This window comes from Acidovorax sp. SRI_002, assembly GCF_057586455.1.
The window spans coordinates 228,727-284,042 of record NZ_JBYCZW010000009.1 but is presented as its reverse complement, the minus strand read 5'-3'; the positions used below and the strand labels follow the sequence as shown (position 1 = coordinate 284,042).

The following is a 55,316-nucleotide window of genomic DNA, read 5'->3' as shown; positions in this document are numbered from 1 at the left end:
TCACGAATACGCCCAGGTGCAAGTGCATGCAGGCTGGACCGCCTTCCTGCGGGATACCCAACCAGACCCGACCCGCATGTTCGCAATGACCACACACGGCTCGCAGCCCGTGCATTCCACCTGCTTCCTGCCGGGCGACTGGATGGTGTTTGGGGCTGAAACCCGGGGGCTTCCGCCCGAACTGCGCGAGAGTTTTCCGCCCGCACAACGCCTTCGCCTGCCCATGGTGGCGGGCCAGCGCAGCCTGAATTTGTCCAACGCCGTGGCTGTGACGGTGTTCGAAGCCTGGCGCCAGAACAGTTTTGCCATGCCCGACGGCGAAATCGCCGTGGAGCCAGAGGGCACCATCATCAGCGGATTTGCGCAGCTGGGTTGATGCCTGGCTGATTGTTGGTGGGCGCGCCACCCTGGCCGATGGCCTTGGGTTACTTGGCCTGCTGCCCGCGTTGGTCCGCCACGGCCAGGGGCACCTGCTCGCTGAGAAAGTCCAGAAACACCTTGGTGCGCGCGGGCAGCATGCGGCCGGACGGCAGCGCGGCATAGATGGTGTAGCGCGAAAAAATCCACGCCGGCAGGATGTGCACCAGTTCGCCACGGGCCAGGTGTTCCTCGGCCAGCAGGCGCGAGGTAACGGCCACCCCCGCGCCGTCTACCGCCGCGCGCAGAAGCAGCTCGGTGCTGACCGACTGCAGCACTGCCGGCACATCGACCTCTTGCGCGGGCAAGCTGCCGTTGAGCGATTGCAGGCGCAGCTTGCGCGCTGGCCCCAACTGCGCTCGCGCGGCCATGCCGGAGTCGCGCAGATAGTCGTGTTGCAGCAGGTCTTGCGGCTCGCGCGGAATGCCCTTGCGCTCCAGGTAGTCGGGCGATGCAACAACAATCGCCTCCCCCTTCAACAGGGGGCGTGCCACGATGTTGGCATCAAAATCCTCACCCGCCACCATGATGGTCACATCATATTCATCCACCCTCGCCGAGGCATAGGCGTCCAGGTCGATGTCAAGCAACAGCTTGGGGAACTCCGCATGCCACAGCGCCACCATGGGCGCCAGAAAGTTGGTCGCCAGCACCGGCGCCGCAACGATGCGGATGGTGCCGCGCAGATCGCGCGTGTTGGCCGCCGCTGCCGCTTCGGCGTCGTCGATCTCGTGCAGGATGGTGCGTACGCGCTGCAGATAGGCATCACCCGCGTCGGTGAGCGCCAGCTTGCGGGTAGTGCGCTGCAGCAGCCGCGTGCCCAGATGCTGCTCCAGCTCGGCCACCATGCGGGTGACCACAGGGGGTGACATATCCATGGCGCGGGCGGCGGCGGCAAAGCCGCCCTCTTCCACCACACGCTCGAAAATTTTCATGGCTTGCAGTCGGTCCATGGTTCAGACCTCCTGCCCGGTGGCGACCAGGCTCAGGCCGGGGCGCCGAAATTGCGCGCCAAAGACTCGGCCACGCACACCGGCTTGTCGCTGCCCTCGCGCTCCACGGTCACCAGCCAGGTCATCTGCATACCATCGGGCGCTACCGGCTCGGCAGCCTGCAAGGTCAGGCGTGCGCGCAGGCGGCTGCCCACCGGCACCGGTGCCGTGAAGCGCACCTTGTTGAGCCCGTAGTTCACGCCCATGCGCGCGCCCTCGATGGTCAGGCCCGTCTCGAAGAATTGCGGAATCAACGACAGCGTGAGAAACCCGTGCGCAATGGGCGCACCAAACGGCCCGGCCTTGGCACGCTCGGGGTCCACATGGATCCACTGGTGGTCGCCCGTGGCCTGGGCAAACAGGTTGACCTGTTCCTGCGTGATGGTGATCCAGTCGGTCACGGCGACCTCCTGGCCCACGCAGGCGCTGACTTCGGAATAAGAGCGGAAGATTTTCATCGTCGCAATGTAGCCCCGCACCCAGGCGCGCCTTGTCTGCCGGGTGACAGGTGTTTTCCCGAGGGGCTGGTTGTACGTTCTGCTTCACGCTGTCCTTCAAGAATTGAGCCATGCACAGATGCCCTGCCACTGCTCCAGGTCGCGCGCCACGCGGCCGGGCGCCACGTCAAACAGCGTGAGGCCATGCGCCGCCAGGTGGATGTAGTTCTGCGTATCGCGCAGGTAGCCCAGCACCGGGAAGCCCAGGCTGTCCACAAAATGGTGCAGCTGCTCGGCGGCTTTGGTGCGGGCGTCCACGCGCATGCCCACAATGCCGATCTGCACCCCTTCAGCGCGGCGGTGCTCGGCCAGCTGGTCCAGAAAACTGCGCGTGGCAAAGATGTCGAACACGCTGGGCTGCAGCGGCACGATGATCTTGTCGGCCAGCTTGAGCACATCGTTCAGCCGCCAGCCGTGCAGCCCGGCAGGGGTGTCGAGCACCGCGTGCGTGGTGCCCTTGGGCGGGCGGCTGATCACGTCCGAGCTGATGCCATCCCAGGCGCCAATGGGGCGCGCGGCAGGCGGGCGCAGACCCAGCCAGAGCTTGGCGGATTCCTGCCGGTCGGTGTCGCCCAGAATCACGGGATGCCCCTGGCTGGCGTAGTAGCCCGCGATGTTGCTGGACAGTGTGGACTTGCCCACACCACCCTTCGGGTTGGCGACAACAACTACTGGCATGACAACCTCCTTGGAATCTGCGTATCCATGAAAAACCAAGCCAAATCAGCCTCTAGCGCTTTATAGGCATGCGCAAGCAGCTATTAAAATCAAAGCAAAACCATCCTATCAAGCCTGCTGCCCGCCGCGCTTGACGAAGAACAGCCCGGCGCCCACCGCCATCAGCAAGCCGCCAAACACACGGTTTTGCGCCCGCACCGCACGCGCGCTGCGCATCAGGCGGCGCAGCGCGCTGGCCCCCGCAGCGTAGCCGTGCATCACCACCACGTCCACCGTCACCGTGGTGGCTGCCATCACCACCAGCTGCGTCCACAGTGGGCGCGTGTCGGTCATGAACTGAGGTAGCACCGCCACCATGAAGATGATGCCCTTGGGGTTGGTGGCGTTGGTCAAAAAACCCGTGAGGCAGCGTTTTTGCCAGGTGCCGGCCGACTCTGCTTCATCGCCCTGCACCGGCGATTTGTCCCCGGCACGCCACTGCGCAAAGCCCACATAGATCAGATAGCAGGCGCCCAGCACTTTCACCACGCTGAAAGCCACCTCGGACGCCAGCAGCAGCGAACCCACGCCCGCCCCGGCAATCAGCAAAATCAGCAACAGGCCCAGCTGCAGGCCCAGGATGGTGGCGCCCGTCTTGCGCACGCCGTACGACAGCCCATGGCTCATCGACAACACCGCCCCCGACCCCGGCGACACCGCAATCAGGCACGATGCCGCAAAAAAAGCCAGCCAAGTCTGAAAGTCCATGAATCACCAAGCCCGTGTGCGAAGAAGGGCGAGCATCTTAACAACGCCCCCGTGTCGCTGCCATGATCTGGATAAAAATGCCTGCTAGCGCTTGACCATAAAGCGCTACCAGCTATCAAAATAGAAGCATTTCAATGCTATGCCACGCGCACCCCCGCATCGCTACGGCAATGCCAGAATCCTGACACGCCCACGCCCGCCCGTCCGCCCCCTGCGACGCCCCTCCCAACGCCACCACTATTGCCGCGCCTCCATGGAACACGCCCCCACCTGGCTCACCTACGGTTTCCTGTACCTCACCGCTGCCGTGCTGGCCGTGCCCATCGCCAAGGCGCTGGGCCTCGGCGCCATCATTGGCTACCTGGCGGCGGGCATCGCCATCGGGCCCTGGGGCCTGGGGCTGGTCAGCAACGTGCAGGACATCCTGCACTTTGCCGAGTTCGGCGTGGTGCTCATGCTCTTCCTGGTCGGGCTGGAGCTGCAACCCAGCCGCCTGTGGGCGCTGCGCCGCCCCATCTTCGGCACCGGCACGGCCCAGGTGCTGGGCTGCGCAGCCGTGCTGTTTGCACTGGGCGCGCTGGCCGGCCTACCCTGGCGCGTGAGCCTGGTGGGCGCACTGGGCCTGGCGCTGTCGTCCACGGCGATTGCGCTGCAGGTGCTGGCCGAGCGCAACCTGATGCGCACCAGCAGCGGCCAGGCAGGCTTTTCGATCCTGCTGTTCCAGGACGTGGCGGCCATCCCCATCCTGGCGCTGCTGCCGGTGCTGGGCGCTGCCGCGGGTGACGGGGCGGGCCACTCGCCAGGTGAGATCGTGCTGGAGGTGCTCAAGATCGTCGGCGTGATCGCCGCCATCATCCTCGGCGGGCGCCTGCTGCTGCGCCCCGTGCTGCGCTGGATCGCCAAGAGCAACACCCCCGAAATCTTCACCGCCGCCGCGCTGCTGCTGGTGGTGGGCATTGCCTACCTGATGGTGCTGGTGGGCCTGTCGATGGCGCTGGGCGCCTTCCTTGCCGGTGTGCTGCTGGCCGACAGCGAATACCGGCGCGAGCTGGAGGCCGACATCGAACCCTTCAAGGGCCTGCTGCTCGGGCTGTTCTTCATCGCCGTGGGCATGAGCATCGACTTCGGCGTGATCCTGCGCTCGCCCGGTCTCATGGCCGCCATCCTGGTCGGCTTCCTCGCGGCCAAGGCCGTGGTCATCTACACCCTGGCCAAGGTGGTTGAAATCCCTTACCAGGAGCGCCCCGTCTTCACCCTGCTGCTGGCCCAGGGCGGCGAGTTTGCGTTTGTGGTGTTCCAGGCCGCTGCGGGCGCCAGCGTGTTCCCGGCAGAGACCGCCTCGCTGCTCATCGGCGCCGTGGCGCTGTCGATGCTGATCAGCCCCCTGCTGCTTGTGGTGATGGACCGCGTGCTGCTGCGCCGCTACGCACAGCTCAAAAACACAACGCCCCAGGCCGAAGAAATTTCCGAACCCCAAGAGGCGCCCATCATCATCGCGGGCTTCGGCCGCTACGGGCAGATCGTCTCGCGCGTGCTGCTGGCCCAAGGCATCCCCACCACCGTGCTCGACCACAGCGTGGACATGCTGGAAGTGGCGCGCACCTTCGGCTACCGCGTGTTCTACGGCGACGCCACGCGGCTCGACCTGCTGCGCATCGCCGGGGCCGAACACGCGCGCATCCTCGTGGTGGCAGTGGACGATGCCGAGCAGTCACTGCAGATCGCCAAGCTGGCGCGCGAGCACTTCCCGCACCTGCAAATCGTGGCCCGCGCTCGCGACATCAGCCACTGGAACAAGCTGCGCGACCTGGGCGTGACCCTGGTCCAGCGCGAGCTGTTCGAGTCCAGCCTGCAAAGCGCCCACACCGTGCTGGAGCTGATGGGCCTGCCCCCCGCGCAGGCCACCGCCATCACCCAGCGCTTTCGCACCCACAACATCGCCCTGGCCGACCGCATGTACCCGCACTACAAAGACCGCGCCAAATTCATCGCCGTCGCGCGAGAAGGCCGCAACCAGTTTGCGGAGCAGATGGCGCGGGAGCGGCAGGAAAGTGCGGCGTTGAATGCGGCGGGAGGGGCGTACCCAGGGTATGGCGGGGCGGAGGGGGCCGAGGATGGGGAGGGGGCTACCTCTATCCAAAAATTGGATTGAAAATAGGCTTCTCCGCTTGACCATCATGACCTTTTAGCTATACATTTAATAGCAAAAAGATCTCATGCGGTGCGGAGGGCTCCAGAAAGCGCATCTGCAGGGGTGACCAGCTCAACAAAGTGGGTGCAAACCGCTTTCGCGCCAGTTACAAATCGCTTTCGCGCCACCCATTTGGCGCGATTTCTTTTCGCGACACACAAACTGACGCATCGGTGCAGGCCTACTGACATCCAGCGCACCAGCCTAATCGTTAGGTCAATGCCTAGACGTCAAGCACCGCAAGATTTGCTTCTGGGGCATGTCGCAACTTACGCTATGAGCCCCAAGCGGCCTCTTGCGTTAGTTCAGCTGACCGGAGCGAGAATGCGAGCAAAACTACCGGGGAGCTTTTCTTGACCACCGTTGCCATCACCCCTGCAATCAACGTCAGCAATAACGATGGCTTCGTGCTGTTTGGCGGCGTGAACGTACTCGAGTCCAAGGACATGGCGCTGCTCGCTGCGGAGGAATACGTCCGAGTCACCCGAAAGCTTGGCATCCCCTATGTCTTCAAGGCGAGCTTTGACAAGGCGAATCGCTCCTCTATCCACTCGTTCAGAGGCCCGGGCTTGGAAGAGGGTCTGAGAATGTTCGAGGCGGTCAAGGCAGAGTTTGGTGTTCCCGTCATCACCGACGTGCACGAACCATGGCAGGCGAATCCCGTCGCTGAAGTCGTGGATGTTTTACAGCTGCCTGCGTTTCTCGCTCGCCAGACTGATTTGGTCGTGGCTCTTGCCAGGACGGGCAAGGTCATCAACGTCAAGAAGCCTCAGTTCCTGAGCCCACCGCAAGTGCTCAACATCGTCGAAAAAATCAGAGAAGCCGGTAGTTCTCCCGTCATTCTGTGCGACCGAGGAACCTGCTTCGGCTATGACAACCTGGTAGTGGACATGCTTGGCTTCGGAGTGATGAAGAAGGTCACCGGAAACTTACCTGTCATCTTCGACGTTACCCATGCCCTACAGCAACGCGAGGCGAACGCTGCCGTCTCTGGCGGTCGCCGTGACCAAGTGGTTGAACTGGCCCGCGCCGGTCTAGCAACAGGGTTGGCAGGACTCTTTCTTGAAGCACATCCCGACCCGCAACAGGCCAAATGCGATGGTCCCAGCGCTCTGCCGTTGGACCAGTTAGAGCCTTTCCTCGCACAGTTGAAAGATCTGGACGACTTGGTGAAGTCATTCGCGCCTTTGCATATCCGCGCCTGAATGTGACATCGCGAATCAACAAATTCGATCTCGGCCGCTTGGGCTGCGGGCTGTGTTGAAGGGCGGCTCCTGGCCGAAGGCAGAAGTCTAGCCTCGGAGTTCAGATTGGGCTGCTGGCGGGGCCGCGTGCTGCTACATGGATTGCAACTTCGTTTCAACGATACGTTTCGCGTTGTCCCGAGATAGCCCAAACAGTCCCAGTTTTCGCGCCGCATGGCGGTGGTGGTTATCTCAACTCCCTCAAGAAGGTACTGCGGCTTCTCGCACTCCAGTCATTTCATTGCAGAATTTCAAACGATAACCATTCGCATTATAATTCATCACTTTCTCGCCAGCCAACGTCCCCTGCCACGTGAGCCAGCGCCCCCAGCGTTTGTTGTCCGCTCACCTCCATCGGGACCCCCATGTCTTCTCAGCCCCTGCGCCTCGCGCACGCCCCGCGCTTGCCATCCGTCCGCGCGGCCACTCTTTTCACCCTGACCCCGCTGGCCCTGTGCCTCGCCCAAGCAGCTATCGCACAGCAGTCCAGCACACCGGCAGCAGACGCGACAACAGGCGCGCCCCAGCTGCAAGAAGTCCGCATCAACGCCAGCACTGAAAAAGACATGGGCTTTGCGCCCGTGGAGGCACAGACCGCCAGCAAGGCGCCCATGCGGCGGTTGGAAACGCCGCAGTCCGTCAGCGTGGTCACGCGTGAGCAAATGGAATCCCGGCAGATCACCAACGTGCAGCAAGCGCTGCAGACCGTGGCGGGGGTAAGCCCGGTCAACTTTGGGCGCCGGGGGTTTGACGACATCAATATCCGTGGCTTTCGCTCCACCGAATCCATCCTAGTCGATGGCCTGGTGCAGAGCCCGGGCATGTGGGCCAAGCTGCAGCCCTATGGCTACGAGCGTTTCGAGGTGCTCAAGGGCTCGGCGTCGGTGCTGTATGGCCAGGTGCAGCCCGGCGGCATTGTCAATGCGGTGAGCAAGCGGCCCAAGAAGGAAGCGATCAACGAGGTGGGCGTGGAGGTGGGCAGTTTCGGCCAGCGCACGCTGCAGGCCGACATCAACCGACCACTGTCCGAATCGGGCAAGTCGGCGCTGCGCATCAATGCGCATGTCTCCAACGTGGACGACCCCACACAGTTCGTCTACCGCAAGGACCGGTGGTTCGCGCCATCGCTCTCCATCGACCTGGGCCCGCAGACCGACCTGGTGCTGTTTGCCACCTACAGCCAGAGCCAATGGATGCGCCAGCAGGGCATCACGCCCTATGGCACGCTGCTACCCAACCGCAACGGCACGTTGCCCGTCACGATGTTCACGGGCGACCCAAGTTTTGGCGGGTATGACGTAGAGAGCAAAACCGTGGGCTACTCGCTGGAGCACAAGATGTCGGAGGCCATGACCTTCCGCCAGAACGTGCGCTACGAGACCGAGAAGGGCACAGGCAACTTTGTCTCCAACCAGGCGCTGCACGCCAACCAGCGGCTGCAGAACCGCCAGGCCTCGCGCCAGTACATGGACTACGACCTGCTGGCCACCGACACCTCGCTGCTGTCGCGCTTTGAAGCGCTGGGCGTGAAGCACCAGCTGGTGACGGGCCTCGATGCGCGCAGCGGCACCAGTCTGCTGGCCAGCCGCACCTGCCGCATCGGTGCGCTGGACCTGTTTGCACCCGTGTATGGCATGCAGGCCACCTGCCCCGAGGCGCTGACGCAGGATGCGCCCGCCAAACTCACCGTGGCCGGGCTGTATGCGCAGGACCAGATCAAGTTTGGCCAGGGCTGGACGGCCCTGGTGGGCCTGCGCCGCGACTGGTCCACCACCGATACGAACAACCGCGTGGCCAACACGCAGACGCGCCAGAAGGACAACGCCACCACGCTGTCGGCCGGGCTGGTGTACGAGTTCAAGCCCGGCTGGGCCGCGTATGGCAGCTATGGCGAGTCGTTCCTGCCCCAGTCGGGCCTGACGTTTGGCGGATCGACCTTTGTGCCCGAAACCGGCAAGCAGTGGGAGGCGGGCGTGAAGTACGAAGCCCCCGGCGGCCAGGTCACCGGCGCGCTCGCCGTGTTTGACCTCGTGCGCGAGAACGTGACCACGGCCGACCCGGTGAACACGGGCTTCAGCGTGCAGACCGGCGAGCAGCGCGCACGCGGGCTGGAGCTGGAGCTGGGCGCGGACCTGAAGAACGGCTGGAAGATCACCAGTGCCTACACCTACACGCAGACCAAGGTCACGCGTGACACCAACACTGCCATCGTGGGCAAGCCTCTCAACCTCACGCCACGCCACACGCTCACGGCCTGGGCCACCTACAAGCTGCCGCAGTACCAGCGCGTGACGCTGGGCCTGGGCGGGCGGTATGTGAGCGAGCAGATCGGCTCGTACCCGTTCACGCTGCCGTCGTACTTTGTGGCCGATGCGTCCATCAGCTACGTGGGCGACAACTACCGCGTGACGGCAGGCGTGAAGAACGTGTTCAACAAGGCGTATTACGACGGCGCGATCAACGCCAACGTGGTCTCGCCCGCGTTGCCACGCAACATCAGCCTGGGCGTGACGTACTTCTTCTGACGCAGCGCCAAAACCCCGCCACCGCGAGCCGACCATGACCAGCCAGCGCACGCTCAACCGTCTCTTCACCCTGCACTCCTGGGCGGGCATCGTCACGGGGCTGTTGATGTTCATCGTGTGCTTTTCGGGCGCGGTGGTGGTGTTCAAGCACGAGATCGACCTGTGGGCCAACCCGTCGCTGGCCCAGCTGCCGCGCGCTGAGAAGCCCGCTCCGCTCGACGCGGTGCTGGCGCAGCTGCATACCCACTACCCCGGCGCGACGGTGGAAACCATTGCGTTGCCCGATGCGGTCAACCCCAGCTACTTCGCCTTTGTGCGCGAGCGCGGAGCCCCTGCCAACACGCGCACCAAGGTGGCCTTGCGCTCCGACACCGGCACGGTGGTGGGCCCGGTGAACAGCCAGCTGGGCCAGTACCTGCGCATGCTGCATGTGTTCCTGTTCTTCGGGCCGCGGTGGATCGTGGGTTTCCTCGGGGTGGCGATGCTGGTGCTGATTGCCACGGGCATCGTCATCCACCGCAAGATCCTGGCCGAGCTGTTCACCCAGCGCTGGGGCCGCAGCTTTCGGGTGGTGATGTCGGACCTGCACAAGTCCGCAGGCATCTGGGGGCTGGGCTTTCACATCCTGATCGCGGCCACAGGCGCATGGATGGGGCTGGCGCCGCTGTTTGAGCAGGGCTACCAATACATCACCACCCCTGCAGCAATGACGGCCACCAAGCCTGCGCGCAAGGCCGAGGCCAGCGAGCCCGTGCCCATGCAGTCGCTGGATGCGCTGTACGCCACCGCGCAGCAGGCCGTGCCGGGGCTGGAGGCGCGCTATGTGTCGCTGCGCCGCTGGGGCACAGGCACCGCCGAGGCGGGCTTCACCGGCAACCTGAGCGACCACCTGGCCAGCACCGCGCGGGTGGACATCCACGCTGCCACCGGCGTACCCAAGAAGGTGCATGACCCGCGCACGGCGGGCTTCTGGTCGCTGGTCAATGGGCTGATGGAGCCCCTGCACTTTGGCGACTTTGGCGGGCTGGCGCTGAAATGGCTCTATTTCTTTCTGGGCATGACGCCCGCGTTCCTGTCCATCTCGGGCACGCTGATCTGGCTGGATGCGCGCCAGCAGCGCAGGCGCGAGGCGGAGGCTGCGCAGGCCACAGCGGGCGGCATCGCGGCGGCAGGCTGACACCAACCAGCGTCTCTCTCACAGCGTCACAGCTTCGCCCACCATGCAACGTTTCTTTCTGGCCCTGCACGCCACCACGCCCTCCGCGCTGATCGTGGCGGTGTTTATGCACCTGTGGGGGCCTGCGGGCCTGCCCTCGCTGGCGCAACGGCCCGTGTGGGCGGTGTGGGCACTCATCGGCGTGTGGCTGCTGCTGTCGGCAGCGGCGGCGTGGGCGCTGCGCACGCTGGCGCTGTGGCGCGTCTCGCTGGGTAGCGCGGGCGTGCTGCTGGCCGTGGCCGGTGTGGCCGGGCTGGTGCTGGGCAGTGCCCAAGGACCCGCCATGTTGGTCAGCCTGGTCGCCATGGGGCTGATCTGCGGGGGCATCGCGGGTTTTATCGGGCCCCAGCGGGTGCAGGCGCACCGGCGCAGGGCGTCGCGGTCTGCGGCCGTGGCCCGACCGGGCTCTGCAGTGCACACAACCACCGCCCCCCCGCGCTGGCACCCACGCGGCTGGGCCCGCTGGGTGGGGTCAGCCCACTGGCCCTTCTGGCTGACCGGTGTGCTAGCGGTGGAATCCTTCCGCCTGGCCCACATCGTGGCGACCGAGCCCGCACGTTCGTCGGGCATGCTGGGCCTGCTGCTCGCCTTCTTCGTGGCCCTGCCCGCTGCCACCTTGCGCCACTGGACGCCCCGCACCGCCGTGCTGCTGTGGGCACTGGCCGCGTTGGCCTATGGCGGCCTGGCGGCCAAGGCGGGGATGGTGCAGTGGGCAGTGGCGTCGGCGCTGTGTGCCCTGGCTGTGGGGGCACCGCTGCGGTGGCGCGCAGGACAGGCGTGGTGGGCGCTGCGCTGGCGGCGGGCGGGCCACGGGGCGCCGCACGCGCCCAACCCAGGGCCCGACCGCCACCCGCCGGAGGCCGCATGAACGAACTCATCGGCGCCAGCGCCGCGCTGGCCTCATTGATTGCACTGACCCGCTGGGCGCGCACCGTGCCCACGCGCGCCTGGGGCGACGGCACGCCCCCAGCCACTGCGGCATCCCGGCGCGCCTGGGCGGTGGTTCTGGCTACCCTGGTGCTGCAGGCCCTCGCGGCCACCGCTGCGGCGGGGCTGGCGGCGGGGCTGGCGCTGGTGGTGGCGGCCTGGATGGTGCTGGGCTGGCTGCTGGTGCTGGCCATGAACCAATGGCCCGCCAGCAGCCTGCGCTGGGGACACCGCCTGGGCGCACTGGGCGGCACAGGCTGTTTGCTGGCGCTGGCCTGGCAGCTTCTTCGGGCGGGGGGCTTGGTGTCATGAAGCACCCCAGTTGCCCAAGAGCAGGGACATTGGCGGATTGTTTTTGAATAAAAACAGGCCCCAGCGCTTGATCAGCAAGCGCTATAAGCTATATTTTCAATAGCAAAAATTGACAGGCAGCGTGCTGCCAGCCCCTGCCCGCTCCCACAGCGCCACGGCACAATCGCGCCCATGGACCTGCCGCTCGACGCCCCCTGGATTCACACCCTGCGCTTCACGCTGGAAGTGGCCGCCACCATCGCGTTTGCCCTGTCGGGCGTGATCATGGCCGCGCGCAAGCGTCTCGATGCCGTGGGCGTGTGTGTCGTGGCCTTTGTGGCCGCGTTTGGCGGGGGCACGCTTCGCGACCTGCTGCTGGACCAGCGGCCTTTCTTCTGGATCCGCCACACCGAATTCGTATGGGGCATTCTGGCGCTGTGCATCGGCGCCATGCTGTTCATGCGCCAGCGGCACTTTCAGCCCACCGAGCGTGCCATGCTGCTGCCCGACGCCATTGGCCTGGGCCTGTTCGCCGCCGTGGGCGTGGACATTGCCACCGCCATCGGCATGCCGCCCATCATCAGCGTGATGATGGGCGTGACCACGGGCGTGTTTGGCGGCGTGCTGCGCGACGTGCTGTGCAACGAAGTGCCCCAGGCCTTCAGCGACCACCGCCCCTACGCGCTGTGCGCGTTTGCCGGTGGCTGGGCCGACGTGGCGCTGCGCCAGCTGCAGGCGCCCGACTGGGCACCGCTGTTGGTCTGCGTGCTGCTCACGGCCGGGCTGCGCGGGCTGGCGCTGTGGCGCAACTGGGAGCTGCCGGCCTGGCGGGTGTGACCGGCCTGCGCATCGGCCTCGCCTCCTCCGGGCTGGCGCACCCGTGACAGCATGCTGAACCCAAGGCCCGCACACTGGGCCGGTTCGATACCAGGAGACACGCCCGATGACCACGCTTGCGCCCTCGCCCGCCACCCTCGCCCCCACTGCACTCATCGACAGCGACGCCCCTGCAGTGCAGGCCTTTGCGGAGCAACACGCGCGCGGCGCCACCGACCGCGAGCGCGCCGTGGCCCTGTACCTGGCCGTGCGTGACGGCTTTCGCTACGACCCCTACCGCATCGACCTCTCCCCCCAGGGCATGACCGCCAGCACGGTGCTGGCCAACGGCTACGGCTGGTGTGTGCCCAAGGCCGCGCTGCTCACCGCTGCTTGCCGCGCAGCAGGTATCCCGGCGCGCATGGGGTTTGCGGATGTGAAAAACCACCTGAGCACCGAGCGCATGCGCGAGACGATGAAAACCGACCTTTTCATCTGGCACGGCTACACCGACATCTGGCTGGATGGCGCCTGGCGCAAGGCCACGCCCGCGTTCAACATCGAGCTGTGCGAGCGCTTTGGGCTGCTGCCGCTGGAGTTCGATGGCGAAAACGATTCGATCTACCACCCGTTCGACAAGACCGGCCAGCGCCACATGGAGTACGTACGCCAGCGCGGCGCCTTTGACGACATGCCGCTGGCGCAGATCGTGGCGGACTTTCGCACGGTGTACAGCGGCTGGCTGCCCGAGGACGGCGCCACCCACAGCAGCCTGGAGGGCGCCAGCTTTGCGCAGGATGTGGAGAAGGAGGCCCGCGCATGAGCAGCCACGCCGAGATCCCACCGGGCTTTGCGCCGCTGCAGTCCGGCGGCCCGTTCATCCAGCACAACGGCCCGCTCTACCTGCGCCACGAAGGCAGCGTGGTGCAGTTCGGCTTTCGCGTGGAGCGCCGCCATGTGAACCCCATGAACAACCTGCACGGCGGCATGATGGCCAGCTTTTGCGACATGCTGCTGCCGCTGTCGGTGCACCGCAAAAGCGACCAGGTGGCCGACCGCTTCCTGCCCACCGTCAGCCTGCAGATCGACTACCTGGCCCCCGCGCCGCTGGGCGCCTGGGTGCAGGGCGAGGCCGAGCCGCTGCGCGTCACGCGTTCGCTGGTGTTTGCTCAGGGACTGGTGACGGCCGATGGCGAGCCCTGTGCGCGGGTGAGCGGGGTGTTCAAGATCGGGCCTGCGGTGCCCAGCGACGCGGTGGAGTAAACGCCGACAGCCCGACAGGCCTGCGCCCCTTTTGGCGTTGCGCCAGTTACGGTATGCCCAACGCACCCACGACGTACTCCACAAACCGCGCCAGCTTGGGCAGTTGCCTCCGGTCGGGCGCATAGACCAGCTGCACGGGCCGCGGCGCGGGCAGGCAGGGCTGCATCACGGGCACCAAGGCGCCGCTGGCCAGGTCGTCGGCCAGTAGCACCTCGGGTTGCATGATCAGGCCGAGCCCGCGCAACGCGGCCTGGCGCAGGCCGTCGCCCTGGTTGCAAGTCAGGCGGGCGTTCTCAGGCCAGAAGAACTCCGTGTCGCCGTCGCGCAGCGTCCATTCAACGCGGCGCTGCCACACCGAGTGGCTGAGGCACTGGTGGCTATCCAGGTCGGCCGCGCACTCGGGCGTGCCGTGGCGCTGCAGGTAGGCGGGTGCTGCGGCAATCACCATGCGATAGGGGCGCAGCGGGCGCGCCACCAGGCCCTCGTTCACCACCTGGCCAATGCGCACGGCCACGTCAAAGCCCTCGCCCGCCAGGTCCACCACGCTGTCGGTGAGCTGCAGGTCCACACGCACCTGGTCGTGGCGCTGCAGAAAGTCGGCCACCAGCGGCGCGATCACATGATTGCCCAGCGTGAAGGGCGCACTCACCCGCAGCAGGCCCTGCGGCACGGCGCGGCTGCGCTCCACGGCAGATTCGGCCCAGCGCACCTGCTCCAGCACGCGCTTGCTGTCTTCGTAGAACGCGGCGCCCACCTCGGTCAGGCTGTTCTGGCGCGTGCTGCGCTGGAACAGGCGCGCGCCCAGGTGGGTTTCGAGCTGCTGAATGTGCTTGCCCACCATCACCGCCGATATCTGCAGCTGCCGCGCGGCGGCGGCAAAGCTGCCCGCCTCCACCACGGCCACCATGACTTCCATGTTGCGCAGCTTGTCCATGGTTCCTGGATATTCCTAATCAATAGTTAGCACAAGCATAACTTGCACGTACTTTATGCATTGATTGATTAGCAAAAGAATCGGGCTGTCAGTCCTTCATCAACCCTTTTTGACACCCAAGGAAAACACCATGTCCAAGATTCTTCTCATCGGCGCCAGCGGCACCATCGGCCAGGCCGTGCAGGCCAACCTGGGCGCACGCCACGACGTGATCACCGTCGGCCGCAGCAGCGGCGAGCACCGTGCGGACTTCTCGCAGCCAGGCTCGGTCGCAAAGCTCTTCGAGGCGGTGGGCAAAGTCGATGCCATTGTGAGCACTGCAGGCAACCTGCACTTTGGCCCGCTGACGGAAATGACGGCCGAGCAGTTCAACCTGGGCCTGCAGGACAAGCTCCTGGGCCAGGTGCAGCTGGCGCTGGTCGGTCAGAAGTATTTGAACGATGGCGGCTCCATCACGCTGACGGCGGGCATCCTATCGATCGAGCCCATCCGCAACGGCGCCAATGCCACGGCGGTGAACGCGGCCATCGAGGGCTTTGTGGCCGCTGCCGCCATTGAGCTGCCGCGCGGCCTGCGCATCAACGCCGTGAGCCCCACCATCCTCACCGAATCCGTGGGCGTGTACGGGCCGTTCTTCCCAGGGTTTGACACAGTGTCTGCCGAGCGTGCCGCGCGCGGCTACCAGCGCAGCGTGGAAGGGGCGCAGACGGGGCGGGTGTACCGGGTACAGTGAGCCACACCACCTGGATTTGAAAGAAAAAATAGCTGCTGCCGCCCGTCTAACAAGCGGCAGCAGCTATCAACTTGGTAGCTGCGGTGATCAAAGGCGCAGATCAGTCGAGACTTGCGCCCGACTCCTTCACCACCTTGCCCCACTTCACCGACTCGGCCTGGATGAAGGCGGCGAACTGCGCGGGCGTTTCGCTCATGGCTTCCGCGCCCTGGTCATTGATCTTCTTCTTCACATCGGCCTGGTTCAGCACCTTGACCAACGCGGTGTTCAGCTTGGCCAGCACTGGCGCGGGCGTGCCTGCGGGGGCAAACATGCCGAACCACGACGTGGCTTCGTAGCCCGCCACACCCGCTTCGGCGATGGTCGGCACATTGGGCAGCTCGGGTGAGCGCTTGGCGGTGGTCACGGCAATGGGCACCAGTTTGCCGCTACGAACATGCTGGATGGCCGAGGGCATGTTGTCGAACATGATGCCGATCTGGTTGCCCAGCAGGTCGGTGACAGCGGGTGCGCTGCCCTTGTAGGGCACGTGCACCATGTCCACCTTGGCGAGACTCTTGAACAGCTCGCCCGACAGATGGATGGAGCTGCCGCTGCCCGACGAACCGAAGTTGAGCTTGCCGGGGTTGGCCTTGGCGTAGGCAATCAACTCGGGCACCGTCTTGAACGGCTGGGCGGGGTTGGCCACCAGCAGGTTCGGCACATTGGCCACGCGGGTCAGCGGCGCGAAGTCCTTCACGGGGTCAAACGGCATCTTCTTGTACAAGCTGGCATTGATGGCGTGCGTGCCCACCGTGCCCATGAAGAGTGTGTAGCCGTCCGCCGGGGCCTTGGCAGCCATGGAGCCGCCAATGTTGCCGCCCGCGCCTGCGCGGTTGTCGACGATGACGGACTGGCCGAGTTCGGTGGTCAGCGCCTGGCCGATGATGCGGGCCAGGATGTCGGTGGTGCCGCCTGCGGCAAAGGGCACGACGATGGTGACGGGCTTGGTGGGGAAGGCCTGCGCCATTGCTGCGCTGCTGCCCATCAGGCCAGCACCGGCGATGGCGGCGATGCCAGCACAGGCTGCAGCCGACAGCGCGAAGCGGCGGGTGGTGTGGATGGAACGGGTCATGGTTTGTCTCCTTCAAGAAGGTGGATGAATGAATGGGTCGGTGCCACCAGTGCTGCGTTGGTCCGCGTCTGGCCGCGCCATGGCCTCAACCGGGCGCCGAAGCCTCCGGGCGAGAACGGGGGTGCGCCCCCTGCGGAGCGGCAGGGAAGATCAGTTCAGGTTGCTAAACAGGCGCCACTCCCAGCGTGGTGCCGCCGCACACGTACAGCACCTGCCCGGTCACGAATCCGTTGTCGGGCGAGAGGAAGAACAGCGCTGCGCGCGCCACGTCGTCGGGCGTGCCCATGCGGCCCACGGCAATGCTGTTCAGGATGCGCTGCGTCTGCGGCGCACCCTCAGGGTTGCTCTGTCGGAAGAGTTCAGTCGCAATCGGGCCGGGGCCGATGGCGTTGACGGTGATGCCGTCACGCCCCAGCTCCATGGCCAGCGTGCGTGTCATGCCGATCATTCCAGCCTTGGTGGCGGAGTACACGATGCGCTCGCCCTTGCCCAGCGCTGCGCGCGACGACATGTTGACGATGCGGCCCTGCCCGCTGGCGCGCAGCGTGGGCAGGAACGCTTGCACCAGCAGCATGGGCGCGCGCAGGTGCAGGCCCACCACGTCGTCGAGCTGCGCCGTGGTGGCGGTGTCGATGGTGCCAGGGCGCGTGGCGCCCGCGTTGTTCACCAGCGCTGTCACGTTGTGCTTGGCCGCAATCTCGGCCGCGCGTTCGCGGGTCGATGTTTCGTCGGTCAGGTCTCCCTGGTACGAGGTGAGTTGCGGGTGGCTCCACGTGGGCAACACGTAGTCCAGGTTGACCACCGCGTGGCCCTGGGCCAGAACGGCCTCGGCGATGGCGCGGCCGATGCCGTTGCTGGCGCCGGTGACGACCGTGACGGGAGTGCTTTTATCCATCGCTGTCACACGCGCTCCAGGATGATGGCAATGCCCTGCCCCACGCCGATGCACATGGTGCACAGCGCGTACTGGCCGGCGTGTTCGTGCAGGCGGTTGACGGCGGTGGTGACCAGGCGCGCGCCGCTGGCGCCCAGGGGGTGGCCCAGCGCAATGGCGCCGCCCCAGGCGTTGACACGCGCGTCGTCGTCCTTCAGGCCCAAGGCGCGCAGCACGGCCAGGCCCTGCGCGGCAAAGGCTTCGTTGAGTTCGATCACGTCCATGTGGTCGATGGTCAGGCCCGTCTGCGCCAGCACCTTCAGGGTGGCAGGCGTGGGGCCAAAGCCCATGATGCGCGGCGCCACACCGGCTACGGCCATGCCCACCACGCGGGCGCGGGGCTTGAGGCCATATTTGGCAGCGTTGGCTTCATCGGCCAGCAGCAGCGCGCAGGCGCCGTCGTTCACGCCGCTGGCGTTGCCCGCCGTCACCGTGCCATCGGGCCGCACCACGCCCTTGAGCTTGGCCAGCGCTTCCAGGCTGGTCTCACGCGGGTGTTCGTCCTGGCTCACGATGATCGCGTCGCCCTTCTTTTGCGGGATGTGCACGGGCACGATCTCGCGCGCCAGGTGGCCTGCCTTGATGGCAGCCACGGCGTTGAGCTGGCTGCGCAGGGCCATCTGGTCCTGGGCTTCGCGCTCAATCTTGAAGTCCGTCGCCACGTTCTCGGCGGTTTCGGGCATGGAGTCCACACCGTACTTTTCCTTCATCAGCTTGTTGACAAAGCGCCAGCCAATCGTCGTGTCATACACCGCGTTGTTACGGCTGAAGGCGCTCTCGGCCTTGGGCATGACAAAGGGGGCGCGGCTCATGCTCTCCACACCGCCCGCGATCATCAGACCCGCCTCGCCCGCCTTGATGGCGCGCGCTGCGGTGCCCACGGCATCGAGCCCCGAACCGCACAGGCGGTTGATGGTGGCGCCGGCCACGTCGATCGGCAGGCCCGCCAGCAGGCTGCTCATGTGGGCCACGTTGCGGTTGTCTTCACCGGCCTGGTTGGCGCAGCCGTAGAGCACGTCGGTCACGGCCGCCCAGTCCACGCCGGGGTTGCGCTCCATCAGCGCCTTGATGGGTATGGCACCCAGGTCGTCGGTGCGCACGCTGGAGAGCGCGCCGCCGTAGCGGCCAAAGGGGGTGCGGATGGCGTCGCAGATGAAGGCTTGGCGTTGTGTGCTCATGGTTTTGTCTCCTCGGTTCTCGGGTGGGTTTGATAGGTCGGTCAGATCGCCGTGGCCTGCGGGGCTCGGATGGGCAGGCCCACCAGTTGCTCCAGCTCGGCCAGTGTCAGCCCGGGCACGGTGTCGATGAGCTGCAGCCCTGTGGGCGTGCAGGCCAGTGTGCACAGATCGGTGTAGATGCGCTTCACGCACGCGACACCGGTGAGCGGGTAGGTGCATTGCGTCACGATCTTGCTGGCGCCCTGCTTGGTCAGCAGATCCATCATCACCCAGGTCTGCTTGGCGCCGATGGCAAGGTCCATCGCGCCGCCCACGGCGGGGATGGCGCCGGGCTCGCCCGTGCTCCAGTTGGCCAGGTCGCCCGTTGCGCTGACCTGGAAGGCACCCAGCACGCAGATGTCCAGGTGGCCGCCGCGCATCATCGCGAAGCTGTCGGCGTGGTGGAAGTACGCGCCGCCGGGCAGCAGCGTGACGGGCTGCTTGCCCGCGTTGATCAGGTCGTAGTCCTCCAGCCCCGCCGCGGGCGCAGGGCCCATGCCCAGGATGCCGTTTTCGCTTTGCAGGATGACCTCGCGGCCCGCGGGAATGTGGTTGGCCACCAGGGTCGGCTGGCCGATGCCCAGGTTGACGTACGCGCCGTCGTGGATGTCTTGCGCCACGCGTTTCGCCAGTTCGTCTTTACTACGCTTTTGATAGCTACTCACGCTTACTCCTCAGGCGGTAGGTGCCAATTTCATGCTGATTTTTTGAATCCACCCGCCTGCGTGGCCGTGCGCGCGATCTTCACGACATGGCTCACGTAGATGCCGGGCGTGACGATGGCTTCGGGGTCCAGCGCGCCCAGCTCCACCACCTCGTGCACGGTGGCAATCGTGGTCTTGGCGGCGGTGGCCATCACGGGGCCAAAGTTGCGTGCCGACATGCGGTAAGTGAGGTTGCCCCAGCGGTCGCCCTTCTCGGCCTTGACCAGGGCCACATCGCCGTGGATGGGGTATTCGAGCACGTAGTGTTTGCCATTGATCTCACGCGTTTCCTTGCCTGCAGCCAATTCGGTGCCATAGGCCGTGGGGCAGAAAAAGGCGCCGATGCCCGCACCCGCAGCGCGCAGACGCTCGGCCAGATTGCCCTGGGGCACCAGTTCCAGCTCCAGCTTGCCGCTGCGGTACAGCTCGTCGAACACGTAGCTGTCGACCTGGCGCGGAAAACTGCAGATGATCTTGCGCACCTGGCCCGCCTTGAGCAGTGCGGCCAGGCCCTGGTCGGCATTGCCCGCGTTGTTGTTGACCACCGTGAGGTCACGCGCCCCCTGGGCGATGAGGCCATCGATCAGCTCGCCCGGAATGCCAGCCGTACCGAACCCGCCTATCAACACCGTGGCACCATCCTTCACCCCCGCAAGGGCCTGGGCCACCGAGTCCGCCAGTTTGTTGATCATTGCAACGCTTTCTTGGTTTCTCTGTTGTCTCTTTGAAATTTGTTCGCCTGTAGAACAAATGTTCGCTTAAAGAATTATAGTTGGCATACGTATGAATTCACAAACCCCTGAAGCCAAAGACCCCAAACCGAGCGACAGCTATGTGCAGTCGTTCGCGCGCGGGCTGGAGGTGATCCGCTCGTTCAGCGCGGCCACACCGCAGCAAACCTTGAGCGAAGTCGCCGTGCAGACTGGCCTGACCCGCGCCGGCGCGCGCCGCATCCTGCTCACGCTGCAGACGCTGGGCTATGTGGAGACGGACGGCAAGCTGTTTCGTTTGAGCCCGCGCATCCTGGACCTGGGGTTTGCGTACCTGTCTTCGCTGCCCATCTGGAACCTGGCCGAGCCGGTGATGGAAGACCTGGTGGAAGAGGTGCGCGAGTCGTCATCGGCCGCCGTGCTCGACGGCCTGGACATCGTATATGTGCTGCGCGTGCCCACCCACAAGATCATGCGCACCACGCTGGGCGTGGGCTCGCGCCTGCCCGCGTGCTGGACGTCCATGGGCCGCATGCTGCTGGCCGGGTTGCCGGACGACGAACTGCAGGCCCGGCTGCAAGGCCACCCCATGCAGCGTTTTACCGAACACACCACCACCGATGTGGATGCACTGCTGGCCCACATCCGCCAGGCGCGGCAGCAGGGCTGGTGCCTGGTGAACCAGGAACTGGAAGAGGGTTTGATATCGATTGCTGCGCCGCTGACCAACCGCACGGGGCAGACGGTGGCGGCGCTCAACATCAGCGGGCAGGCCAACCGCACGAGTGCGGCGGTGATGCAGGAGAGCATGCTGCCCACACTGCTGAGTGCGGCCCGGACCATTTCGCGCATGATGGGCGCACCGAGGGGATGATGAAGGGAGGAAGGCACACCGAGAAAAGCCGGTGATCACCCCCGCAACGAGCAGCCCGTGCTAAAGCACCGACTCCCGTCTTAGTTGGAGAGGGCAAGAACCGGAGTCGTAACCCCAGTCGCTCGCCATGACAGGTGAAATCAGTTCTTGCGAAACCCCAGCACCAGCACCACGCCGCCCAGCACCATCGCACCCAGGCTCATCCACTGGGGGATATTGACGGATTCTTTTTCCTTCACGGTGAGCTCCAGCGGGCCCAGTTTGGCTTGGGTGGTGTCCTTGGTAAAGCTGAAGCCGCCGGTCAAAAACCCGGCCAGCCCCACCACCAACAACAGCACACCAACGATTCGCATTGCATTCATGACACTTCTCCCGATGCCGGGTTTGGAGGACTGCGACAAAGTGGACCCGGCTCCCGACCTTTGCGCCAGCCCAATGTAGGTGCGCCAGCGCAGGGCCAGCGTAGGACGCCGCCCCGGCGCGATGTAGCAGGCGGGCGCGATCCGAACCGCCTTCCCCTGTGCGCTCCGGGCTCTTGCCCTGCGTGCTACCCTCACGCCCCATGTTCAGCCCCTCCCAAGCCGATGTGCGCCGCTTTCTGTGCGGTGTGCACGCCAAGACCCAGAGCGGCGCCCCCATGGAAGCCATCGAGACGCTGGCAAGCCTGTGGATCGCCGAGCACCCCGAATACCACACCGATTTGTCCGATGCCGATGCGGCCGTCACTCGTAACTACGACGAAACACCGGGGCAGACCAACCCGTTTTTGCACCTGTCGATGCACCTGTCCATCAGCGAGCAGTGCAGCATCGACCAGCCGCGCGGCATCCGCCAGGCAGTGGAGCTGCTGACGGCACGGCTCGACTCCTTGCACGACGCGCACCACGCCGCCATGGACTGCCTGGGCGAGATGCTGTGGGAGAGCCAGCGCGCAGGCCGTCCGCCCGATGGCGACGCCTACATCGCCTGCGTGCAGCGGCGCGCCACACGGGACTGACCACCCACGCTACATCCGCTGGCCGGTCACAACAACTTGAACGCCAGCACCGCCACCATGGTAGGTGGCAAGGCACCCAGCAGCAGCCCCAAGGGGTGGATGGCGTTGTCAGCGAACTTCTCTTTCAGGATTGCCGCGCCTGCGGGGTTGGGTGCATTGGCAATCACAGTCAGCCCCCCACCCGTTACTGCACCCGCCACCAAGGCGACCTTGAACTCGTCGCTCAGGCCTTCGACCAACGAGCCCAGGTAGGTCAGCGCAGCGTTGTCCGTAAAGGCAGTGAGCGCCGCCGCCCCAAAGAACACGGCACTGGCGTCCATCTTCATGAGCACCGGCTGCAGCCACCACTGCTGCAAACCACCCAGCACCACCAGCCCGGCCAGGAAGAAAGCCACCAGCAACGCCTCGCGCAGGATCAGCGGGTTTTGGTGGCGCTGGTAGGCCGTGGTGAACCCCATGAAAAACAGGAACAGGCCCATGAAGACTGCTGGGTGGTGCGCAAACAGTACGACAAGCCCCAGGAATACCAGATGCACCAGCATCACGGACACAGGCACGGGCGCCTCGTCCGTCGTGATCTTGCGTCCCATGTGCCCCACCTGTTGGCGAAACAGCAGCGTGGCGATACCGGCGTTGACCACCACCGCGACGGCCGCCTTCCAGCCAAAGTTGGACACCATGAACCACAGGTCCCAGTTCCACTGCGCCGCCACCATGAGCACCGGCGGCGCGGCGAACGGCGTGAGGGTGCCGCCGATCGAGATGTTGACGAACAGCACGCCAATGGTCGAATACTTGAGCTTGTTCGACAAAGGCTGCGAAAACAGGATGTCACGCAGCATCAGTGCCGCCAGCGTCATCGCAGCAGGCTCGGTGATGAAGGAGCCCAGCAGCGGAACGGCCGACAACACCACAAAGTACATCGCCACACCGCGCTGAAAAGGCATGCACCTTGCCAACACCCGCACCGCGGAGCCAGCCATCTGAAGAATCGGCCGTGTAGCCGCAATCACCATGATCGCGAACACAAACAGCGGTTCGGTGAAATTGCGCGAGTCCAGGTAGGCCGTGGCCTCCTGCTTGCCGCTGATGGAGAACATGAACAGCATGAGCACCAGCGCCCAGAAGCCGAAGACCACCTCGACCTCGCCCAGCAAATGCCAGATGCCCGCATGCTTGGGCTGCGTATGCGCCAGGCGTTCGAAATACTTGGTGGAGAAGGTGTGGAGGATGGCCAGGCCGAACAGGACGGCCCCGATCACCTGGATCAGGGTGGGAGAGGAGTTCATGGGTCGCAGAAAAACCGCGTGGCGGCCCGACCAGCGCATGAACCTGCCGGGCCACCATGGCGCCGACACCCAACTTCCATTTTACCGTTGCACAACGGCGGCTCCGTGTAGGCGCAGCGCGCTTGGAACACCGCTCACGGCATACACACAACCATGCACCCTACTCGGGAGTCGCGCTTTCCAGACAATGCGGGCACCGTACCCGGAGGCACCATGCACAGTCACCCATCCGCACAACCCTTGTCTTCACCGCCCCCTGCGCCGATCCCTGGTCCCGTGGCCTGGCTGGGCTATGGTGGCCTGCTGCCGTTTGTGGCACTGGCGGCTGGGGGCCTGTGGGCACCCAGCACGCCCTGGTGAAGCGCGGCGCTACTGGCCTATGGCGCGGTGATTCTGAGTTTTGTGGGAGCGCTGCACTGGGGCTTCGCCATGGCGCTGAGCGGCCTCAGCACCGCCGAGCGCACACGCTGCTTTGTGTGGAGTGTGGTGCCATCGCTGATGGCCTGGCCTGCGACGCTGTTACCCCCAGCGGGAGGGGCAGCGCTGCTGGTGACAGGCTTTGTGGCGCACCTGGTACAAGACCATCGGCTGGCCGCACGCACATCGCTTCCAGCGTGGTACCTGCCGCTGCGCTGGCGCCTGACAACCACGGCCTGCGTGTGCCTGGCCGTTGGCGCCATGGCCGCCAGCCGCTGACGATTCGATGGCCCAGCAAAAAGCCCGCCGAAGCGGGCTTTTTATCAACGGTGGTGTCGCTTAACGGAAACGCGACTGGGGCACCGTGTGCAGATCACCGTCGAGGCCGCTGATGTAGTTGGACAGCGCCTTCAGCTCAGCGTTGGTGAACTGCTTGGCCACCCCGCCCATGATGGCGTTGCCACGGCCCACATTGGCGTTCTTCTCCACCTTGTAGGACTTGAGGGCCACGAAGAGGTAGTCGGCATGCTGGCCGGCGATCTTGGGGTACGAGGGATCAATGGGCTTGGCGAAGTTGTCGCCATGGCAGGACACGCAGGCGCCCTTCTTCAGCAGCTCGGCCACCTGCACACTGGGTTCGCGGCCGGGCTTGGCGGGCAGTTCGGCCCCCGTCTTTCCGTGCTGTTCGTAGTAGGCCGACACGTCAGCGATGTCCTTCTCGGACAACGACTCGGCGATGCCGCGCATGGTGGGGTGCTTGCGCTCGCCCTTCTGGTAGGCGACCAGCGCTGCCGCAATGTACTTGGCGCTCTGGCCCGAGATCATGGGTACCTTGTGGATCTCAGGAAAGCTGGCCTGGTAGCCAACAATGCCGTGGCAGCCAATGCACATGGCAATCTTTTGCTTGCCGGCTTCCACGTCGCCTTTGGCTTCCTGGGCATGGGACAAGGCGGTCACGGAAGCGACAGCCAGGGCAAATAGCGTGGTCAGCGTTTTGTTCATTTTGCGCGCACAATCTCGTGGAAGTTCAGCTCTGGGCTCTGATCAGCCGCCGATTATAGCCAGCGCCCTGTCAAGCCCATTCATCAACGATCCGGTGTTTTCCCCCATGAAATTCCAAGGCTCCCAGAACTACGTCGCCACCCAAGACCTGATGCTCGCCGTCAATGCCGCCATCACGCTGCAACGGCCGCTGCTGATCAAGGGCGAGCCCGGCACGGGCAAGACGATGCTGGCCGAGGAAGTGGCCCAGGCGCTGGACATGCCGCTGTTGCAGTGGCACATCAAGTCCACCACCAAGGCCCAGCAGGGCCTGTATGAATATGACGCCGTGAGTCGCTTGCGGGACAGCCAGCTCAACGATGGCGACAGCGCAGAGCGCGTGAAGAACATCCGCAACTACATCATCCAGGGCGTGCTGTGGCAGGCCTTCACGGCCGACCGGCCCGTGGCACTGCTGATCGACGAGATCGACAAGGCCGACATTGAATTCCCGAACGACCTGCTGCGCGAGATCGACCGCATGGAGTTCTACTGCTACGAAACGCGCGAACTCATCAAGGCCAAGCACCGCCCGCTGGTGTTCATCACCTCGAACAATGAAAAGGAACTGCCCGACGCATTCCTGCGCCGCTGCTTCTTTCATTTCATCAAGTTCCCCGAAGCCGACACGATGCGCCAGATCGTCAACGTGCACTTCCCCACGCTCAAGAGCGAACTGCTCACCGTGGCGATGAAGACGTTCTACGACGTGCGCAACCTGCCGGGCCTGAAGAAGAAGCCTTCGACCAGCGAACTGATCGACTGGCTCAAGCTGCTGGTGGCTGAAGACATTCCGCTCACCGCCTTGCAAAGCGCCGATAACAAGGTGGCGGTACCCCCGCTGGTGGGGGCGCTGCTCAAGAATGAACAGGACGTGAGCCTGTTCGAAAAGCTGGTGTTCATGAATCAGCGCAACCGCTGACTCCCCGGCAATGTCCCAACACCCTACCCCTTCGCTGGCAGACGGCATTGCCGACGCCATTGGTTTTGTTGGCGGCGCACTCGCCGGTTTCTGGCTGGGTCAGTGGCTGGGCATGGACATCTTTGCGCCAGGCTACGGCACCCCGGCCCTGGTGGGCATTGCCCTGGTGGGACTGGGCGGCGGCCTGGGCCTGCACGCTGCGCGGCGCTGGCAGACCAGTCGGCGCAACAAGCCCTCCAAGGATTGACGAAGAGAAAAGACCCATGGCTTTTGTAGAACCAGTCACCCTGCGCGACCGAGGCATCCGCCTGGAGCCCCTGGCGCTCTCCCACGAACACGGCTTGGCCGCCGCTGCGGCCGATGGCGAGCTGTGGAAGCTGCGCATCACCTCGGTACCCGAGCCCCAGGACACCCGCGCGTACATCGAAGCCGCCTTGAAGATGCGCGAAGACGGGAACCGCTTTGCCTTTGCGGTGGTGGATGACGCGACGGGCAAGGTGCTCGGCTCCACCAGCTACCACGACATCGTGCCCGCTGTGAAACGCGTGGAGATCGGCTGGACCTGGTACTGCCAAAGTGTGCAGCGCACCCACGTCAACACCACCGCCAAGCTCTTGATGATGGGTCACGCCTTCGACACGCTGGGCTGCCATGTGGTGGGCTGGCGCACCGACAACTACAACTTTGCATCGCAAAAAGCCATAGAACGCCTGGGCGCCAAGAAGGACGGCGTGCTGCGCGGCCACGCGCTGCGCCGCGACGGCACCATTCGCGACACGGTGATGTACAGCATGCGCTCAGGCGAGTGGCCTGAGGCCAAGGCGCAGTTGCTATATCTTTTAGAGCGTCGAACGCTTACCAAATAAGCGCTGGAGGCCAAAATCATGCTGATCGACTTCTTCTACACCCTGCGCTCGGCCAAGTTGCCCGTGTCGGTCAAGGAATACCTCACCCTGCTCGAAGCCCTGCAGGCCGGTGTGGTGGGCCCCAAGTCGGATGACGCATGGAGCCTGGACGACTTCTACAACCTCTCGCGCCTCACGCTGGTCAAGGACGAGAAGCACTACGACAAGTTCGACCGGGCCTTTGGCGCCTACTTCAAGGGCGTGGAGATGGTGGCCGACTTCACCAAGGAGATTCCGGCCGACTGGCTGCGCAAGATCCTGGAGAACGAGCTGACGCCCGAGCAAAAGGCCGCCATCGAGAAGATGGGCTGGGACGAACTCATGGAGACGCTGAAGAAGCGCCTCGAAGAGCAGAAGGAACGCCACGAAGGCGGCAGCAAGTGGATCGGCACGGGCGGCACCAGCCCGTTCGGCCACGGCGGCTACAACCCGCAGGGCGTGCGCATTGGCGGCGCGGGCAAGAACAAGAGCGCGGTGAAGGTGTGGGAGCAGCGCGCCTACAAGGATTACGACGACCAGCAGGAGCTGGGCACACGCAACATCAAGGTGGCCCTGCGCCGCCTGCGCAAGTTTGCGCGCGAAGGGCATGAGCTGGAGCTGGACCTGCCCGACACCATCCGCAGCACGGCCGCCAACGCGGGTTACCTGGACATCAAGATGGTGCCCGAGCGGCACAACAACGTGAAGGTGCTGCTGCTGATGGACGTGGGTGGCACGATGGACGAACACATCCAGCGGGTGGAAGAGCTTTTCAGCGCAGTCAAGAGCGAGTTCAAGCACCTGGAGTTCTATTACTTCCACAACTGCGTGTACGACTTCATGTGGAAGAACAACCGCCGCCGCTTTGCCGAGAAGTTTCCGACCCTGGACATCATCCGCAAGTACAACAAGGACTACAAGCTGATCTTTGTGGGCGACGCGACCATGAGCCCCTACGAAATCCTGCAGCCCGGCGGCAGTGTGGAATACAACAACGAGGAAGCGGGCGCCGAGTGGATTCAGCGCCTCACGCACGCCTTCCCCAAGTTTGCGTGGATCAACCCCGAGCCCCAGGGCGTATGGCAGTACCGCCAGAGCATCAGCATCGTTCAGCAACTGGTGAGCAACCGCATGTACCCGCTGTCGCTCAAGGGGCTGGAAGAGACCATGCGGCTGCTGTCGAAGTAGGCGAGATGGGGCCCCAGCGCTTTGGAGCCCATCGCGCGGAACTGTCTGACACGACCGGGCTGATTTTCGGTGCATAGTGGCGGTGGGCCGGTTTTGCAGCCAGCCCCAACCACCCAAACCACCTTCTCCTGCCGTGCCTTTTCGCGTCCTGCGCCCCACTGCCCTTTTCTCAACGCCGGCCCCATGGTCGGCGTTGCTGCTTTTCAGCGCGCTGTGCCTGCAGGGCTGCAGCCTGCTGCCGCGCGGTGAGGATAGCGAGAGCACAGGCTCGGCGCCCACCCCGGCCATTGCCGAATCGGGCACGCCCTCTTTCGCTGTTCAGGTCAACGCCCCCGCCAACGTGCGCGAGACGCTGGAGCGCCACCTGGAGCTGCAGCGCTTTCGCCACCTGCCCGATCTCCACGCCAACGAGCTGCAGCGCCTGCTGGGCGCAGCCGATGCCAACGCCCGCGAACTGTTGGGCACGATGGGCTACTTTGCACCCACCATCACGGTGGAGCTGACCGAAACGCCCGACAGCAAGGCCGCCCCGCGCACGGTGGTGGTCACGGTGCAGCCCGGCCCGCAGACCCGCATTGCCAGCGCGGACATCGACTTCACTGGCAACACGGGCGGTACGGACAGCTCCAGCGCGGAGCGACCAACAGAAGAAACCGGTACCAGCGCCAGCATCCGCCAGCAGCAGCGCTTGCAGCGCAACTGGTCCCTGCAGCCGGGCCAGCCGTTCACCCAGTCTGCCTGGGATTCGGCCAAGAACGACGGCCTGCGCCAGCTGCAGGCGCGCCGGCACCCCACCGCCCGCATCGCCAGCAGCCGGGCCGAGATCGATGCCGACCAACACGCGGCAAAGCTCAGCGTGACCTACGAGCCCGGCCCGCCCTACCGCTTCGGGCCGCTACGGGTAGAGGGCAGCCAGCGCTACGACCCCGACGGCGCCCGGCGCCTGGCACGCCTGCCCACAGGCGCGGTGTATGACGAGGCCGAACTGCTCGACGCCCAGCTGCGGCTGGCCAGCAGCGGTTACTACGATTCGGTATTTCTCACGCTCGACACCGAGGGCACTGACCCGCAGGCCGCGCCCGTGGTGGCCCAGGTGCGTGAGGCACCGATGCAAAAGCTGGTGTTCGGCCCCGGCTTCTCGACGGACAGCGGCGCGCGCCTGTCGCTGGAGCACATCCACAACCAGTTGCCCGTCATCGGTTGGCGCGCGGTGAGCAAGCTCTCGCTGGACCGCGAGACCAAACACGCCAGCAGCGAATGGACCGACCTGCCCAACAACAACGGCTGGCGCTGGTTTGCAGGCGCCCAGCTGCAGCGCGAGGCGACGGGCGACTACGACGTCAACAGCGGGCGCGTGCGCTACGGCCGCAGCAAAAGCACCAAGAACATCGACCGCAACTACTTCCTGCAGTACGACTACGCCAATAGCCAGGGCCTTACCGCCAACGTGCAGTCGCCCTCCGACACCAGCACGGCCTTTAGCGTGAACTACGGCTGGACGGGCCGCTACTTCAACAGCGCCACCGCCCCCACGCGCGGCCATGGCATCGCCGTGGAGCTGGGGCTGGGCACCACGCTGCGGCCTGAGCGCGACCCGTTTGTGCGCACCCTGGTACGCTGGCAGTCGTTCATCCCCGCAGGCCGCGTGCAGGACGCCGCTGGCGTGGGCCGCAGCGCCCGCGTGGCCTTGCGCGCAGAGGGCGCGACCGTGCTGGCGCGCGATGGCGCGCAGATCCCTGTCACCCAACTCTTCCTGACCGGGGGCGACACCACGGTGCGTGGCTACGGCTACCGCAGCATCGGCGCCCGCACCGACAACGGCCAGCTCTACGGCGGCCGCTACCTGGCCGTGGGCAGCGTCGAATGGCAGCGCCCCATCGTCTACCAGGGCGCCATGACCGACTGGGAGAGCACGTTGTTCGTGGATGCTGGCGCCGTGGCCGACCGCCTGGGCGACCTGGACCCGCGCGTGGGCGTTGGCGCTGGCGTGCGCTGGCGCAGCCCTGTGGGGCCGCTGCAGGCCGACCTGGCCTATGGCGTGAAAACCAAGGAGGTGCGGCTGCACCTGCGGCTGGGGTTCAGCTTCTGATGAGCGCTGCACCCATGCCCCCCCACTCCCCGACACCCCGCGCACGCTCCTCCGATTTCAGCGCAGGCGCATCGCACCACCAGGGCGGCCAGCACCCTTCGCCACGCCGTGGCCGCCGTGCGCTGCGTGCACTGGGCTGGCTGTTGGTCGCAATGATTGCGCTGCTGATCGCCGCCGCAGCCGCCGTGTGGTGGTGGGCAGGCAGCAGCACGTCGCTGGCCCTGGCGCTGGCGCGCGCGGCGCAGTACCTGCCCGCCAACCAGCAGCTGGAGAGCCGCGAGGTGACCGGATCACTGCGCAGCGGGGGGCGTATTGGCTGGCTGCGCTGGCGCAGCCCCAGCCTGTCGGTGGAGGTGACCGACATCCGCCTGGGCTGGCAGCTGGCCCCGTTGCTGCAACGCCGCCTGGAGCTGGGCGAGGTGCATGCCGCACGCGTGCAGATCACGCCACTGGGCAGCCAGCCCAGTGCAGAGCCACCCACGCCCCTGACACAGCTGGTGCTGCCCTTGCAGATCGGCGTGCCGTTCCGCGTAGACCAGATCCAATGGGCGGGTGCCCCGGCCGTGGAGGCCCAGGGCCTGGCCGGCGACTACCGCTTTGACGGGCGCGAGCACCGCCTCAACATCGCCAGCGTGGCGCTGGCCCAGGGCCAATACACCGCGCGGCTGACGCTGCAGGCCCAGGCCCCCATGGCGCTGAACGCCACTGTGGACGGCACGGTGAGCGCCGCCGTGCCCGGCGGCACCACCGCCCTGCAGGTGGGTGCACACGCTACCCTGCAAGGCACGCTGGCCACAGCGGCAGCGCAGCTACAGCTGCGGGCGCGCATCAGCCCCACCGCCGCCCAGGCCGGGCCCACGCAGCCACCCCCTGCCCCTGCCAAACCACCCACCGCCAAACCAGCAGCACCGCCACCACCCGCCGCAGATCCCATGCAGGCCGACCTGCAGGCCACGCTGGCACCCTGGTCCCCACAGCCCTTGCAATCGGCCCAGGCCACACTGCGTGCCGTCAACCTGGCAGCTCTGTGGCCCCAGGCCCCGACCACCCGGCTGCATGGCACCGTGCAGGCCGGGCCCACCGGGAGCGGAGCAACGGCTGGCACTGGTTGGTCCCTGCAGGCACAGCTGCGCAACGAACTAGCAGGCCCGTGGGACCAGGCCCGTCTGCCCATCACCGCCCTGCAAGCCGATGCCAGCTACGACAGCACCCGCTGGACGGTGCCCGGCGCCACTGTGAATACAGGCACCGGCGCAGTCACCCTGCAAGGCAGCTACACCCCTGGCACCGGCGCGCTTGAGGGCCAGGCTGAACTGCGCAACCTGCGCCCAGACGCCCTGCACACCGCCTGGGCAGCCGCCCCGCTGGCGGGCCGCGTGGGCGCGCAGATGCAGGGCGACGTGGTGCGCTTTACGGCAGATATCCGCGCCACCGGCACCGCCGCCTCCGGCAAAACCCCCACCAACCGCCCCGCCTTGCTGCGCATCAACACGCTGACCACCCAAGGTAGCTGGCAACCCCCGTCACCCACCCAGCCCGGCGGCACCTTGCAGCTGGAACGCCTGCTGCTGGACGCTCTGCAGGCCCGCATTGAAGCCACCAACCTGCGTGTGGCCCCCGGCGATCTGTCGGGCCAGGGCCAGATTGCGCTGACCGTGCCCGGCGCCACAGCGCGCGCCCAAGGCAGCCTGGCGCCCCAGGCGGGTACGGGCGACCTGCAGGTCCAATGGACCGACGTGGACCAAACCCAACGCTGGCTGGCCAGCCTGCCGCTGGTGGGCACCCGTTTGCAAGAAGCCTTGCAGGGCGCCACCGCCAAAGGCGCCGCGCAACTGAACGCGCGATGGAAAGGTGGCTGGCAGACAGCGGCCCGGCAACTGCAAGCCGCCACCGCAACCACCAGCGACAGCACATCCCCCAACGCCAGCCGTGCGGGCGGCACGCCGCCATCGGACAAAGCCACCTTCGAGCTGCAAGCCAAGCTCTCCACCCCGCTGCTGGACCTGTCACTGCCTCCCGGTAAAGATGAGGGCGGCGGTTCCACAGCCGTGCAACTGCGCGCTGTGCAGGCCAGCCTCTTGGGCACCCTGGCGCAGGCCACGCTGACGCTGGATGGCGAAGCCCGGCTGAATGCATCCCAGCCCCAGCAGATGCAGCGGCTGGCCCTGCAAACCCGCGCCACGGGCGGGCTGACCACACCCACGCAAGGGGCGCAGGTGCAGATCAGCGAACTGCGGCTGGTGGCACAAGACACCGCACGCCCCGGCCCCTGGACGCTGCAACTGGCCGAGCCCGTATCTGTCACCGCACGCGCCACCACCGGTACACGCTCGCCAACAGCGGGCTACACCGTGGTGTTGGCCACTGCAGGCCAGGCCCGCCTGACCGGCCCCCTGCCCGGCACCGCCGTGCTGCGGTGGCAGCCCCTGCGCGTGGCCACCGACGCGAACCCTGTGCAATTGCAAACCCAGGGCACCGTGCAGGGCCTGCCCATGGCCTGGGTCGACGCGCTGGGCCTGGGCAACACCCCGGCCGCCGCAGGACGCCCTGCCCAGCCGCTGCTGGCCCGCATGGGGCTGGCCACCAGCATCGTGCTGGACGGGCAATGGAAAGTGGACAACACCCAAGGCCCCCTGCGTGCCAGCGCCAGCCTGCGCCGCGCCAGTGGCGACCTGCGCATCCTGGCGGGCGACGCCACCGCCATCACCGCCGTGCAAAGCAGCGGCCAGGGCACGGGCGCGGGCGCTGCGGCGGTGATCGCCACCGAGGCCTCGGCAAGCCCCTCGGCATCAGCTACTGCATCCGGTGCAGGGGCAGGCACCGCCGCCGGTGTGCGCCAGGCCGAAGTTACCGTCGAGATCGAAGGCGAGGCCCTGCGCGCCCAACTCGCCTGGGCGAGCGACCGGGCGGGCGAGGTGCAGGCCAACGTCAGCACCCGCCTCACACCCGGAGCGCCCGGCGCCTCCGCCGCTGCGGGCGCCAGCCCCTCCTCGCCCTTCACCTGGGCGCCCGATGCACCCCTGGCCGGCACCCTGCGCGCGCGCCTGCCCGACGTGGGCGTGTGGTCGGCCCTGGCCCCGCCCGGCTGGCGCGTGCGCGGCACGCTGGACGCCAGCGCCACCTTGTCAGGCACCCGCAATGCGCCGCGCTGGGCCGGCACGCTGGGCGCCGACGACATGGCCGTGCGCTCGGTGGTCGATGGCGTAGACCTGCAGGGCGGCCGCCTGCGCGCCACGCTGCAAGGCAACCAGCTCAATATCACCGAGTTCCGCCTGCAGGGCGGGCGCGGCAGCGGTGCGCGCATTGCGGGCTTCAGCGGCAACCGCACTTCCGCACCGCAAGACGGCGGCACGCTCACCGCCACTGGCCGCGTGAGCTGGGGCGACAGCGCCACCGCAGCCACGGGCCTGTCAGGCATCACCATGTCACTGCAGGCTGAGGCCAAGGCGCTACAGGTGCTGGTGCGGGCCGACCGGCAGATCAGCGTGTCGGGCCAGCTGCAAGCACAGCTTCAGCAAGGCCAGATCAGCCTGCGCGGCAAGCTGACCACCGACCGCGCCACCATCATCCTGCCCGACGAAACCGCGCCCACGCTGGGCTCCGACGTGGTGGTGCGCTCTGCGGCCAAGGACCGCGAAGACCAGGCCAAGGCCCAGGCCGCCGCCAAGGCCAACCAGGTAGCGGCCCAGGCCGAAACCGCCAAGCCCCCCGACATCGCCATCACCCTGAACCTGGGGCGCGACTTTGCCCTGAGCGGCCAGGGCATCACCACGCGGCTGACGGGCGAGGTGGGTATCCGCAGCAGCGCCGTGCCCGGCGCCCCACCCCGCGTGACCGGCGAAGTGCGCACCGACGAAGGCCGCTACCGCGCCTGGGGCCAGATGCTGGACGTGGAGACGGGGCTCATCCGCTTCAACGGCCCCTACAACAACCCCTCGCTCGACATCCTGGCGCTGCGGCCCAACATCAGCGTGCGCGCTGGGGTGCAGGTCACTGGCAGCGCCCAGGCGCCGCGCGTCAAGCTGTATTCCGACCCCGAGCTGCCCGATGCCGAAAAACTCTCGTGGGTGGTCCTGGGCCGCAACGCCTCCGCAGGCGGCGCCGAAGCCGCCGTCATGCAGCAGGCCGCCCTGGCCCTGCTGGGCCGCCGTGGCGGCGGCAACACCAGCGCCAACATCGCCAGCCGCATTGGCCTGGACGAAATCGGCTTTCGCAGCGCCACCACAGGCGAAGACGCCAGCGCAGCCGCCCTCACCTTCGGCAAACGCCTGTCCAAGGATTTGTATGTGACCTACGAACGCAGCTTGTCGGGCACGCTGGGCACGCTGTACATCTTTTACGACCTTACCCGCAGCCTCACGCTGCGCGGGCAGACGGGCGAGAAAAGCGCAGTGGACATCATCTACACGGTGAAGTACGACTGAGGCTGCGCACGCCAGAAAGCGTGCGCGTGACCACTACAATGCGCGGCTGTCTTGCCTCCTCGTAGTTCAATGGATAGAACGAGTGCCTCCTAAGCGCTAGATACAGGTTCGATTCCTGTCGAGGGGACCAAATTCATAGCGAAATGGCTTCTATCGCTTGATAGATAAGCGCTGAAAGCTATCAAAATAGAAGCATTTTCACGGCAGGCTCCTCGCAGTTTGTGCGGTGGAGTCTGTAGCCACACGAAGGCCCGCCGCCCTCAGCTTCTTGAACCGTCTCCGCGCACGCCGCTGTCGGAAGTAGCCTTGGTTGCCTCACCAGCTTCTTCGGTATTGACCGCCGTACCCGCTGCCGCGCCGCCCAGCGCACCCGCAATGCCGCCCAAGGTGCCTCCAACGACTACGCCCACCGGGCCGGCGACAGCAACGCCCACGGCCGCCCCGGCAGCCGCGCCCGCCATCATGCCGCCGCCCACCAGCACGGAGTGGGCCTCGCGCTCTGCGTCTTCGGGCTCCAGGGCGGTCTGGGCGCCAGGTCGTGGGTCTTGCGACGGGATGCCGTAGCCAGGGCGGGCTTGGTCGGCCAGGTCTTCATCCACCGGTGGGGTGGCCGGATGAGGGAGTGTGGATGGATGCATGTGCGTCTCCTGGAAGGGGGTGACAAAACAAAACGGTTTCATCTCCCTCTCTTTTAGGGTCCACTCAGCGCCGTGTGCGCCATCCTGCAGACCGTGAGGCTGTCGGACAATGCCCGGTGCCGACGCAGACGCACAGCTTCTCAAGTCAATACGCCACTTGCCCACCTAAGAACCTGTTCAAGCTCTTTTCGGGGTCGCACAAGTACCTTGCCGGGATAGGATGCAAGGCGCGGTGCGTAGCCAATAGCTCGGCTATTGGCAAGCGCCGCAACGCTGCAGACCGCCCGGCAAGGCACTTGCCCGAAGGGTTGGAGTGAAATCGGGCGATTGGAAGCCCCGGCTGCTTGCATGGGCACAAGCCCATGCGGCGCATCCGTTGCATCCACTCATCCCGATTGCACTCCAATGCGATCCCCGAAAAGAGCTTGAACAGGTTCTAAGATCACCCCATGTCGGCATCCCCTTCCCCCTCCATCCTTCCCTTTGCCCCACAGCCCTCCGCCAGCGCACTGGCACAGGCGCTGGGGATTCCCGTTTTTTCCCCGCACTGGCACATGCCGCAATACCCCGATGGGGCCGTGGGGCCGTGGCAGATGAAGCGCACTGGGGTGGGGCTGGACCGTGGTTACCACAGCGGCCCGTGTGTCACCTCGGGCTCGACAGTGCTGATGCGCCAGAGCGCTGCGGGCGGGTGGGAAACCTGGATGTCGCTGTCGCCGATGGAAGTGGAAAGCCAGGAACTGGCCTGCCGCCATGCGCGGGGCCACACGGTCGTGATGGGCCTGGGCATGGGCTGGGTGGCGGCCAACATCGCGCTGCAGCCCACGGTGGAGCGCGTGACCGTGGTGGAGCGGGATGGGGATGTGCTGGAGCTGTTTGGCCGTTGCCGCGTGCTGGAGGGGCTGCCGGAGTCTGCAGCGCGCAAGGTAGAGCTGGTGCAGGCCGACGCGCTGCAGTGGCAACCCCAGGGCGCGCCCGTTGACTTTCTGTACGCAGACATCTGGCTGTACCTGGCGGAGCCACAAACCCTGGCGGAGGTGCAGCGCATGCAGGCCAACGTGCACGCTGACCAGGTGTACTTCTGGGGGCAAGAACTGGTGTTGGGTGCAATGGCCAGCGCACAGGCGGCGCCCGGTACGCCCGCATGGACCGACGCGGTGGACCATGCCGTGCGCGAGACAGGTTTGCCGCTGCTGGCGCAGGCAGACGAAGGGTATGCCAACCTCATTGCGCGGGTGTTGCAGCTGCGCCAAGGCGGCCGACCTACCGCCGGTTGACCGGCTGGCAGCCCAGCCAAGGGCCTCGGGCTTTTGCGTTATTTGGTGAGCCACTTGCGCTGCGCGCGCGGCTGTACGGTGATGTCGACGCTCTGGTGCACGGCTGGCTGGCCGCTAGCGGCGTCGGTTTCCACCACGTCTTCCAAAGCGATGTCCTTGACCTCTGAATGGGTCGTTTCTTCCAGGTCGGCCAGGATGGCGCTGACCTTGCGTTCAGCCTCAGCGACCTTGGATTGTGGCAACGGCGAAGTGCGCATCATGGGCGGCTCCTGTGAGATAGACCCATTCTGGCCACGGAGCACGCTCTGTGCGTGTCATCCTTTGCCGACGGCCGGGTGTCAGCGTGACGGCCATCCCGGAGGTCTGGACATGCCCAGGCGGTGCGCGATTTCAGGCCGCCTGAGGCGCTGCGCGGTCGGCGCCAGAGGGCCGACCAGCAGTCATCGCACTGCCCATGGACGCCGCCACGATGCAGCCAATGGCCAGCCACTGGATGACGCTCAGATGCTCGCCCAGCAGTAGCAAGGCCAGCACGGCAGCCACCGCAGGCTCCATGCTGATCATGATGCCGAAGGCCTCCTTGGGCAGGCGCTTCAAGGCCATCATCTCAAGCGAGATCGGAATGGCGCTGGACACTGCCGCCACCGCCAGCCCGATGAGCAGCACGGTGGGCGACAGCAGCGCAGCGCCCGCATGCACCACGCCCACCGGCACCACCACCAGCGCCGCCACCAGGAGGCCCAGCGACACCGTGTGCCCGGCGTGCAGGTGCCCGGCGCGCTTGCCGAACACGATGTACAGCGCCCAGAACACCGCCGCGCCTAGGGCATACAAAACTCCCACGAGGTCCAGCGTGCTGCCGTTCAAACCCAGCGGCAGCAGCATGCCCAACCCGGCCATGGCCAGCGCCACCCACACAAAATCCACGGCGCGCCGCGAAGACCAGATCGCCACCGCCAGCGGCCCTGAGAACTCGATGGCCACCGCCAGCCCAAATGGCAGGGTACGCAGCGACATGTAGAACATTAGGTTCATGCCCCCCAGCGCCGCGCCGTACAACATGACGGCACGCGCATCGGCCCGCGACAGATGCCAGCGCCACGGCCGCCACAGCAACAGCACCAGCAACGCCGAAAAGCCCACGCGCACGGCAGTGGTGCCCTGCGCGCCCACCACCGGAAACAGCCAGTGCTTGGCCCAGGAGGTACCAATGCCCAACGCGGTGACGGAGCCCAGAACGGCCAGAAAGGGGAAAAAACGGTGCAGAAGGGAAGCGCTCATGGGTTGAAAATATAGTGTGACCCATGCGTGCTTTTTGCTCGATTTTCAGGGCCCGCGTGCAACTTTCGCTCACCACCACGAGGCGCCCCATGCCCGCCACCCCAGCACTCGACCGCTTTGACATCGCCATCCTGGACATCCTGCAGACAGACAACACCACACCCCAGCGCGTGATTGCGCAGGCGGTCAACCTGTCGGCACCCGCTGTGCAGCGACGCATCCAGCGGCTGAAAGACAGCGGCGTGATCCGCGCCAACGTGGCGGTGCTGGACCCGGTGAAAGTGGGCAAACCGCTGACCATCGTGCTGGAGGTGCACCTCGAAAACGAGCGCCCCGACCGCACCGCCCCGCTGCGCGCGCGCATTGCCAGCGAAGACGCGGTGCAGCAGTGCTACAGCGTGACGGGCGAGGCGGACTACCTGCTGGTGGTGAACGTGGCGTCGATGGAAGACTACGAGGGGCTGACGCAGCGGCTGTTTGAGGGGGATGACAACATCAAGCGGTTCAGAACGTCGGTCGCACTGGCCAGCCTGAAGACCGGGCTGCGTGTGCCGCTGGACCACGCGCTTCCAACTGCCTGACTACAGCCCCAACGCCCTGCGCAACTGCGCGCCCGTGAGGCGCTGGCGCGGGCCGCCCAGCAGTTCGCACATGCGCGCATTCAGCGGCGCCTCCATGCCCTGCTGAGCCGCCAGCCTCACCACAGCCCCGCTGAGTGCATCAATCTCGGTCACACGCCCGGCTTCCAGGTCGTCCCACATCGACGAGCGCGCCTTGGCGTCGATCTGCAGCATGCGTTTTGCCAGCCGGGTGAAGAGCCAGTTGGGCAGGCGCAGCACATGGGGCAGCAGCGTGGGCGACACGGCGGTGACCTGGGCGGGTGCGATGCCTGCGCGCGCCATCACACGCAGCGCCTCGGTTTGCAGGGCAGCAAAGACGCGGCGGCAGTCGCGGTCGAGCAGCTCTTGCCGCAGAGGCAGGTCGGACAGCGCATTGACCGGGTTGTTGAGGTTGAGCAGCAGCTTGCCCCACTGCACCGCACGGATGTCGGCGGGCAACACGGTGGCCAGGCCTGCAGCGTTGAAGACCGGCGCGATGCGTTCGGTGACGGCATCACGCTGCAGTTGCAAATGGCCCGCGGTGGCACGGTGCACCTGGGCGCCGCGCAGCACCACGTTGTAAGGCACCATGCCCGCCAGAACACTCAGGCCCAGCGCCCGGGCTGTGACACGGGCCACGTTGTCCACGCCGTTTTGCAGCGAGATGACGGGCGTTCCCGGCGCACAGGCGTCGGCCAGTTCGCGCGCAGCGGATTCGGTGGCGCCGCTTTTGACGCACAGCAGGATGATGCTGTCCGGGCCCGGCGCCGCGTCGGCCAGTGTGTGTGCCAGTTGCAGCGCAGACACGGGCACGGTGCGTTCAAAGCCATCCAGGTCCGTGACTTTGAGGCCGTGCAACGCGATGGGCTCCAGCGCATGCGGACGGCCCACCAGGCAGACCGGCTGGCCGTGCGCGGCCAGGCGCCCACCCACATAACAACCAATGGCGCCTGCGCCGAGAACGATGAAGTGCATGCGGATGCTTTCTGGATCAACGGAAGACGGTGCCCCGCGATGGATGCGGCGCCTGCGCATTGTGCGGCGACACGCCCACAGGGCCTGGCGCAGAGGCGACGGTATCTGCAGGCACCTGCAGCCTTCATATTTTGAGCTTTATTGGCCCCTGGCGCTTATTCATCAAGCGCCAATAGCTATCAAAATAGAAGCATCATCAACAAACAGCACCTGCGCCCAACGGGCCTTCCACCAGCAGACCTCAGCCAAACCGCACCGTCACCAGCAGCCCCCCCAGACGCGGCGAAGCGCTGAGTTGCACGGTGGCGCCATGGCCCTGCGCAATGGCCTGCACGATGGCCAGGCCCAGGCCACTGCCCGGGGCGCCTTCCGAGGTTTCGCGCACAAAACGCTGCATCACGCGCTCACGGTACTCGGGAGCGATGCCGGAGCCGCTGTCTTCCACCGTGAGCACGGCAGCATCACCCTCGCGGCGCACCTGCAGGTCCACCCGGCCGCCGGGCGGGGTGTACTTGATGGCGTTGTCCAGCAGGTTGCGCGCCAGCATGCGCAGGGCTTCGGCATTACCACGCACGGTCACGGGCACGGTGGCGGCGTCGGAGTTGAGCAGGCCTACATCCATGCTGCGCGCCTGCGCGGCGGGGGCCACGTCGGCCAGGGCCAGCTGCGCCGCGGCGCGCAGGTCCACGGGTTCGGTGGTGGCGGTGCTGGCCTCTTGCCGGGCCAGGGTGAGCAATTGCTCCACCAGGCGCGTGGCGCGGTCGATGCCGGCCGACAGGCGTTCGATGGCGACGGCACGCGCGGCATCATCGCCCGCGCGCTGCAGGCCCTGCAGCTGCAGGCGCAGTGCGGCCAGGGGCGATCGCAGTTCGTGCGCGGCGTCGGCCACAAAATGCTCCTGCGCGTCAAAGGCGCGCTGCACGCGCTCGAACAGCAGGTTGAGCTCACTGACCAGCGGCTGCACTTCGTCGGGCAGCTGCGCGTCGCTTACGGGCGAGAGGTCATCCGCTTGGCGCTGCGCCAGCTGGCGGCGCACGCGCTCCACCGGGGCCAGCGACCGGCTCACACCCCACCACACGGCCAGCACCAGCAGCGGCGCCATGATGGCCAGCGGCGCCAGCGTGCGCAGCGCCAGGCTGCGGGCCATGTCGCGCCGCGCGGCCATGTTCTGCGCCACCTGGATCACCTGCGAACGCGTTTGCATCGAAAACACCCGGTAGGTGCCGCCGCGCGCCTGCACGTTGGCAAAGCCCAGCACGGCGATCTGCGGCAGGGCCGCGCCCACGGCGGATTCAAAGATGCGCAGGCCTTCGTTGGTCCACACCTGCACGATGAATTCGTGGTTTTCGTCCTCGGGGTCCAGGCCCGGGCCCAGCCCTTGCGCATCCACCGGCAGGCCCGAGCGCAAGGCCAGTGCGGTTTGCTGCATGTGGTAGTCGAACAGCGCATCGGCCTCGTCCAGCGCACCCCGGTAGGCCAGTGCGCCCTGCACTGCGCCGGCCAGCACGATGGCGGCCAGCAGGAACACCAGCAGACGCATGCGCAGCGAGCGCGGGAGCATGGACTGCTGCGCGCTGCGCCAGGAGGTAGTTGGCACGTTCTTCATCTCTATCCATCCATCCCCGCCGCATGCTCAGGGCGGGAGATTGCGCGGGGGCAGCCAGCAAGGGCCGCCCCGCAGCAAAGGCTGTCGTCCCCTTGGGGGGAAGCGGCGAAGCCGCTCAGGGGGGTCATGCCTTCGGCACGAGGTAGCCCACCCCGCGCACGTTCAGCACCAGCTCGGGCCCCAGCTTCTTGCGCAGGCCGTGGATATAGACCTCCACCGCGTTGCTGCTCACCTCGTCGCCCCAGCCGTAGAGTTTGTCCTCGAGCTGCTGGCGCGACAGCACCATGCCGGGCCGTGCGATCAGCGGCTCCAGCACCGCCCATTCGCGTGCCGACAGCACGACAGGCGCGCCATTCACCGTGGCCTCGCGCGTGGCGGGGTTGATGCACACGCCCTTGTGTTCATACACCGGCTCGGCCCGGCCTGCAGCGCGGCGCAACAGCGCACGGATGCGGGCGAGCAGTTCATCAAGGTCGTAAGGCTTGAGCACGTAGTCGTCCGCCCCCGCGTCGAGCCCCTCGATGCGCTGGGCCACGGCATCACGTGCGGTGGCCACCAGCACCGGGGTGCGGTTCTTGCGCGCCCGCAGGTCGCGCAGCACGGCCAGGCCGTCGCGCTTGGGCAGACCCAGGTCCAGCAGCACGAGGTCATAGGGCTGGGTGCGCAATGCCGTGTCGGCGGCGTCGCCGTCGCGCGCCCAGTCCACGGCGTAGTGCTCGGCGCGCAGCAGGTCTTGCACGGCTTCGCCGATCATGGAGTCGTCTTCAACGAGGAGCAGGCGCATGGTGGGCAAGCATAGCCAATGAAATCAATCGGGCCACCGAAGTGGCCCGTGCAGGCATCGCATCACAGCGGACCACAAAGCTCAGCGCAGCGGTTCTGGCCAGGAGGCTGTCGGACTTGGAGCGTCGAAGCGAAAATTGGCCCCAGCGAGGACAGTTTTTGCCGGATTTGCAGCCCCATAGCCGAGCTATGGGGCAAAAAGACGGTAAAAAATGGACCGCTGCGGCCAATTTGCAGCCGACGATTTCCAAGTCCGACAGCCTCCTCTCCTACGCGTTTCGTCGCAGACAGTACCGAAAGTACGGCAAGACGGAACAACGACGCCAGGAGAGCCTTTGGGACCGCTTAGCCCAAACGCACCGGCACAAAGATCTTGTTGCCATCACGCTCGATCAGCAACGCCACCGACTTGCCCGTGGTGGCCTTGGCCATTGCCGCGCGCACCTGCTCGATGTTCTTGGCGGGCGCGCCGTTGATGGCCAGCAGCACATCGCCCGGCTGCACACCGGCCGCCGCAGCGGGGCCGCGCGCCTGTTCGATCACCAGGCCCTCGGCCACACCTACCTCGCGGCGCTCCTGCGGGTCCAGCGGGCGCAGCGACAGGCCCAGCTGGCCCTTGCCCACGGCGTCGTCATTGCGTGCCTGCTTGGTCGCTTTGTCGCTGGCGTCACCCAGGGTGGCGGTCAGCTCCACCGGTTTGCCCTGGCGCCACACTGACAGCTTGGCCTGCTGCCCGGGCTGCGCCTGGCCCACCCAGGCGGGCAGGTCGCCCGAGGCCACGATGGGCTGGCCATTCACCTGGCGAATCACGTCGCCCGCCTGCAGGCCTGCTTTCTCGGCCGGGCTGCCCTTGCTGACACTGGCGACCAACGCGCCCTCGGGCTTGTCCAGCTGGAAGGATTCAGCAAACGCCTGGTTCACCTCCTGCACGGCCACGCCCAACTGGGCGTGGCGCACCTTGCCGGTGGCCACAATCTGGTCCTTGATCTTGGCGGCCAGCTCGATGGGGATGGAGAACGACACGCCCTGGTAGCCGCCCGAGCGGCTGTAGATCTGCGAGTTGATGCCCACCACCTCGCCGCGCGCGTTGAACAGCGGCCCGCCCGAGTTGCCGGGGTTCACCGCCACGTCGGTCTGGATGAAGGGCACCAGGCTGTCGTCGGGCAGCGAACGGCCCTTGGCGCTGACCACGCCCGCCGTCACGCTGTTTTCAAAGCCAAAGGGCGAGCCGATGGCCAGCACCCATTCGCCCACCTGCAGGTCACGTGTGCTGCCCAGGCGTACGGTGGGCAGATCCTTGGCGTCGATCTTGAGCACGGCCACGTCGGTCTTGGGGTCGGCGCCCAGCACCTTGGCGCGGAACTCGCGCCGGTCAGTGAGCTTGACGACCACTTCGCTCGCGCCTTTGACCACGTGGGCATTGGTCAGCACCAGGCCATCAGGGCTGACGATGAAACCCGAGCCCTGGCCATGGGTGGGTACGTTGGGCTGGCCTTGCGGGCCCGCGCCGGGGAAACCGAACTGGCGAAAGAATTCGTAAAACGGATCGTTTGGGTCGATCTGCGGGCCACGGCCCTGGCGGGCAGCGGGTTGCTCGTCATCGTCGTCATCGTTGGCCATCGCCGTCTTGGTGCTGCCCGTGACGCTGATGTTGACCACGGCCGGGCCGTTCTGCGCGGTGATCTGCGCAAAGCTGGGCAGCGCACCGCCCGGGGCCATGGCCGTCTGCGCCACGATGGGCGTGGAGGGTGTGACCGCGCGGGCCTGGTGCCCGCTGATGAGGCCGGCGCCGGTGGCGCCCACAGCGCCCGCGGCCACCAGGGCCAGGATCAGGCGGCGGGGAGTGGATGCAAGCGTGTTGTTCATGGTGTCTGCCTTTTCAATCAGGGTTGCGATGGAAGGCAGTGTGGGCACGGACACTTAGACGAAACTTAGGCGGAGTCGGTAAGCCATGAACCCGCGGGTATCGGTGCCGCATCCTGGTTTTCTACGGCCCGGCAACTACCTCAGTCTTTGATATCGCACGGCCCCACGCCAGTGCCACCGTGCAAGGGCCGCCCCGCCGCACGGGTGGCGTCCCCCTGCCCGCATCGCGCAGCGATGCGAGAGCGGGGGGAAGGCGCGAAGCGACTCAGGGGGGTGTTCTCTGGTTCACAGGAACATGCCGCCCGACGCCTCGATGCGCTGGGCATTCACCCAACGTGTGGCCGGTTGCAGCAGCGAAGCGACCAGCGGGCCGATATCGTCCGGCACGCCCACACGGCCCAGTGCCGTTTGCGCGGCCACAAAGGCGTTGAGCTGGGCGTTGTCGCGCACCGCGCCGCCGCCAAAGTCAGTCTCGATGGCGCCCGGGGCCACCACGTTCACGGTGATGCCACGCGGGCCGAGTTCTTTGGCCAGGTAGCGGCTCAGCACCTCGATAGCGCCCTTCATGGCCGCGTAGGCGGCGTAGCCCGGCAATGCGAAGCGGGCCAGTCCCGACGACAGGTTCAGGATGCGGCCGCCATCGTTCATCAGCGGCAGCAGGCGCTGCGTGAGGAAAAACACGCCCTTCAGGTGCACGTTGACCAGCGCATCGAACTGCGCTTCGGTGGTTTCGGTGATGGGCGCATGCACGCCCATGCCCGCGTTGTTGACCAGAAAGTCAAACCGCTCGCGCTGCCAGTGGCTGCGCAGGGTTTGCTGCAGCTGCGCAGCGAAGGCTTCGAAGCTGGCCACATCGCCCACATCCAGTGGCAAAGCCACAGCACGGCGGCCCAGCTTTTCGATGTCGGCCACCACAGCCTGGGCTTCGGCGGCCTGATGGCGGTAGGTCAGCACCACGTCGATGCCGCTGTGTGCAGCGGCCAGCGCTGCGCTGCGGCCCAGGCCGCGGCTGCCGCCGGTGATCAAAACGACGGGGGTGGGGGCTGAAGAAAGGGATGAAGCGCTTGTCATGGCAGGGGCCTTTGCAGTGTCTGAAGCCCGGTCACACTGCGTGACCGGGGCTGGAGATGAACTTTATTGGAGTGCCAATCAAAGATAAACCATGCAAAATATGATTCATTGTCCATCCACGAAGAACAATGAACCCTTTAGACCGCATGCAGATCTTTGCCCGTGTGGCCGAGCTGAGCAGCTTTACCCAGGCTGCGCAGGTGCTGGGCCTGCCCAAAGCCAGCGCCTCTCTGGCCGTGCAGCAGCTGGAGGCCCACCTGGGCACGCGCCTGCTGCACCGCACCACGCGGCGCGTGCAGCTGACGCAAGACGGGCAAGCCTTTTACGAGCGCTGCAAGGATCTGCTGGATGACGTGGACGAGTTGCAGGCCATGTTCCAGCAGCCCGACGGCACTGCGCTGCGCGGGCGCGTGCGCATTGACATGTCCACCGGCATTGCCCGCCAGCTGGTGCTGCCTGCGCTGCCTGATCTGCTGGCCCGCCACCCGCTGCTGGAGGTGGAGCTGAGCAGCACCGACCGCCGCGTGGACCTGGTGCGCGAGGGTTTTGACTGCGTGATCCGCGTGGGCCCGGTGGCAGAACCCGGGCTGGTGGCCCGCCCTCTGGGCCTGGTGCGCGTGGCCAGCTGCGCCAGCCCGGGCTACCTGGCGCGCAAGGGCACGCCCCAATCACTGGCCGACCTGGCGCAGCATGACCTGGTGCACTACGTGAGCACGCTGGGCACCAAGTCCGCCGGATTTGAAACGATGGGCGACGACGGCAGCCCGCAGTTTCACCCCATGGCTGGGCGTGTCACCGTCAACAGCGCCGAGGCCTACCTGGGCGCCTGCGCAGCAGGGCTGGGCCTGATCCAGGCGCCTTTGCTGGGCGTGCGCGAGCTGATCGATCGGGGGCTGATGGTGGAGGTGCTGCCGCACCACCCTGCCCCGCCCATGCCGGTGACGCTGATCTACCCCCACCGGCGCCACCTGCCCCAGCGTGTGCGGGTGGTGATGGACTGGCTGGCCGCAGTGGTGCAGGCGCATCTGCAGAGCGAGGCCCATGGCGCACCTGCCGCCGCATGAAGGTTTCGCGCGGCGCTTCGACTACGCGCAGTCAATGGTTTCCAGTGGATTGAGACCGAATCGACAGCTATTAATTGAATAGCTACTAGCGCTTACTGGATAAGCGCTAGAGGCCAAAATCACTTAAAAGTCACATGAACAGTGTCATCGCAACCCTCACCAAGTCCCGCCCAGCCTCACCCGGTGAAGCGGTACACGATGGCCCCCTGCACCACGTCGCCCGGCGCCAGCCAACGCACCGGAAACCCTGGCTGGTTGGGCGCATCGGGATACTCCATGGGCTCCAGGCAGATGCCGTCGCCCGGCTGCCATAGCCAGACGCCCTGCTCTGCGCCCCGCCCCAGGTCGCGCACCGGATCAGCCTTGAGGCCGTGGCCTGCGTAAACCTGCACCCCGGGCGCGGTACTCCATACCTCCATGGTGCGACCAGTGAGGGGCTCGCTCAGCAGCGCCGCAAGACGCAGGCCTTGCGAGGGCGTGACGGGTGACACCGGTGGCGTCCGCACCGCGCCCTCTTCGTCCCACACATGGTCATCCAGCACCAAGTAGTGGTCCAGCCCACCCGCCAGCGACAGCTGTTCGCTGGGCTCCGCCACGGCGGCACCCACGCTGCGGGCTTCGCGAAGGTCGAAAGGCGTGGCATCTACAGGCTGCACCAACCCGCTAGGACACACATCGGCCGCCAGCGGTACATAGCGGCTGGCGGGCACTTGCAGGGTGTGGCCGTGGGTGCTGCCAGCACCCGCCAGGTTGAAGAACGCATGCCCGGTGATGTTGAGCAGCGTGGGGGCGTCCAGCGCCTCGCCCGTCCACGCCATGTGCAGCGCGTTGTCGGCCGTGATGTGCAGGCGCAGCTGCAGGCGGAGCATGCCGGGCACGCCGTCGTCCTCAGTGCGAAAGGTGTGGCTCAGGGTGAGCGCATCGGCCTGCACGTCATCCACCGCAAACACCCGAAAGCGGCTGCCCTTGGGCCCGCCATGGTGGTGGTGGGGGCCGCTGTTGGTGGGCAACTGCCGCTGTGCGCCATCGGGCAGAGTCAACAAACCACTGCGCAACCGCCCGGCCCAGCGGCCTATGAGGGCGCCCATGGAGAGTTGCCCGTCCAGGTAGCCCTGCAGGCTGTCGTAGCCCAGCGCCACATCAACGAGGCCGCCCTGCCCGTCGGACACCGCCACTTGCACCAGCCGTGCGCCATAGTTGCTGACGGCCACCTGCAGGCCACCAGCACCGCGCAGGGTGAAGAGGTCAGTCGGCTGGCCGTGAAGCTCTTGCTGAAACGCTTTGCGTGAAAGGGAATAGGCCATGGCTGCGAGTCTATTTGGTGGCGGATGCAGCGGGAGCATCGCGCGTGACCAGCCAGATGCCCCCGCACACCAGCACCAGGGCCAGCAGGTTCTTCCACTCCAGCAGCGCCTCGCCCAGGAACAGTGCTGACAGCGCCGCGCCGAAGATCGGCACCGTGAAGTTGAACACCGTGACCTGGCTCACGCGGTTGTGCTTGAGCAAGATGCTCCACAGCGAGAACGCGGCTGACGACAGCAACGCCAAATACACCAGCAGCAGGGCCGAGCCCCAGGTGAAGCCCGCCAGCGAACCACCCAGGCCCCAGCCAATGGCCAGCAACGCCACGCCGCCAAGCCCCAGTTGCCAGCCCGTCATCACCACCGAATCCATGCGCTGCGACACCTGCTTGCCGTAGATGCTGGCAGCGGCCAGCACGAAGGCGGCAATCACCACAAAGCCTTCGCCCAGCAGCGTGAAGTCCATGTCCAGCGTGCCGCGCCCCAGGTTCACCACCATCACCCCCGCAAACCCCACCACGCAGCCCCACAGCTTGGCGTGGCTCAGGCGGTCGTTGTGATAGACCCAGTGCGCAAGCAACACGCTGAAGAACGTGCCGGTGGCATTCATGATGGAGCCCTTGACGCCCGTGGTGTGCGCGAGGCCCACGTAGAAGAACACGTATTGCAGCGTGGTCTGCGCCAGGCCCAACACCACCAGTTGCCTCCCGGCCGCAAGACCCAGCCCCCAGATGGCCTTGCGCGTGGCCACGGCCCAGGCCAGCAGGATCAGCCCCGCACCCAGAAAGCGCCAGCCTGCAAACACCAGCTGCGTGGGAATGTCATTGCGGGCGATGCCGAACCAGGCGTAGCCGGTCTTGATAGCGGGGTAGGAGCTGCCCCAGAGCAGGCAACACAGCAGCGCCAGCGCGATGACGACCCTGGCGTCGGAAAAACGGGGATGTCCCATGTGAGTTCTTGGTCTCTCTAGTGAAACAGCCCGTTCAAAGACGGGCTGTGAGGGGGAGGCTTGCAGCCCCAGGACGCAGCCAGCAAGACCACCGTTTCAGTGATCCGTTGCGCTACGCGCCACCACCAACGCATGCAAAGGGCGCAGCCCAGGCACGGGCGGCCGCGCAAGGGCCGCCCCACCGCGGATGCGGCGCTTTGCTTGTGTGCGCTGGCTGCGTCCCCCTCCCGTGGCGCGCAGCGCGTAGAGAGAGGGGGAAGGCGCGAAGCGACTCAGGGGGTGTCACTTCAGGTCACCGGCGCGGGATTGAACAGCACCAGCGCGTTGTGCAGCTTCCAGTGCTCCGCCCAGGTCTTTTTGCGGCCACTCGCCACGTCGAGCAGCAGGTGGAACATCTCCCAGCCCAGCTCTTCGATGGTGGCCTCGCCGTCGGCGATCTTGCCCGCGTTGATGTCCATCAGGTCGTGCCAGCGGCGCGCCAGATCGCTGCGCGTGGCCACCTTGACCACGGGGCATTCGGCCAGGCCATAGGGCGTGCCCCGGCCGGTGGTGAAGACATGCAGGTTCATGCCCGCAGCCAGCTGCAGCGTGCCGCAGATGAAGTCGCTGGCGGGCGTGGCGGCGTACACCAGGCCGCGCTGGTCGCGGCGCAGTTTTTCGCCCGGAGCCAGCACGTGCGCAATGGGCGCGGTGCCGCTCTTGATGATGGAGCCCATGGCCTTCTCGGCGATGTTGGACAGGCCGCCCGCCTTGTTGCCCGGCGTGGTGTTGGCCGCGCGGTCCACGCGGCCGCGGTCCAGGTAGCGGTCGTACCAGCCCAGTTCGCGCACGATGGCTTCGGCCACTTCGGGCGTGGCGGCGCGGCTGGTGAGCTGCTCCACGGCGTCGCGCACCTCGGTGTTCTCGCTGAACATCACCGTGGCACCCGCGCGCACCAGCAGATCGGCGCAAAAGCCCACGGCCGGGTTGGCGGTGACGCCCGAGAACGCATCGCTGCCACCGCACTGCACGCCCAGCACCAACTCGCTGGCCGGGATGGTCTCGCGGCGGCGGGCGTTGAGGCGTTCGAGGTGCGGGCGCGCGCTTTGCACGATGTGGTCGAGCATGGACATGAAGCCCACATGCTCGTCGGCCTGCAGGCACACCGTCTCGGGGCCCAGGGCAGCGTCGCGCTCGTCGGCGATGGGGAAGCTGCCCGGGGGCAGCAGGCGGTCGGGCTGCAGCTTTTCGCAGCCGAGACTCACCACCATGACCTCGCCCCCAAAGTTGGGGTTGAGGCTGATGTTGCGCAGGGTGCGGATGGGAATGATGGCGTCGGGCGCATCAATGGCCACGCCGCAGCCGTAGGTGTGCTCCAGGCCGATCACGTCGTCAACCTGCGGATACAACGGCAGCAGTTCGTCTTTGATGCGGCGCACCGCCAGGGCCACCACGCCCGCCACGCACTGCACGGTGGTGGTGATAGCCAGGATGTTGCGCGTGCCCACCGAGCCATCGGCATTGCGATAGCCCTCGAAGGTGTAGCCTGTGAGGGGTTCGAGCACCGGCGGCTTCACCGTGGCCATGGGCAGGCCTTCGAGCGCGCGGGCCGAGGGCATCTGCAGCAGGCGCTCGTGCACCCAGCTTCCCGCCAGGATGGCCTTGAGGGCATAGCCGATGGGCACGTTGTAGCGGCGCACCACATCGCCCTCGGCCATGTCCTGCAGCGCCACCTTGTGGCCCTGGGGCACCTTGTCGCGCAATGTGATGCCCGCGCCTGGCACGCCGGGTGGCAGCACCGTGCCGGCAGGAAGGCCTCCGTCGTTGGCGACGATGGCGACGTTGTCATCCGGGTGCATGCGGATGGTGAGGGCGGGTCGGTTCAGGTCGTTCACTTCAATTCCACTTCTGGGTTCTGCACCGCCAGCGTGGGGCTGGCGGCGCGCACTCATCCGCCCGATTTCAGCACCAGGTCCGGCAGCCACATCGAGAACTGGGGCACATAGGTCACGAGCATCAGCGCGACGATGAGCGCGCTGTAGAACGGCCAGATGGTCTTCATCACTTCACCCACGCTGATACCTCCGATGGTGCACCCAATGAACTGCGTGGTGCCCACCGGCGGTGTGTTCAGCCCGAGCGCGCAGTTGATCAAAATCACGATGCCGAACTGCTCCGTGCTCATGCCGAACTGCTGGCAGATGGGCAGAAAGATCGGCGTACAGATCAGGATGGTGGCCGCCATGTCCAGGAACGTACCCAGGATGAACAGGATGATGTTCACGCACAGAAAGATCACCCAGGGAGAGGTGCTCATGGACTTGAGGGCGTCGCCCGTGAGTTCGGCCACGCCGTACAGGCCGATGAGGTAGCCGAACATCGACGAGATGCCGATCAGCAGCAGCACGGTGCCCGTGGTCTTGACCGCCTTGGAGGCGGCCTTGAGAAACTGCTCGCGTGTGAGTTTCTTGTAGACGAACACCGACAGCAGCAGCGCCCAGATCACCGCCACCGAGGCGGACTCCGTGGCCGTGAACGCCCCCGACAAGATGCCAGCAATGATGATGACCACCACCGCCAGCCCGGGAACCGATGCCCGGAACGAGATCCACACGATCTCCCAGCCGGGGAACGTGCCCGCAGGGTAGCCGCGCTTGACGGCCACGAGGTAGGCAGCCAGCAGGTTGCAGACGGTCAGCAGCAACGCAGGCACGATGCCGGCCAGGATCAGCGCCGCAATGCTCACCTTGCCGCCAGCGGCCAGCGTGAAGATGATCAGGTTGTGCGACGTGGGCATGAGCGCGCCCACCAGCGAGGCGTGCGTGGTCACGTTCACCGCGTAGTCGGCGTGGTAGCCCTCTTTCTTCATCTGCGGGATGAGCACGGCGCCCATGGCAGACACGTCGGCCACGGGCGAGCCCGAGACGCCGCCGAACAGCGTGCAGGCAAGCACGTTGCTCATGCCCAGCCCGCCGCGCACATGGCCGGCCACGCTCTTGGCAAACACCACGATGCGGTCGGCAATGCCGCCGTACATCATGATTTCGCCCGCGAAGATGAAAAACGGAATCGCCAGGAACGAGAACGGGTTCATGCCCGAAATCATCTGCTGGAAGCCGACGGCCAGCGGCAGGCCTTCATACAGGATGGTGGCCAGCGACGACAGGCCGATGGAAAACGCCACGGGCACGCCCAGCAGCAGCAGGAGCGTGAAGGTCACGCACAGAATGGTCAACGCCATGATGGTGGAATCTTTACTGGAACATTAGGGTGCGGAGGGACGCATGCAGGGACCGCTTCGGTCATCTCCGCACGGCGCATGAAGCGGGCGTGACCCCTGCCAGGGCAGCCGAGCAAGGGCCGCCCCGCAGCGAGGGCTGCGTCCCTCTGCCCGCATGGCGCAGCCATGCGAGAGCGGGGGGAAGCGCCGCAGGCGCTCAGGGGGGTGTCGTTCATCTCAATGCCAGGCGGGCTCGACCTCTGTGCCGCGGACCAGGGCGATGATGTGCTCCAGGGAGAACATCGCCACCAGCACGCCGGCGAGCGCGGGGGGAACGTACTTGAACGCTTCGGAGATACCGAGCGTGGGAATCTTGTAGGGCGCCACGGACTCGGCGAGCACGCCGCAGTTCCATGCCATGACCACGCCGAAGATCAGCACCAATACGTGGATCACGATTTCCAGCTTGTGGCGCAGCCAGTCGGGCGCGAGCACCAGGAACGATTCGAGGCCGATGTGCCCCGCATCGCGCACACCTACGGCCATGCCCAGCATGGTGACGTATAGCACCAGGAGCACTGCACCACTCTCGGCCCAGGTCGGTGTGTTATTGAAGATATAGCGTCCAATGACCTGGTAGAGCACGGCGCAGACCAGAAGCACCAGCCCCGCCACTCCCAGCTGCAGACAAGAGCGCGCAATGAAGGCGCAAAGACGCGTGTACATAGAGAACATTCAGAAGACGGAAAGAGGGACCTGCCGCAGGACACACGGCCCTGCGGCATGGAATGCCAGGATTACTGCACCGCGTCGATGCGCTTGACCATGTCCTGGAGCTTGGGGTCCTTCAGGAATTTGTCGTACACCGGCTTCATCGCCGTCTTGAAGGCGACCTTGTCGATTTCGACGATCTGCGCCCCCGCAGCTTTCACCGTGGCCAGGGACTTTTCTTCACGCTCGTCCCAGATCTTGCGCATGAAGCCCACCGATTCCTTGGCGGCAGCGCGGATGGCCTTTTGCTCGTCGGCGCTCAGGGTGTCCCACACGCGCTTGCTGAACAACAGGATCTCGGGCGCCATGGAGTGCTCGGTCTTGTTGAAGTACTTGGCGACTTCGAAGTGGCGTGAGCTCTCGTAGCTGGGGTAGTTGTTTTCGGCGGCGTCCACCAGGCCGGTCTTGAGCGCGGTGTAGACCTCACCAAACGGCATGGGGGTGGCGTTGGCGCCCATGGCTTCGAGCAGGGACACCCACAGGTCGCTCTGCTGCACGCGCACCTTCAGGCCCTTGACGTCGGCCAGGGTCTTGACTGGCTTCTTGACGGTGTAGATCGAACGCGCACCAGAGTCGTAAAACGCCAGGCCCACAAAGCCCTGCGATTCGCAGTCCTTGAGAATCTCGTCGCCAATCGCGCCATCAAGCACCTTGCGCATGTGCTCCTTGTCGCGGAACAGGAAGGGCATGGTGGGCACCATGGTGGCGGGGCAGATGTTGTTCATGGGGGCGACGTTCACGCGCGTCATGGCGATGGCGCCCAGTTTGGTCTGCTCGATGGTGTCCTTCTCGATGCCGAGCGATCCCTTGGCGTAGACCTTGATGCTGTGCTTGCCGCCCGTGGCTTTGGACAGCGTCTCGCCCATGTGGCGCACGGCCAGCACGGTGGGGTAGTCCTCGGGATGGATGTCAGACGAGCGGAATTCCGTGGCCTGCGCGGCCAGGCTGCCGAGCAGCATGCTGGCGGCCAATGCGACGCGGCCAAACAGATGGGGGATTTTCATGGTTGTCTCCTGGGTTGAATGTGTTGTGAATGGGGAGAGTCCCGGGGCCTGTTGTCCTCAGGCGCTCCGATAAGGTGTTTCTGGCAACCCCGCCACGCCTGGGCGGGTGGCAAAAATGGCGCCGCCCAGCGCCACGTCATCGCCCTGTGGCTGCCCGGGGCGGATGGAGGTGATGAACAGCACGTCCAGCCCCGGGCCGCCGAAGCTGCACATCGAGGGCTTGCTGGTGGGCACGGCGATGGACCGGTCCAGGCGGCCGTCGGGGGTAAAGCGATGCACCACGCCAGCGTCGTTGCCGCAGATCCAGTAGCAACCGTCTACATCCACCGCGCCGCCGTCGGGCCGGCCAGGCAGATCGCGCATGTCCACGAACAGCGAACGTTGGCCCACCGATCCATCGTCGTGCAGAGGCAACTGCCAGATCTGCTGCACGCTGGGGTGGCTGTCGCTCAGGTACATGGTCTTGCCGTCGGGGCTGAAGCCCAGCCCGTTCTGCGTGACCAGGCCCTGCACTTGTGGTGCAGACAGGCCGTGCTGCGCATCCATGCGGTACAGACTGCCAGCAGCCTGCGCCAGCGACATGTCGCGCACCATGGTGCCCGCCCAGAAGCGCCCCTGCCGGTCGCAGCGGCCGTCGTTGAAGCGCATGCCGGGCTGGGGGTGATCCACACCTGCAAGCAGCGTGGCAGACAGCAGGCCGCCGGGCTGTGGCTGCAGGTGGAACACGCCAGTTTCCATGCCCGCGATGAGCCCTCCCGTCGCATGCAACGCGATGCAGGCGGGCCGCTCTTCGGTGTCCCAACTTTGCACCTGCTGGTCAGCATAGGTCCAGCGGTGCAGCTTGCGGCCTTCGATATCCACCCAGTAGAGAGCCTGCTCGGCAGGGCTCCACACGGGGCTTTCGCCCACCTGGTCGCGGTGATCGGACAGCAGCAGATCCATACGAGGCTCCATTGGGGCGCTCATTCGAAAGGGCCGGTGCGCACGAACGGACCGCCCTGGTAGATCACGGCGGGGTCGGTCAGGTCGGGGTGCGGATCGGCGGCTTCAACCTTGGCGCGGAAGGGCTCGGAGCTGTCTTGCGGGCGGTAGCCGATGTGGCGAGCGAGCGTGTTGTCCCACCAGGTGGTGGTGTTGTCGCCCATGCCGTAGATGATGCTGTGGCCTACCACTGGCGCCGTGAGGCTGGCAACAACCAGGCGCTCCAGGTCGTCATAGCTCATCCAGGTGGCCAGCATACGGCGGTTGCGCGGCTCGGGGAAGGATGAGCCAATGCGCAGGCACACGGTTTCAATGCCATAGCGGTCAAAGTAGAACCGCGACAAATCTTCGCCAAAGGCTTTGGACACGCCGTACAGGCCGTCAGGCCGGGCCGGGTCGTTGGGGCCCACCACTTCGTCCTGGCGATAAAAACCGGTGACGTGGTTGGAGCTGGCAAACACCACCCGCTTGACGCCTTGCTTGCGCGCCGCTTCATACAGGTTGTAGACACCCACGATATTGGCCTGCAGGATGGGCTCCCAGGGCTGCTCGGTGGACACGCCCCCGAGGTGCACCACGGCATCAACGCCCTCCAGCAAGCTGAGCACGGCGCCCGCGTCTTCGAGGCGTGCGGGGCGCAGCTCCTCCCCTGCGCCTTCGTCGCCCAGGTTCGCGATATCAGACAACCGCAACGTGGTGCAGTAGGCTTTCAGGCGTGCACGCAATTCCTGGCCCAGGCCTCCGGCAGCTCCGGTCAATAACAGGCGTTGGAAACGAATAGGCGTCGGATGGCAAGGCATGGCGGTTACAAAGGCAGAGGTTCTTGGTACAGTGGCAACAGATTCCGTTGAACGTCATCAGTTGTCGTACAACGAAAAGCAATGTACCGCTTCTGCCCCCGGCGCCCCATAGGGATAACACCAAGAAATGACCACCGATACCCCGCTTCGCCGCAAGCCCCGCACCCTGGCCCTGGAGCTTGTCGAATCCCTGGGAGACCGCATCCGCGACGGCCGCCTGGCCCTGGGCGACAAGCTGCCCACCGAGGCCGCCATCATGGCCGAGTTCAGCGTGAGCCGCACCGTGGTGCGCGAGGCGATTTCCAAGCTGCAAGCCTCTGGCCTGGTGGAAACGCGGCACGGCATCGGCACCTTTGTGCTGGGGCTGGGGCAGGCGCCCGGCTTCAAGATCACCCCCGACCAGTTCAGCACCCTGCGTGACGTGATTGCCGTACTGGAGCTGCGCATTGGGGTAGAAACTGAAGCCGCCGCGCTGGCCGCGCAACGCCGCACCGAGGCCAACCTGAAAGCCATGCGCGAGGCGCTGGACGCCGTGGCAGCCGCCGTGGATGCGGGCCGCGACGCGGTGGCGGCGGACTTCCAGTTCCACCTGGAAATCGCACGTGCCACGCAGAACAGCCACTTCGCCGAACTGATGGGCACGCTGGGCAGCATGATCATCCCGCGCGCCCGGCTGGCGGCCATGGACTCGGCCAACGACGAACGCCGGCAGTACTTGCGGCGTGTCAATGGCGAACATGAAAGCATCTACGACGCCATCGTGGGCCAGGATCCCGACGGTGCACGGGCCGCCATGCGCACCCACCTGGCCAACAGCCGCGAACGTCGGCGGCGCGCGCAGGCCGAAGCGGGCTGAATCACCCCAGCCGAGTCACT

General features: G+C 66.1%; 54 protein-coding genes and 1 tRNA gene (1 of these 55 running past the window's edge). 26 read left to right on the top strand and 29 right to left on the bottom strand.

The annotated features are described in order from the left end of the window. On the top strand, positions 1-376 hold the 3' portion of the coding sequence (locus tag AC2YJX_RS23655; protein ID WP_055398580.1) for a tRNA (cytidine(34)-2'-O)-methyltransferase. 152 nt of this gene lie to the left of the window's left edge; 376 of the gene's 528 nt are visible here — the last part of the coding sequence; the start codon falls outside the window, past its left edge; it ends in the stop codon at positions 374-376. A 49-nt stretch (positions 377-425) separates the two neighbouring features. On the opposite strand, the gene AC2YJX_RS23650 is transcribed toward AC2YJX_RS23655, so the two are convergent. From AC2YJX_RS23650 to AC2YJX_RS23635, 4 genes are all read right to left on the bottom strand, one after another. Next, positions 426-1,370, bottom strand: coding sequence for a LysR family transcriptional regulator (locus tag AC2YJX_RS23650; RefSeq protein ID WP_431150428.1), 945 nt, complete (start codon positions 1,368-1,370; stop codon positions 426-428). Positions 1,371-1,402: 32 nt separating this feature from the next. Next, entirely contained in the window at positions 1,403-1,867 is a 465-nt protein-coding gene (locus AC2YJX_RS23645) for a MaoC family dehydratase (protein WP_056066019.1), read from the bottom strand. A gap of 96 nt (positions 1,868-1,963) precedes the next feature. Beyond that, the gene (locus tag AC2YJX_RS23640; protein ID WP_487257445.1) at positions 1,964-2,584 is read right to left on the bottom strand and encodes a nucleotide-binding protein; all 621 of its coding nucleotides are present in this window, start codon (positions 2,582-2,584) and stop codon (positions 1,964-1,966) included. A gap of 108 nt (positions 2,585-2,692) precedes the next feature. Beyond that, on the bottom strand, positions 2,693-3,331 hold the full coding sequence (locus AC2YJX_RS23635; RefSeq protein WP_487257444.1) for a LysE family translocator: 639 nt from the start codon (positions 3,329-3,331) through the stop codon (positions 2,693-2,695). Between the two features lie 253 nt (positions 3,332-3,584). Between AC2YJX_RS23635 and kefC the strand changes: the two genes are divergently transcribed. The 9 genes from kefC to AC2YJX_RS23590 all read left to right on the top strand — a co-directional run bounded on the left by kefC (position 3,585) and on the right by AC2YJX_RS23590 (position 13,804). Continuing rightward, positions 3,585-5,483 carry a glutathione-regulated potassium-efflux system protein KefC gene (gene kefC / locus AC2YJX_RS23630; protein ID WP_487257443.1) on the top strand — a complete coding sequence of 633 codons (1,899 nt, stop codon included), beginning with the start codon at positions 3,585-3,587 and terminating at the stop codon, positions 5,481-5,483. Between the two features lie 392 nt (positions 5,484-5,875). Beyond that, on the top strand, positions 5,876-6,727 hold the full coding sequence (kdsA, locus tag AC2YJX_RS23625; protein WP_487257442.1) for a 3-deoxy-8-phosphooctulonate synthase: 852 nt from the start codon (positions 5,876-5,878) through the stop codon (positions 6,725-6,727). Between the two features lie 404 nt (positions 6,728-7,131). Beyond that, a complete protein-coding gene (locus AC2YJX_RS23620) occupies positions 7,132-9,291 on the top strand; it encodes a TonB-dependent siderophore receptor (protein WP_487257441.1) in 2,160 nt (719 codons plus the stop codon). A gap of 34 nt (positions 9,292-9,325) precedes the next feature. Next, positions 9,326-10,468, top strand: a complete 1,143-nt coding sequence (locus tag AC2YJX_RS23615) for a PepSY-associated TM helix domain-containing protein (protein ID WP_487257440.1) — start codon at positions 9,326-9,328, stop codon at positions 10,466-10,468. Between the two features lie 43 nt (positions 10,469-10,511). Next, a complete protein-coding gene (locus AC2YJX_RS23610; RefSeq protein ID WP_487257439.1) occupies positions 10,512-11,375 on the top strand; it encodes a hypothetical protein in 864 nt (287 codons plus the stop codon). After that, positions 11,372-11,746: a hypothetical protein gene (locus tag AC2YJX_RS23605; RefSeq protein ID WP_436131360.1), complete on the top strand. Its 375-nt coding sequence runs from the start codon at positions 11,372-11,374 to the stop codon at positions 11,744-11,746. The genes AC2YJX_RS23610 and AC2YJX_RS23605 overlap by 4 nt, the downstream gene beginning before the upstream one ends. Positions 11,747-11,917: 171 nt before the next feature. Then, complete coding sequence (locus AC2YJX_RS23600) at positions 11,918-12,562, top strand: trimeric intracellular cation channel family protein (RefSeq protein WP_487257438.1); 645 nt, start codon at positions 11,918-11,920, stop codon at positions 12,560-12,562. 106 nt (positions 12,563-12,668) lie between these two features. Further along, positions 12,669-13,364: a transglutaminase-like domain-containing protein gene (locus AC2YJX_RS23595; protein ID WP_487257437.1), complete on the top strand. Its 696-nt coding sequence runs from the start codon at positions 12,669-12,671 to the stop codon at positions 13,362-13,364. After that, entirely contained in the window at positions 13,361-13,804 is a 444-nt protein-coding gene (locus tag AC2YJX_RS23590; protein WP_487257436.1) for a PaaI family thioesterase, read from the top strand. Before AC2YJX_RS23595 ends, AC2YJX_RS23590 begins: the two co-directional genes overlap by 4 nt. A 46-nt stretch (positions 13,805-13,850) precedes the next feature. On the opposite strand, the gene AC2YJX_RS23585 is transcribed toward AC2YJX_RS23590, so the two are convergent. Next, positions 13,851-14,738 carry a LysR substrate-binding domain-containing protein gene (locus AC2YJX_RS23585; RefSeq protein WP_487257435.1) on the bottom strand — a complete coding sequence of 296 codons (888 nt, stop codon included), beginning with the start codon at positions 14,736-14,738 and terminating at the stop codon, positions 13,851-13,853. 130 nt (positions 14,739-14,868) lie between these two features. Between AC2YJX_RS23585 and AC2YJX_RS23580 the strand changes: the two genes are divergently transcribed. Next, positions 14,869-15,471, top strand: coding sequence for a short chain dehydrogenase (locus AC2YJX_RS23580; RefSeq protein ID WP_487257434.1), 603 nt, complete (start codon positions 14,869-14,871; stop codon positions 15,469-15,471). Between the two features lie 100 nt (positions 15,472-15,571). Here AC2YJX_RS23580 and AC2YJX_RS23575 read toward each other — a convergent pair whose 3' ends face one another. From AC2YJX_RS23575 to AC2YJX_RS23555, 5 genes are all read right to left on the bottom strand, one after another. After that, positions 15,572-16,585 (bottom strand): Bug family tripartite tricarboxylate transporter substrate binding protein, encoded by a 1,014-nt coding sequence (locus AC2YJX_RS23575; RefSeq protein ID WP_487257433.1) that lies wholly within the window; start codon positions 16,583-16,585, stop codon positions 15,572-15,574. Positions 16,586-16,748: 163 nt separating this feature from the next. Continuing rightward, complete coding sequence (locus AC2YJX_RS23570) at positions 16,749-17,480, bottom strand: SDR family NAD(P)-dependent oxidoreductase (RefSeq protein ID WP_487257432.1); 732 nt, start codon at positions 17,478-17,480, stop codon at positions 16,749-16,751. A gap of 5 nt (positions 17,481-17,485) precedes the next feature. Then, complete coding sequence (gene pcaF, locus AC2YJX_RS23565) at positions 17,486-18,697, bottom strand: 3-oxoadipyl-CoA thiolase (RefSeq protein ID WP_436077658.1); 1,212 nt, start codon at positions 18,695-18,697, stop codon at positions 17,486-17,488. A 41-nt stretch (positions 18,698-18,738) separates the two neighbouring features. Then, positions 18,739-19,401, bottom strand: a complete 663-nt coding sequence (locus tag AC2YJX_RS23560) for a 3-oxoacid CoA-transferase subunit B (RefSeq protein ID WP_487257431.1) — start codon at positions 19,399-19,401, stop codon at positions 18,739-18,741. 29 nt (positions 19,402-19,430) lie between these two features. Further along, the gene (locus tag AC2YJX_RS23555; RefSeq protein ID WP_487257430.1) at positions 19,431-20,132 is read right to left on the bottom strand and encodes a 3-oxoacid CoA-transferase subunit A; all 702 of its coding nucleotides are present in this window, start codon (positions 20,130-20,132) and stop codon (positions 19,431-19,433) included. A gap of 91 nt (positions 20,133-20,223) precedes the next feature. Here AC2YJX_RS23555 and AC2YJX_RS23550 point away from each other — a divergent pair, with 91 nt between their 5' ends. After that, positions 20,224-21,024 carry an IclR family transcriptional regulator domain-containing protein gene (locus AC2YJX_RS23550; RefSeq protein ID WP_487257429.1) on the top strand — a complete coding sequence of 267 codons (801 nt, stop codon included), beginning with the start codon at positions 20,224-20,226 and terminating at the stop codon, positions 21,022-21,024. Between the two features lie 140 nt (positions 21,025-21,164). Here the strand turns inward: AC2YJX_RS23550 and AC2YJX_RS23545 are convergent, their stop codons facing one another. Further along, a complete protein-coding gene (locus AC2YJX_RS23545; RefSeq protein WP_176886849.1) occupies positions 21,165-21,386 on the bottom strand; it encodes a hypothetical protein in 222 nt (73 codons plus the stop codon). Positions 21,387-21,586: 200 nt separating this feature from the next. Here AC2YJX_RS23545 and AC2YJX_RS23540 point away from each other — a divergent pair, with 200 nt between their 5' ends. Continuing rightward, positions 21,587-22,021 carry a DUF1841 family protein gene (locus tag AC2YJX_RS23540; protein ID WP_487257428.1) on the top strand — a complete coding sequence of 145 codons (435 nt, stop codon included), beginning with the start codon at positions 21,587-21,589 and terminating at the stop codon, positions 22,019-22,021. Between the two features lie 26 nt (positions 22,022-22,047). On the opposite strand, the gene AC2YJX_RS23535 is transcribed toward AC2YJX_RS23540, so the two are convergent. Then, positions 22,048-23,310, bottom strand: coding sequence for a putative Na+/H+ antiporter (locus AC2YJX_RS23535; protein WP_487257427.1), 1,263 nt, complete (start codon positions 23,308-23,310; stop codon positions 22,048-22,050). Positions 23,311-23,523: 213 nt separating this feature from the next. Here AC2YJX_RS23535 and AC2YJX_RS23530 point away from each other — a divergent pair, with 213 nt between their 5' ends. Both AC2YJX_RS23530 and AC2YJX_RS23525 read left to right on the top strand, forming a co-directional pair. Further along, positions 23,524-23,670, top strand: a complete 147-nt coding sequence (locus tag AC2YJX_RS23530; protein ID WP_487257426.1) for a hypothetical protein — start codon at positions 23,524-23,526, stop codon at positions 23,668-23,670. A gap of 12 nt (positions 23,671-23,682) precedes the next feature. Continuing rightward, positions 23,683-24,006: a DUF3429 domain-containing protein gene (locus AC2YJX_RS23525; protein ID WP_487257452.1), complete on the top strand. Its 324-nt coding sequence runs from the start codon at positions 23,683-23,685 to the stop codon at positions 24,004-24,006. Between the two features lie 60 nt (positions 24,007-24,066). Here AC2YJX_RS23525 and AC2YJX_RS23520 read toward each other — a convergent pair whose 3' ends face one another. Beyond that, a complete protein-coding gene (locus AC2YJX_RS23520) occupies positions 24,067-24,729 on the bottom strand; it encodes a c-type cytochrome (protein WP_218301864.1) in 663 nt (220 codons plus the stop codon). A gap of 106 nt (positions 24,730-24,835) precedes the next feature. On the opposite strand from AC2YJX_RS23520, the gene AC2YJX_RS23515 reads away from it, so the two are divergent. From AC2YJX_RS23515 to AC2YJX_RS23485, 7 genes are all read left to right on the top strand, one after another. Further along, a complete protein-coding gene (locus AC2YJX_RS23515) occupies positions 24,836-25,690 on the top strand; it encodes an AAA family ATPase (RefSeq protein WP_487257425.1) in 855 nt (284 codons plus the stop codon). A 10-nt stretch (positions 25,691-25,700) separates the two neighbouring features. Continuing rightward, complete coding sequence (locus AC2YJX_RS23510; protein WP_055401590.1) at positions 25,701-25,937, top strand: hypothetical protein; 237 nt, start codon at positions 25,701-25,703, stop codon at positions 25,935-25,937. 16 nt (positions 25,938-25,953) lie between these two features. Next, the gene (locus tag AC2YJX_RS23505; RefSeq protein ID WP_121420978.1) at positions 25,954-26,556 is read left to right on the top strand and encodes a GNAT family N-acetyltransferase; all 603 of its coding nucleotides are present in this window, start codon (positions 25,954-25,956) and stop codon (positions 26,554-26,556) included. A gap of 18 nt (positions 26,557-26,574) precedes the next feature. Further along, positions 26,575-27,762: a vWA domain-containing protein gene (locus AC2YJX_RS23500; RefSeq protein WP_218301867.1), complete on the top strand. Its 1,188-nt coding sequence runs from the start codon at positions 26,575-26,577 to the stop codon at positions 27,760-27,762. 133 nt (positions 27,763-27,895) lie between these two features. Then, entirely contained in the window at positions 27,896-29,851 is a 1,956-nt protein-coding gene (locus AC2YJX_RS23495) for an autotransporter assembly complex protein TamA (protein WP_487257424.1), read from the top strand. 14 nt (positions 29,852-29,865) lie between these two features. Then, entirely contained in the window at positions 29,866-34,275 is a 4,410-nt protein-coding gene (locus AC2YJX_RS23490) for a translocation/assembly module TamB domain-containing protein (RefSeq protein WP_487257423.1), read from the top strand. A gap of 55 nt (positions 34,276-34,330) precedes the next feature. Further along, positions 34,331-34,405: transfer RNA gene (locus AC2YJX_RS23485), tRNA-Arg, on the top strand. 130 nt (positions 34,406-34,535) lie between these two features. Here AC2YJX_RS23485 and AC2YJX_RS23480 read toward each other — a convergent pair. Then, on the bottom strand, positions 34,536-34,913 hold the full coding sequence (locus tag AC2YJX_RS23480) for a hypothetical protein (protein ID WP_121420981.1): 378 nt from the start codon (positions 34,911-34,913) through the stop codon (positions 34,536-34,538). A 449-nt stretch (positions 34,914-35,362) separates the two neighbouring features. Between AC2YJX_RS23480 and AC2YJX_RS23475 the strand changes: the two genes are divergently transcribed. Further along, the gene (locus AC2YJX_RS23475) at positions 35,363-36,190 is read left to right on the top strand and encodes a hypothetical protein (RefSeq protein ID WP_121505538.1); all 828 of its coding nucleotides are present in this window, start codon (positions 35,363-35,365) and stop codon (positions 36,188-36,190) included. A gap of 38 nt (positions 36,191-36,228) precedes the next feature. On the opposite strand, the gene AC2YJX_RS23470 is transcribed toward AC2YJX_RS23475, so the two are convergent. Continuing rightward, positions 36,229-36,450: a hypothetical protein gene (locus AC2YJX_RS23470; protein ID WP_121420983.1), complete on the bottom strand. Its 222-nt coding sequence runs from the start codon at positions 36,448-36,450 to the stop codon at positions 36,229-36,231. A gap of 130 nt (positions 36,451-36,580) precedes the next feature. Further along, on the bottom strand, positions 36,581-37,471 hold the full coding sequence (locus AC2YJX_RS23465; protein WP_487257422.1) for an EamA family transporter: 891 nt from the start codon (positions 37,469-37,471) through the stop codon (positions 36,581-36,583). A gap of 89 nt (positions 37,472-37,560) precedes the next feature. On the opposite strand from AC2YJX_RS23465, the gene AC2YJX_RS23460 reads away from it, so the two are divergent. Then, complete coding sequence (locus AC2YJX_RS23460; RefSeq protein ID WP_055394356.1) at positions 37,561-38,052, top strand: Lrp/AsnC family transcriptional regulator; 492 nt, start codon at positions 37,561-37,563, stop codon at positions 38,050-38,052. Here the strand turns inward: AC2YJX_RS23460 and AC2YJX_RS23455 are convergent, their stop codons facing one another. From AC2YJX_RS23455 to AC2YJX_RS23435, 5 genes are all read right to left on the bottom strand, one after another. Then, the gene (locus AC2YJX_RS23455) at positions 38,053-39,045 is read right to left on the bottom strand and encodes a 2-dehydropantoate 2-reductase (RefSeq protein ID WP_487257421.1); all 993 of its coding nucleotides are present in this window, start codon (positions 39,043-39,045) and stop codon (positions 38,053-38,055) included. Between the two features lie 241 nt (positions 39,046-39,286). Beyond that, positions 39,287-40,651 (bottom strand): ATP-binding protein, encoded by a 1,365-nt coding sequence (locus tag AC2YJX_RS23450; RefSeq protein ID WP_487257420.1) that lies wholly within the window; start codon positions 40,649-40,651, stop codon positions 39,287-39,289. Positions 40,652-40,775: 124 nt separating this feature from the next. Next, positions 40,776-41,435: a response regulator transcription factor gene (locus AC2YJX_RS23445; protein ID WP_487257419.1), complete on the bottom strand. Its 660-nt coding sequence runs from the start codon at positions 41,433-41,435 to the stop codon at positions 40,776-40,778. A gap of 344 nt (positions 41,436-41,779) precedes the next feature. Then, positions 41,780-43,300: a DegQ family serine endoprotease gene (locus AC2YJX_RS23440; protein WP_487257418.1), complete on the bottom strand. Its 1,521-nt coding sequence runs from the start codon at positions 43,298-43,300 to the stop codon at positions 41,780-41,782. Between the two features lie 285 nt (positions 43,301-43,585). Continuing rightward, positions 43,586-44,371 carry an SDR family NAD(P)-dependent oxidoreductase gene (locus AC2YJX_RS23435; RefSeq protein WP_487257417.1) on the bottom strand — a complete coding sequence of 262 codons (786 nt, stop codon included), beginning with the start codon at positions 44,369-44,371 and terminating at the stop codon, positions 43,586-43,588. 128 nt (positions 44,372-44,499) lie between these two features. Here AC2YJX_RS23435 and AC2YJX_RS23430 point away from each other — a divergent pair, with 128 nt between their 5' ends. Further along, positions 44,500-45,435, top strand: coding sequence for a LysR family transcriptional regulator (locus AC2YJX_RS23430; RefSeq protein ID WP_431150557.1), 936 nt, complete (start codon positions 44,500-44,502; stop codon positions 45,433-45,435). Positions 45,436-45,611: 176 nt separating this feature from the next. Here the strand turns inward: AC2YJX_RS23430 and AC2YJX_RS23425 are convergent, their stop codons facing one another. The 8 genes from AC2YJX_RS23425 to AC2YJX_RS23390 all read right to left on the bottom strand — a co-directional run bounded on the left by AC2YJX_RS23425 (position 45,612) and on the right by AC2YJX_RS23390 (position 54,440). Further along, positions 45,612-46,739, bottom strand: a complete 1,128-nt coding sequence (locus AC2YJX_RS23425; protein WP_487257416.1) for an aldose epimerase family protein — start codon at positions 46,737-46,739, stop codon at positions 45,612-45,614. A 10-nt stretch (positions 46,740-46,749) separates the two neighbouring features. Further along, positions 46,750-47,685: a DMT family transporter gene (locus AC2YJX_RS23420; RefSeq protein ID WP_487257415.1), complete on the bottom strand. Its 936-nt coding sequence runs from the start codon at positions 47,683-47,685 to the stop codon at positions 46,750-46,752. Positions 47,686-47,972: 287 nt separating this feature from the next. Then, entirely contained in the window at positions 47,973-49,523 is a 1,551-nt protein-coding gene (gene garD / locus AC2YJX_RS23415) for a galactarate dehydratase (RefSeq protein WP_487257451.1), read from the bottom strand. Between the two features lie 89 nt (positions 49,524-49,612). Further along, entirely contained in the window at positions 49,613-50,905 is a 1,293-nt protein-coding gene (locus tag AC2YJX_RS23410) for a TRAP transporter large permease (protein WP_055394338.1), read from the bottom strand. Positions 50,906-51,121: 216 nt separating this feature from the next. Beyond that, positions 51,122-51,610 carry a TRAP transporter small permease gene (locus AC2YJX_RS23405; protein WP_121505528.1) on the bottom strand — a complete coding sequence of 163 codons (489 nt, stop codon included), beginning with the start codon at positions 51,608-51,610 and terminating at the stop codon, positions 51,122-51,124. Between the two features lie 71 nt (positions 51,611-51,681). Beyond that, positions 51,682-52,659: a TRAP transporter substrate-binding protein gene (locus AC2YJX_RS23400; RefSeq protein WP_487257414.1), complete on the bottom strand. Its 978-nt coding sequence runs from the start codon at positions 52,657-52,659 to the stop codon at positions 51,682-51,684. Positions 52,660-52,716: 57 nt separating this feature from the next. Next, positions 52,717-53,601: an SMP-30/gluconolactonase/LRE family protein gene (locus AC2YJX_RS23395; protein WP_487257413.1), complete on the bottom strand. Its 885-nt coding sequence runs from the start codon at positions 53,599-53,601 to the stop codon at positions 52,717-52,719. A gap of 20 nt (positions 53,602-53,621) precedes the next feature. Beyond that, the gene (locus AC2YJX_RS23390; RefSeq protein WP_487257412.1) at positions 53,622-54,440 is read right to left on the bottom strand and encodes an NAD-dependent epimerase/dehydratase family protein; all 819 of its coding nucleotides are present in this window, start codon (positions 54,438-54,440) and stop codon (positions 53,622-53,624) included. Positions 54,441-54,567: 127 nt separating this feature from the next. Here AC2YJX_RS23390 and AC2YJX_RS23385 point away from each other — a divergent pair, with 127 nt between their 5' ends. Next, a complete protein-coding gene (locus tag AC2YJX_RS23385) occupies positions 54,568-55,296 on the top strand; it encodes a FadR/GntR family transcriptional regulator (protein ID WP_121505524.1) in 729 nt (242 codons plus the stop codon). Positions 55,297-55,316 lie beyond the last annotated feature (20 nt).

Coding starts and splice junctions, on each gene's coding strand:
- pcaF (WP_436077658.1), bottom strand. CDS start 18,697: ATGAGCACACAACGCCAAGCCTTCATCTGCGACGCCATCCGCACCCCC.
- AC2YJX_RS23515 (WP_487257425.1), top strand. CDS start 24,836: ATGAAATTCCAAGGCTCCCAGAACTACGTCGCCACCCAAGACCTGATG.
- AC2YJX_RS23530 (WP_487257426.1), top strand. CDS start 23,524: ATGCACAGTCACCCATCCGCACAACCCTTGTCTTCACCGCCCCCTGCG.
- kefC (WP_487257443.1), top strand. CDS start 3,585: ATGGAACACGCCCCCACCTGGCTCACCTACGGTTTCCTGTACCTCACC.
- AC2YJX_RS23400 (WP_487257414.1), bottom strand. CDS start 52,659: ATGAAAATCCCCCATCTGTTTGGCCGCGTCGCATTGGCCGCCAGCATG.
- AC2YJX_RS23595 (WP_487257437.1), top strand. CDS start 12,669: ATGACCACGCTTGCGCCCTCGCCCGCCACCCTCGCCCCCACTGCACTC.
- garD (WP_487257451.1), bottom strand. CDS start 49,523: ATGCACCCGGATGACAACGTCGCCATCGTCGCCAACGACGGAGGCCTT.
- AC2YJX_RS23425 (WP_487257416.1), bottom strand. CDS start 46,739: ATGGCCTATTCCCTTTCACGCAAAGCGTTTCAGCAAGAGCTTCACGGC.
- AC2YJX_RS23635 (WP_487257444.1), bottom strand. CDS start 3,331: ATGGACTTTCAGACTTGGCTGGCTTTTTTTGCGGCATCGTGCCTGATT.
- AC2YJX_RS23490 (WP_487257423.1), top strand. CDS start 29,866: ATGCCCCCCCACTCCCCGACACCCCGCGCACGCTCCTCCGATTTCAGC.
- AC2YJX_RS23445 (WP_487257419.1), bottom strand. CDS start 41,435: ATGCGCCTGCTCCTCGTTGAAGACGACTCCATGATCGGCGAAGCCGTG.
- AC2YJX_RS23440 (WP_487257418.1), bottom strand. CDS start 43,300: ATGAACAACACGCTTGCATCCACTCCCCGCCGCCTGATCCTGGCCCTG.
- AC2YJX_RS23390 (WP_487257412.1), bottom strand. CDS start 54,440: ATGCCTTGCCATCCGACGCCTATTCGTTTCCAACGCCTGTTATTGACC.
- AC2YJX_RS23395 (WP_487257413.1), bottom strand. CDS start 53,601: ATGGATCTGCTGCTGTCCGATCACCGCGACCAGGTGGGCGAAAGCCCC.
- AC2YJX_RS23460 (WP_055394356.1), top strand. CDS start 37,561: ATGCCCGCCACCCCAGCACTCGACCGCTTTGACATCGCCATCCTGGAC.
- AC2YJX_RS23550 (WP_487257429.1), top strand. CDS start 20,224: ATGAATTCACAAACCCCTGAAGCCAAAGACCCCAAACCGAGCGACAGC.
- AC2YJX_RS23470 (WP_121420983.1), bottom strand. CDS start 36,450: ATGATGCGCACTTCGCCGTTGCCACAATCCAAGGTCGCTGAGGCTGAA.
- AC2YJX_RS23430 (WP_431150557.1), top strand. CDS start 44,500: ATGAACCCTTTAGACCGCATGCAGATCTTTGCCCGTGTGGCCGAGCTG.
- AC2YJX_RS23650 (WP_431150428.1), bottom strand. CDS start 1,370: ATGGACCGACTGCAAGCCATGAAAATTTTCGAGCGTGTGGTGGAAGAG.
- AC2YJX_RS23455 (WP_487257421.1), bottom strand. CDS start 39,045: ATGCACTTCATCGTTCTCGGCGCAGGCGCCATTGGTTGTTATGTGGGT.
- AC2YJX_RS23640 (WP_487257445.1), bottom strand. CDS start 2,584: ATGCCAGTAGTTGTTGTCGCCAACCCGAAGGGTGGTGTGGGCAAGTCC.
- AC2YJX_RS23475 (WP_121505538.1), top strand. CDS start 35,363: ATGTCGGCATCCCCTTCCCCCTCCATCCTTCCCTTTGCCCCACAGCCC.
- AC2YJX_RS23435 (WP_487257417.1), bottom strand. CDS start 44,371: ATGACAAGCGCTTCATCCCTTTCTTCAGCCCCCACCCCCGTCGTTTTG.
- AC2YJX_RS23605 (WP_436131360.1), top strand. CDS start 11,372: ATGAACGAACTCATCGGCGCCAGCGCCGCGCTGGCCTCATTGATTGCA.
- AC2YJX_RS23465 (WP_487257422.1), bottom strand. CDS start 37,471: ATGAGCGCTTCCCTTCTGCACCGTTTTTTCCCCTTTCTGGCCGTTCTG.
- AC2YJX_RS23580 (WP_487257434.1), top strand. CDS start 14,869: ATGTCCAAGATTCTTCTCATCGGCGCCAGCGGCACCATCGGCCAGGCC.
- AC2YJX_RS23600 (WP_487257438.1), top strand. CDS start 11,918: ATGGACCTGCCGCTCGACGCCCCCTGGATTCACACCCTGCGCTTCACG.
- AC2YJX_RS23480 (WP_121420981.1), bottom strand. CDS start 34,913: ATGCATCCATCCACACTCCCTCATCCGGCCACCCCACCGGTGGATGAA.
- AC2YJX_RS23510 (WP_055401590.1), top strand. CDS start 25,701: ATGTCCCAACACCCTACCCCTTCGCTGGCAGACGGCATTGCCGACGCC.
- AC2YJX_RS23410 (WP_055394338.1), bottom strand. CDS start 50,905: ATGGCGTTGACCATTCTGTGCGTGACCTTCACGCTCCTGCTGCTGCTG.
- AC2YJX_RS23500 (WP_218301867.1), top strand. CDS start 26,575: ATGCTGATCGACTTCTTCTACACCCTGCGCTCGGCCAAGTTGCCCGTG.
- AC2YJX_RS23520 (WP_218301864.1), bottom strand. CDS start 24,729: ATGAACAAAACGCTGACCACGCTATTTGCCCTGGCTGTCGCTTCCGTG.
- AC2YJX_RS23570 (WP_487257432.1), bottom strand. CDS start 17,480: ATGGATAAAAGCACTCCCGTCACGGTCGTCACCGGCGCCAGCAACGGC.
- AC2YJX_RS23575 (WP_487257433.1), bottom strand. CDS start 16,585: ATGACCCGTTCCATCCACACCACCCGCCGCTTCGCGCTGTCGGCTGCA.
- AC2YJX_RS23545 (WP_176886849.1), bottom strand. CDS start 21,386: ATGAATGCAATGCGAATCGTTGGTGTGCTGTTGTTGGTGGTGGGGCTG.
- AC2YJX_RS23615 (WP_487257440.1), top strand. CDS start 9,326: ATGACCAGCCAGCGCACGCTCAACCGTCTCTTCACCCTGCACTCCTGG.
- AC2YJX_RS23610 (WP_487257439.1), top strand. CDS start 10,512: ATGCAACGTTTCTTTCTGGCCCTGCACGCCACCACGCCCTCCGCGCTG.
- AC2YJX_RS23405 (WP_121505528.1), bottom strand. CDS start 51,610: ATGTACACGCGTCTTTGCGCCTTCATTGCGCGCTCTTGTCTGCAGCTG.
- AC2YJX_RS23385 (WP_121505524.1), top strand. CDS start 54,568: ATGACCACCGATACCCCGCTTCGCCGCAAGCCCCGCACCCTGGCCCTG.
- AC2YJX_RS23505 (WP_121420978.1), top strand. CDS start 25,954: ATGGCTTTTGTAGAACCAGTCACCCTGCGCGACCGAGGCATCCGCCTG.
- AC2YJX_RS23645 (WP_056066019.1), bottom strand. CDS start 1,867: ATGAAAATCTTCCGCTCTTATTCCGAAGTCAGCGCCTGCGTGGGCCAG.
- AC2YJX_RS23450 (WP_487257420.1), bottom strand. CDS start 40,651: ATGAAGAACGTGCCAACTACCTCCTGGCGCAGCGCGCAGCAGTCCATG.
- AC2YJX_RS23420 (WP_487257415.1), bottom strand. CDS start 47,685: ATGGGACATCCCCGTTTTTCCGACGCCAGGGTCGTCATCGCGCTGGCG.
- AC2YJX_RS23590 (WP_487257436.1), top strand. CDS start 13,361: ATGAGCAGCCACGCCGAGATCCCACCGGGCTTTGCGCCGCTGCAGTCC.
- AC2YJX_RS23585 (WP_487257435.1), bottom strand. CDS start 14,738: ATGGACAAGCTGCGCAACATGGAAGTCATGGTGGCCGTGGTGGAGGCG.
- AC2YJX_RS23540 (WP_487257428.1), top strand. CDS start 21,587: ATGTTCAGCCCCTCCCAAGCCGATGTGCGCCGCTTTCTGTGCGGTGTG.
- AC2YJX_RS23620 (WP_487257441.1), top strand. CDS start 7,132: ATGTCTTCTCAGCCCCTGCGCCTCGCGCACGCCCCGCGCTTGCCATCC.
- AC2YJX_RS23555 (WP_487257430.1), bottom strand. CDS start 20,132: ATGATCAACAAACTGGCGGACTCGGTGGCCCAGGCCCTTGCGGGGGTG.
- AC2YJX_RS23535 (WP_487257427.1), bottom strand. CDS start 23,310: ATGAACTCCTCTCCCACCCTGATCCAGGTGATCGGGGCCGTCCTGTTC.